Origin of the sequence: Moorena sp. SIO3B2 (assembly GCF_010692525.1) — a bacterium.
Lineage (GTDB): Bacteria > Cyanobacteriota > Cyanobacteriia > Cyanobacteriales > Coleofasciculaceae > Moorena > Moorena producens.
Window position 1 is genome coordinate 1 of the sequence record NZ_JAAHHE010000016.1, and the last position, 40,783, is coordinate 40,783.

General features: G+C 44.3%; 30 protein-coding genes, 1 other RNA gene and 1 pseudogene. 19 read left to right on the top strand and 13 right to left on the bottom strand.

Annotated elements, in window-relative coordinates; translation table 11 throughout:
- Positions 1-261: 261 nt before the first annotated feature.
- Together F6K38_RS05485 and F6K38_RS05490 are read left to right on the top strand one after the other, a co-directional pair.
- A complete protein-coding gene (locus F6K38_RS05485) occupies positions 262-1,239 on the top strand; it encodes a class II glutamine amidotransferase (protein ID WP_287356238.1) in 978 nt (325 codons plus the stop codon).
- Between the two features lie 257 nt (positions 1,240-1,496).
- Positions 1,497-1,940 carry a DoxX family protein gene (locus tag F6K38_RS05490; protein ID WP_287356240.1) on the top strand — a complete coding sequence of 148 codons (444 nt, stop codon included), beginning with the start codon at positions 1,497-1,499 and terminating at the stop codon, positions 1,938-1,940.
- A gap of 250 nt (positions 1,941-2,190) precedes the next feature.
- On the opposite strand, the gene F6K38_RS05495 is transcribed toward F6K38_RS05490, so the two are convergent.
- Both F6K38_RS05495 and topA read right to left on the bottom strand, forming a co-directional pair.
- The gene (locus F6K38_RS05495; RefSeq protein WP_287356242.1) at positions 2,191-3,699 is read right to left on the bottom strand and encodes a tetratricopeptide repeat protein; all 1,509 of its coding nucleotides are present in this window, start codon (positions 3,697-3,699) and stop codon (positions 2,191-2,193) included.
- A gap of 92 nt (positions 3,700-3,791) precedes the next feature.
- Complete coding sequence (gene topA, locus F6K38_RS05500; protein ID WP_008189836.1) at positions 3,792-6,470, bottom strand: type I DNA topoisomerase; 2,679 nt, start codon at positions 6,468-6,470, stop codon at positions 3,792-3,794.
- A 701-nt stretch (positions 6,471-7,171) separates the two neighbouring features.
- On the opposite strand from topA, the gene F6K38_RS05505 reads away from it, so the two are divergent.
- On the top strand, positions 7,172-8,737 hold the full coding sequence (locus tag F6K38_RS05505; RefSeq protein ID WP_287356243.1) for an NAD(P)H-quinone oxidoreductase subunit N: 1,566 nt from the start codon (positions 7,172-7,174) through the stop codon (positions 8,735-8,737).
- Between the two features lie 289 nt (positions 8,738-9,026).
- Here the strand turns inward: F6K38_RS05505 and F6K38_RS05510 are convergent, their stop codons facing one another.
- Together F6K38_RS05510 and F6K38_RS05515 are read right to left on the bottom strand one after the other, a co-directional pair.
- Complete coding sequence (locus F6K38_RS05510) at positions 9,027-10,124, bottom strand: sulfotransferase family protein (RefSeq protein WP_287356245.1); 1,098 nt, start codon at positions 10,122-10,124, stop codon at positions 9,027-9,029.
- 1,343 nt (positions 10,125-11,467) lie between these two features.
- Positions 11,468-12,340: a DUF4351 domain-containing protein gene (locus tag F6K38_RS05515; RefSeq protein WP_009149431.1), complete on the bottom strand. Its 873-nt coding sequence runs from the start codon at positions 12,338-12,340 to the stop codon at positions 11,468-11,470.
- Positions 12,341-12,523: 183 nt separating this feature from the next.
- On the opposite strand from F6K38_RS05515, the gene F6K38_RS05520 reads away from it, so the two are divergent.
- From F6K38_RS05520 to F6K38_RS05535, 4 genes are all read left to right on the top strand, one after another.
- A complete protein-coding gene (locus F6K38_RS05520; protein ID WP_009149434.1) occupies positions 12,524-12,712 on the top strand; it encodes a DUF4089 domain-containing protein in 189 nt (62 codons plus the stop codon).
- An 84-nt stretch (positions 12,713-12,796) separates the two neighbouring features.
- Positions 12,797-14,191, top strand: coding sequence for an AtzE family amidohydrolase (locus F6K38_RS05525; protein WP_009149438.1), 1,395 nt, complete (start codon positions 12,797-12,799; stop codon positions 14,189-14,191).
- 132 nt (positions 14,192-14,323) lie between these two features.
- Positions 14,324-15,502 (top strand): M20 family metallopeptidase, encoded by a 1,179-nt coding sequence (locus tag F6K38_RS05530; RefSeq protein WP_009149442.1) that lies wholly within the window; start codon positions 14,324-14,326, stop codon positions 15,500-15,502.
- A 58-nt stretch (positions 15,503-15,560) separates the two neighbouring features.
- On the top strand, positions 15,561-15,746 hold the full coding sequence (locus F6K38_RS05535; RefSeq protein WP_287262847.1) for a hypothetical protein: 186 nt from the start codon (positions 15,561-15,563) through the stop codon (positions 15,744-15,746).
- Here F6K38_RS05535 and mgtE read toward each other — a convergent pair.
- Positions 15,724-17,115 carry a magnesium transporter gene (gene mgtE, locus F6K38_RS05540; protein ID WP_044492795.1) on the bottom strand — a complete coding sequence of 464 codons (1,392 nt, stop codon included), beginning with the start codon at positions 17,113-17,115 and terminating at the stop codon, positions 15,724-15,726. The two genes, F6K38_RS05535 and mgtE, sit on opposite strands and share 23 nt — an antisense overlap.
- A 753-nt stretch (positions 17,116-17,868) precedes the next feature.
- Between mgtE and F6K38_RS05545 the strand changes: the two are divergent.
- The 6 genes and pseudogenes from F6K38_RS05545 (at position 17,869) to F6K38_RS05570 (ending at position 22,794) form a co-directional block, all read left to right on the top strand.
- A pseudogene (locus tag F6K38_RS05545) lies at positions 17,869-19,149 on the top strand (RNA-guided endonuclease InsQ/TnpB family protein).
- Between the two features lie 68 nt (positions 19,150-19,217).
- Positions 19,218-19,805, top strand: coding sequence for a Panacea domain-containing protein (locus F6K38_RS05550; RefSeq protein ID WP_287247558.1), 588 nt, complete (start codon positions 19,218-19,220; stop codon positions 19,803-19,805).
- Positions 19,777-20,169: a hypothetical protein gene (locus F6K38_RS05555; RefSeq protein WP_044492303.1), complete on the top strand. Its 393-nt coding sequence runs from the start codon at positions 19,777-19,779 to the stop codon at positions 20,167-20,169. Before F6K38_RS05550 ends, F6K38_RS05555 begins: the two co-directional genes overlap by 29 nt.
- A 147-nt stretch (positions 20,170-20,316) precedes the next feature.
- Positions 20,317-20,759, top strand: an RNA gene (gene rnpB / locus F6K38_RS05560) — RNase P RNA component class A.
- 89 nt (positions 20,760-20,848) lie between these two features.
- A complete protein-coding gene (gene rnc, locus F6K38_RS05565; RefSeq protein ID WP_008179978.1) occupies positions 20,849-21,562 on the top strand; it encodes a ribonuclease III in 714 nt (237 codons plus the stop codon).
- Positions 21,559-22,794: a Gfo/Idh/MocA family protein gene (locus tag F6K38_RS05570; RefSeq protein WP_287262845.1), complete on the top strand. Its 1,236-nt coding sequence runs from the start codon at positions 21,559-21,561 to the stop codon at positions 22,792-22,794. The genes rnc and F6K38_RS05570 overlap by 4 nt, the downstream gene beginning before the upstream one ends.
- Before the next feature lie 39 nt (positions 22,795-22,833).
- Here F6K38_RS05570 and F6K38_RS05575 read toward each other — a convergent pair whose 3' ends face one another.
- From F6K38_RS05575 to F6K38_RS05585, 3 genes are all read right to left on the bottom strand, one after another.
- A complete protein-coding gene (locus F6K38_RS05575) occupies positions 22,834-23,859 on the bottom strand; it encodes a tyrosine-type recombinase/integrase (RefSeq protein ID WP_008179974.1) in 1,026 nt (341 codons plus the stop codon).
- Positions 23,860-24,739: 880 nt separating this feature from the next.
- A complete protein-coding gene (locus F6K38_RS05580) occupies positions 24,740-25,180 on the bottom strand; it encodes an NUDIX hydrolase (protein WP_287356247.1) in 441 nt (146 codons plus the stop codon).
- Positions 25,170-25,622 carry a hypothetical protein gene (locus tag F6K38_RS05585; protein ID WP_287356249.1) on the bottom strand — a complete coding sequence of 151 codons (453 nt, stop codon included), beginning with the start codon at positions 25,620-25,622 and terminating at the stop codon, positions 25,170-25,172. Before F6K38_RS05585 ends, F6K38_RS05580 begins: the two co-directional genes overlap by 11 nt.
- 190 nt (positions 25,623-25,812) lie before the next feature.
- Here F6K38_RS05585 and folD point away from each other — a divergent pair, with 190 nt between their 5' ends.
- The 3 genes from folD to F6K38_RS05600 all read left to right on the top strand — a co-directional run bounded on the left by folD (position 25,813) and on the right by F6K38_RS05600 (position 28,655).
- Complete coding sequence (gene folD / locus F6K38_RS05590) at positions 25,813-26,676, top strand: bifunctional methylenetetrahydrofolate dehydrogenase/methenyltetrahydrofolate cyclohydrolase FolD (protein ID WP_008179967.1); 864 nt, start codon at positions 25,813-25,815, stop codon at positions 26,674-26,676.
- 371 nt (positions 26,677-27,047) lie between these two features.
- On the top strand, positions 27,048-27,977 hold the full coding sequence (crtE, locus tag F6K38_RS05595) for a geranylgeranyl diphosphate synthase CrtE (protein ID WP_008179964.1): 930 nt from the start codon (positions 27,048-27,050) through the stop codon (positions 27,975-27,977).
- A gap of 222 nt (positions 27,978-28,199) precedes the next feature.
- Positions 28,200-28,655 (top strand): divergent PAP2 family protein, encoded by a 456-nt coding sequence (locus F6K38_RS05600; protein WP_008179962.1) that lies wholly within the window; start codon positions 28,200-28,202, stop codon positions 28,653-28,655.
- A gap of 59 nt (positions 28,656-28,714) precedes the next feature.
- Here the strand turns inward: F6K38_RS05600 and F6K38_RS05605 are convergent, their stop codons facing one another.
- The 5 genes from F6K38_RS05605 to F6K38_RS05625 all read right to left on the bottom strand — a co-directional run bounded on the left by F6K38_RS05605 (position 28,715) and on the right by F6K38_RS05625 (position 32,093).
- Complete coding sequence (locus tag F6K38_RS05605) at positions 28,715-29,362, bottom strand: hypothetical protein (RefSeq protein WP_008179960.1); 648 nt, start codon at positions 29,360-29,362, stop codon at positions 28,715-28,717.
- 54 nt (positions 29,363-29,416) lie between these two features.
- Positions 29,417-29,740: an MgPME-cyclase complex family protein gene (locus F6K38_RS05610; RefSeq protein WP_008179959.1), complete on the bottom strand. Its 324-nt coding sequence runs from the start codon at positions 29,738-29,740 to the stop codon at positions 29,417-29,419.
- Between the two features lie 22 nt (positions 29,741-29,762).
- Complete coding sequence (locus F6K38_RS05615; protein WP_008179955.1) at positions 29,763-30,485, bottom strand: pyridoxine 5'-phosphate synthase; 723 nt, start codon at positions 30,483-30,485, stop codon at positions 29,763-29,765.
- 241 nt (positions 30,486-30,726) lie between these two features.
- Positions 30,727-31,638, bottom strand: a complete 912-nt coding sequence (locus tag F6K38_RS05620; protein ID WP_131827221.1) for an acyl-CoA desaturase — start codon at positions 31,636-31,638, stop codon at positions 30,727-30,729.
- A 227-nt stretch (positions 31,639-31,865) separates the two neighbouring features.
- A complete protein-coding gene (locus F6K38_RS05625) occupies positions 31,866-32,093 on the bottom strand; it encodes a DUF167 domain-containing protein (RefSeq protein ID WP_008179952.1) in 228 nt (75 codons plus the stop codon).
- A 459-nt stretch (positions 32,094-32,552) separates the two neighbouring features.
- Between F6K38_RS05625 and F6K38_RS05630 the strand changes: the two genes are divergently transcribed.
- The 3 genes from F6K38_RS05630 to F6K38_RS05640 all read left to right on the top strand — a co-directional run.
- Entirely contained in the window at positions 32,553-32,729 is a 177-nt protein-coding gene (locus F6K38_RS05630; protein WP_154659807.1) for a hypothetical protein, read from the top strand.
- 49 nt (positions 32,730-32,778) lie between these two features.
- A complete protein-coding gene (locus tag F6K38_RS05635) occupies positions 32,779-38,445 on the top strand; it encodes a two-partner secretion domain-containing protein (protein ID WP_287356250.1) in 5,667 nt (1,888 codons plus the stop codon).
- Between the two features lie 143 nt (positions 38,446-38,588).
- Positions 38,589-40,783 (top strand): CHAT domain-containing protein (locus F6K38_RS05640; protein WP_287356252.1); only part of this gene is annotated, 2,195 nt, incomplete at its 3' end.

Sequence of the window (40,783 nt, forward strand, 5' to 3'; positions counted from 1 at the left end):
TGATAGCTGATAGCTGATAGCTGATAGCTGATAGCTGATAGCTGATAGCTGATAGCTGATAGCTGATAGCTGATAGCTGATAGCTGATAGCTGATAGCTGATAGCTGATAGCTGATAGCTGATAGCTTACCTACTCACTGTCCATCATAGGATTCATCACAATGGTGCGAGATATCACTACAACATTGCTCACCACCAAGTGTCACCTATAAGATATACTTTCCCTGAACTCTACAAATAATGACATCAAGGATAGTATCTATGTGCAGAGTACTGGGCTATATTGGAGAACCTTTAGCAATTTCCAAGTTAATCCTCGAACCTGATAATTCTTTGGTTAATCAAAGTTACGATTCAGATTACCATCATATGGTACAGTTAGCAGGGTTTGGACTTGCTACTTGGAAAAAAGACACTCTCAGCGCCAATTATCCTTTCATCTATAAAGGAACTAAACCACCTTTTTATGACAGAAATTTACAGTCTTTGTGTGAGAGTCATGAGACTAATTTACTTTTATCCCACATCCGAGCAGCATACTACACTTATGAAGCGGTTGTCCATGAGCATAATTGCCACCCGTTTATTTTTCCAGGATTCCGTTTAGCTTTAGCACACAATGGCTGGATATACGGGTTTCAAGAGATTCGCTTCCCTTTATTAAATAAGTGCAGACCAGAAATTATCCAGAATCTAGAGGGAAGTACCGATACTGAGGTAATCTATGCTCTAATTATGTCACAGGTCGATGATCCGACCAAGGATTTGTCTGTTGATGAAATTCTAGATGCTATCAACAAGACAGTTAAAATTATTCTTGATGTTCAAACTGAGTACAATTGTGAAGGAATCAGTGTTCTAAAATTGTTCCTGGCAGATAGTAATGATTTATTAGTTGCCAATCTCGGGATTGGCTATAACCGACAGCTAGATGTACCAGGTGACTGGCAAAAATTAACAAATGAAGAATTACAAGAGCTGAAAAGCGATAGAGAAAAAGATGCATTGTACCTCCTCAAGAGTCCTGTTTGGTCATTGAAGGGCAAAAATTTTGGAGATTATGATGGTTTTAAGATGCAATCTGCAGCAGATGAAGATGTACGCTCTGTTATTATTTCTTCCGAACCACTGACTGAAGATGTGACTGGTTGGTCAATGGTTCCTTTTCAACATATTTGTTTTTTCGATAACAATAATGGTAATCCAAAAGTTGAGACGAAACCATTTCCCTTCAACTAATTTTTATCCAGTCGCTGATTTCTAACTGGTAATCGAGTAGCTAGGTTGGGTTTAAGTGTTAGACCCAACCATCAATGCTATTGCAGTTATTAATTGGGTGAGGTACTTACTTCTGGGTTGCGCGGGAGTAGGGAGTAGGGAGGAGGGCAGTCATAAAATATGGTTATTTGTGGACTATACGGCGGTTGAACTATAACATCCTTGATTCCATTTCCTATAATAGAGCGTTATAGCGCTGATCAAAAAACCTGGAAATTATGAAAAAATACATTCCACTCCTAGGGCGGATATGCCTTTGTGCTATTTTTCTTAAAGCTGGTATCGATAAACTATTTAACCCAACCTATACTCAACAATTGATGGAATCCAAAGGGGTTCCCGGTATACTGATTATCCCCACCATCCTTATACTGTTGGGGGGTGGATTATCCGTATTACTAGGCTATAAAGCTCGTTGGGGAGCATTAGCGCTAATTGGATTTTTAATTCCCACCACCTTGATTTTTCACACAGATTTCTCTAATCAAATGCAAGAAATTCAATTTCTGAAAAATCTAGGACTAATCGGTGGATTATTGATGGTAGCAACCTTTGGACCAGGACCAGTTAGCTTTGATAACCGCAGTCTCTGGGATCGAATCCAGTTCGTCTTGCCATTAAAGTATGACTGGCGGAGAATCTTAGGTCGATTTCGGTTTTAGGGAGTCGGGAGTCGGGAGTCGGGAGTCGGGAGTCGGGAGTCGGGAGTCGGGAGTCGGGAATCGGGAAAGGGAGGGAAGTGTGGGAAGTTTGGGGAGATGGGTAGATGGGGAGTCAGATGAGGGAATTCATCAAGACCATGAGAAAAAAAGTATTTAAAGATACCAAATTAATCCAAAACTACCTATTCCCTGTTCCCTGTTCCCTGTTCCCTCTTAAAAACTGGCAATTAGCAATCACCAATTACCATTTTCACCATTCCCTCAACTGTGTTACTAGCTTCTTAACCTTAGAACTGTTGAGGAATTGCAGAAATTCCTGGGTCAGCTGCTGCTCCTTTTGCCTAAACTCAAGAATACGGTCTTGCTGAATAGGAGTTCTTTCTGCTATCGGAATAGTAATCAGTTGATTGAGTTGTTCCCTCAGGGAAAGCTGCTCCTGCAAAATCGCCTCATACCCTGCTTTGATTTGCTCCTCTTCAGGTAAGTATGGTATTTTTTCGTGAACCCTAGTTTGAGTCTTGTCTTGATTAGACAAATCGTCTTTTTGCTCTGGCACTGGGAAGAAATTTAGCACCAGTTGCGCCGACTGCACCCGTTTTTGTTGCTGCAGCAACTCAGATAAACTCAGGTAGGCATTATCCAAGTTGAGTTTATAGGACTGCTTTTGCTCCTGAGACAATTTCTCTTGAGACAGTTTAGTTACATCTTGCCCCAGGGACTGATATACATTGACTGCTTGCTTATGAAAAATAATGGCGAGTTCTGGCTGGTTTTGTGCCGCCAGGACAGCACCAATAGTCCTAAAGGTAAATGCTTCCCCAGCTAATGAACCCACTTCCCGATGAATCACTAGGGCTTGTTGGTGAGACTCTAATGCTTGTTGGTACTTTCCTAGGCGATGGTAAGCGATACCTAAATTATTCAGAAGCATTCCCTCTGAAATGCGATCGCTTACTTCTTTGGCAATAGTCAAGGCTTGCTGATAGGACAACTGTTCCTGTTCGTGCTTGCCTAGACGGTGGTAAACTAACCCTAGGCTATTGAGCAGTGTTCCTTCGTCTGCCTGTGACACTAGAGAATTGTTTTCCGATTTATCCAGTATTTCTCGATAGATATCGAGAGCTTGCTGGTAGGAATCCAGGGACTGGTGGTCTTGACCCAGCTTATAGTATATATTCCCCAAATTATGGAGAGTCCTGCCTTCGTAGCCACGATTGCTCACTTCTCGGTAGATGGCTAAGGCTTGTTGATAGAATTCTAGGGACTTTTGATCGTCCCCTAGGTTGGAATACGTTAACCCCAGATTATTAAGAGTACTCCCTTCCCCGGTGCGATCGCCTAATTCTCGATCAATTGCTAAGGATTGCTCAAAGAACGACCTGGCTAATTGATATTGACCAAGTTCATCATGAACCCACCCAATAAAATATAGCGCTACTCCTTCTTGATAGCGATCGCCAATGTTTCGTTTAAGTTCTAGGTACTTCTGGAAGCTCTCTAAAGCCTCTTGTAATTGACCTGTACTTAACTGTTGGCGACCTTTAACATAGAGCTGCTGGGGTGGAGTGACTTGGTCTTGGCTAGTTTGGTCAAGACTAGTTTGGTCAAGACTAGTTTGGTCAAGACTAGTTTGGTCTTGGCTAGTTTGGTCTTGAGCCAGAATAGGCGAAAGGGGGAATGTCAGAGAAATGAGTAAAGAGGCAGTGGTCAGCAGGAAGGATGAAGGAACATGAATAAAGGATAAGAGTTTTTGCTTCAATTCAAACTTCCTAGTTTCCACTTGACAATGGTGTTGTCACACCTTATTATATATATCCTGAGTTTAATCAGTTGGTCAGCAAGTACAATTACTTATTCACTCTCTAACTGAGCCTCTTGGTTATCATCTTTTGTTTTCTTAGTAGTCTTCTTGGTGGATTTCCCAGAGGTTTTATTTTTGGTGGAAGTCTTTGATTTACTGGACTTGCTACCAGATTTACCCGATGACGCCTTAGCTGCTATGAGTTCCAAGGCGGTTTCTAAGGTTAACTCCTCCATTGATGTTCCCTCTGGCAGAGAGGCATTAACTTTGCCATGGTTCACATATATGCCATAGGGACCCTGATAGATATTGACTGGCTCGCTATCTTTAGGATGAACCCCTAGTTCCCGTAAGGGTTTTTTAGTCTTGCTGCGAGAACCGCCCCTTGTCCTCTTAGGTTGTGCCAGCAGCTCTAATGCACGGTCTAGGGTAATTGTCAAGACGTTATCCTCAGCTTTTAGGGAGCGGTAATCTTTGCCCTCCTTCCCTTGGTCATGGACAACATAAGGACCAAAGCGTCCGATTGCGGTTTTGACCGGTTTGCCTGTTTCCGGATGAGGACCGAGAAGGCGGGGGAGTGCTAGGAGACCCACTGCCATTTCTAGGTGTACATCTTCCTTATTTACCCCCTTAGGCAAAGAGACACGTTTGGGTTTTTTCTTCTTATCCTCTGTTGCGTCACCTAGCTGTAGATAGGGACCATAATTTCCATTGAGGATATAAATTGCTTCACCCGTTTCTGGGTGTATTCCCAATTTCTCTGGCCCCTCCATTTTCTGCTGAATCAGTACCTGAACCTGCTCAATGTTTAGTTCAGCTGGGGTGAGGTCTTGGGGAATCGAAGCAGTAAGTACACCATTGCCATTGTTCACCTCGACATAGGGACCAAATTTGCCGATCCGGACTCTAGCATCGAGGTCTTCGAGTTCAACAGTACGGGCAACAATGGGGTCAATCTCATTAATCCGTTCCTTGACTTGGTTATCGAGACCCTTTTCTCCCAAATAAAAGTTCTGCAGGTAAGGAAGCCATGGCGCTGCTCCATTGGCAATGTCATCTAAGGTGCGCTCCATTTTGGCCGTGAAGCTCGTGTCCACCAAGTCGGGAAAGTTTTGTTCGAGCAAATTAGTAACTGCAAACGCCGTAAACGTTGGAGCAAGGGCATTTTTCAGTTTCTGAGCATAGCCTCGGTCAATGATAGTACCAATAATACTAGCGTAGGTACTGGGACGACCAATCCCCTCTTGTTCCAAGGTTTTGACCAAGGTCGCTTCCGTGTAACGGGCTGGGGGTTGGGTTTCGTGACCGATAGCTTCTAGTTCTCTACAGTTAGGATGATCTCCCACTTTCAAAGCTGGCAGAATCACTTCCTGGTTTTCTAGAGCAGCGTTGGGGTCATCAGACCCTTCCACATAAGCCCTTAGATAACCTGGGAAGTCAATGCGCTTACCGGTAGCCCGAAATCCGGCATTTTCCACTTGCAAATCAACCACAATTTGAGTTTGTCGAGCATCCGCCATTTGACAAGCAACGGTACGCTTCCAAATCAGGTCATAGACTTTAAATTCGCGATCGCTTAATCCCGTTTCTTGAGAAGTTTTGAATGTACTCCCTGCTGGACGAATGGCTTCGTGAGCTTCTTGAGCTCCTTTGCTCTTAGTGGTATACTTTCTCGGTTTGGGGCTAAGGTACTCTACCCCGTATTTTTGTTCAACGCAGCTACGGGCTGCTGTGATCGCTTGTTCAGACAAATGTACTGAGTCTGTACGCATATAGGTAATGAAACCCTTTTCATACAGACTCTGGGCAGTCCGCATCGTATCACGAGCCGATAGTCCCAGTTTCCGGTTGGCCTCCTGTTGCAGGGTCGAGGTAGTAAAGGGGGGTGAGGGTTTCCGAGTAACAGGTCGTTCTTGTAAATTAGTAACCGTCCAGACTTTATCATACAGGTTGTCTTTGAGTGCTTTAGCCTCCACTTCACTCAACAATTTGACCTGCCTACCTTCGATAATGTCACCTGTATTGGCATCGAAATCACTACCGGTAGCAATTTTCACCATGTCCAGGGTTACTAGCTTAGCATCAAAGGAACTTCCTGCTTCTAGAATCCCTTTCAAATCCCAATAGGTGCCCTTGCGGAAGGCACGGCGTCGGCGTTCTCGATTCACCAACAGCCGCACTGCTACAGACTGTACCCGACCAGCTGATAAGCCCCAAGCCACTTTTTTCCACAGCAGCGGTGAGAGGGTGTAGCCCACGAGTCGGTCAAGAATCCGCCTTGTTTCCTGAGCTCTTACCACCTGATCATCGATCTCACGGCAGTTTTGTAGGGCATTTTGAATAGCATCCTTAGTGATTTCGTGAAATACCATCCGCTTAGTTGGCACTTTCGGATTTAAGATTTGTAACAAATGCCAACTAATACTCTCCCCTTCTCGGTCTTCATCCGTAGCCAAAATCAGTTCATCAGAATCCTTCAGAGCTGCTTTGAGCTGTTGGACAACCTGTTTCTTGTCTTTAGGCACCAGGTAAAGCGGTTCAAAGTCAGCTTCCACATTTACCCCAAACTTAGCCCACTTTTCCCCCTTGTATTTTTCGGGGATTTCACTAGCTGATTGAGGTAAATCACGGACATGACCCATGGAGGCTTCGACCTGGTAACCAGGAGGTAAGTAGTTCCGAATGGTGCGAGCTTTAGTAGGAGATTCGACAATTACAAGGGTTGTCATCGGAGTTTCAACAATAGCGGCGGTGTTGAATAGTCTAATTTAAATACTATTTCTCAAAGGTCGAGGGAGTAAGCCAGTATACTTGCTCCCTACTGAGTGTGGGTATGGTTTTCCAGCATAGTTTTCCAGCATAGTTTTCCAACATTAAGTAGAACCCCCTGATGGCAGTATAAGCTTGCCTCTTAATTTCTACAGTACGCTACTTGTGTTGCAGGCTAACACGAACAAGGAGCAACTGTGTGGGAAAGGAAGTCAGGCAACTCGACCATAGGTACGGGGATTTGAGGGCTACTTATACTTATATATATATATGCGCTTCAGCAGTACTCCCTACTTTTTCGGATTGTGCCAGAAATAATCTTTACCTAGAGGTAAACCACGAATAGCTCATGTAGTATTCGCCATCCAATAGAGCACCGTTAACACCGTAAGTACACCCCTATCCCAATTCCTCTCACTGCTGCTCAAAGATTTGTAAACAATTCGTTCGTTGCCTTCAAAGGTAACATTGATCCGGTGTACGACATAGCTAGTCTCACCTTACCGTGGCACAGAGGGCAGTGAAAGGGCATAAATACGGAATTGTACTTTGTCCAATCTCCAAGGCATACAAGCCATTTTCCCAACTAGCTACAATCACCGATATGATAAGAAAGTTAATCTGGATACTCAAATAACCATAGATCATATCATTAAAGCCTATGGATTTTGCCAATCTTGCCGCCCAGTTGAATGCTGGGGTAATTTTGCCAGAGGGAATTGTAGTTATTACCCTCTTGCTAGTGTTAATCATTGACCTGATTGCTGGGAAAAAGTCGGCTCAAACTATTTCCTATGTAGCCATTGGGGGTCTACTTGCTGCCATAGTTGCCCTGTATTTCCAATGGGATGCTGCAAATCCCATTGCCTTCTTTGGGGAATTTAATGGTGACACCCTGAGTGTGGCATTTCGTGGCATCATTGCCCTATCGACTGTGTCAACGATTTTGATGTCAATTCGTTATGTGCAGCAGTCGGGTACATCCTTGGCAGAATTTATTGGCATTTTGCTCACGGCTACTTTAGGAGGGATGTTCCTGTCCGGGGCGACGGAGCTGGTTACGATTTTTATATCCCTCGAAACCCTCAGTATTTCCTCCTACCTGATGACGGGTTACATGAAGCGTGACCCCCGTTCCAATGAGGCCGCTTTGAAATATTTGCTGATTGGAGCAGCCAGTTCAGCCGTATTTTTGTATGGTGTCTCCCTATTATATGGGTTGTCTGGGGGACAAACGCAGTTGAGTGCGATCGCACAAGGAGTTGCTGAGCTACAATCCGGTCAATCCCTAGGTCTTCTGATTGCCTTGGTGTTTGCGATCGCTGGTATTGCTTTTAAAATCTCAGCAGTTCCTTTCCACCAATGGACTCCTGATGTTTACGAAGGTTCTCCCACGCCAGTGGTAGCGTTTCTCTCAGTTGGTTCTAAAGCCGCTGGCTTTGCTCTAGCGATTCGTCTACTGATCACTGCTTTCCCATTGTTAAGCGATCAGTGGCATTTTGTGTTCACTGCTTTGACTATTCTAAGTATGATTTTGGGTAACGTAGTTGCCCTAACTCAATCCAGCATGAAACGGATGCTAGCCTATTCCTCTATTGGTCAGGCTGGGTTTGTGATGATTGGTCTAATTGCTGGAACCCAAGCCGGTTACGCTAGCATGATTTTCTACATGCTGGTTTACTTGTTTATGAACTTAGGGGCTTTCGCTTGTGTCATTCTGTTTACCCTACGCACTGGTACTGACCAAATTAGTGAGTATGCTGGTCTTTATCACAAGGACCCACTGCTGACTTTGGTTTTAAGTGTTTGTTTGCTGTCTTTAGGTGGGATTCCACCCTTTGCTGGATTCTTTGGTAAAATCTATTTATTCTGGGCTGGTTGGCAAGCAGGATTGTATACTTTAGTCTTACTAGGTTTGCTAACTAGTGTGGTTTCGATTTACTACTACATCCGTGTGGTCAAGATGATGGTAGTGAAGGAACCTCAAGAGATGTCGGATGTGGTCAAGAATTATCCCGAAATTCGCTGGAGTTTACCCGGTATGCGTCCGTTACAGGTCGGTTTAGTGATGTCGTTAATTGCGACCTCTCTGGCAGGCATTTTGTCCAATCCGCTGTTTTCTTTGGCCAATGATTCTGTTGTTAATACCCCCATACTGCAACAGGCCGTGATTAGTGCTGAGCTGCCTCAAGGGCATCAGGTTTCATTCATGAGTGTTGATAATTGAGGCCCTCAGAGCAATAGACCAGAAGCGCCCCTTCCTGTAGGATAGGGCGCACCTAAGATTTTAGCTTAAGTAGAAAAGCCTGAACCCTAGTGGTAATTCAAAATTCAAAATTAAAACTTCAAAATAAAGAAAATCAGAAATTTTGAATTAATTAATTCTGGGTACAAGCCCCCACTGATTGTCATTTTGAATTAATAATTTTTAATTTTGAATTGGAGCGCGTTAAGCAGCGTGACCTGCATGTCAAGCGACTTGACTTCACGGTCAGGCTTTTCTACTCATTGGAACCTCATTGGATCGAGTTTTGGGATAAATTTCTGGTCATGGATAATTGCAATGTCTTGAGAGTTACTAAAGCTTCACGGATTTTCCCTATCACTGGTTGAAGATTAGCTTTAGACAGTCTCCAATAGATGTACTGAGAATAATCTGCGTAGAACTTGAGTAACCTGTCAAATTGCCACGTTTTAGGAATACAGTCATAGCCTAGATGGAGCATGGTTTTATAATTCAGAATCTCTAAGACTGCTAGTTCTGAATCGCTAAGTTCGTGTTTCCAAGCCTCAATGCGATCGCTACTAACGGGTTTAAAGGTCTTGGCGTGCCATCCTAGCTCACGGGTCGGTACCAAGTTTTTTTGAGCATTTTTTTGGTTAAACTCCAGCATTGATTGGCTAAAGGATACCCCGAGCCAATTACAAATTCCCTGGAGTTCTTCTTCTGGATTTGTCACTAAGTCTTCGTAGAAGAGGATATGGAACCGCTCGTCATTTTGATAGTGTTTAATGACCTGGAATAAGTTTTGCCATTGTTGGGTTGTCGCTACTACATTGGCGATACAGGCTCCCTTCCAAGTCTTGGCAAATTTTTTCTCATTTCGTTTTAGGGAAGCATAGATGGCTCTGAGGTCTCGGATAATTAGAATTAATCTGGCATTAGGGAAATACTTGAGAATGGTCTTAATATTATAGATGTTCCAAGGATTTTTATCTCCCCAACAACCTGCTTGACCATCAAACTGCTGTATATAGGTTTGATAAACTGTGGCGACTGCTGTTGAATAATTCAGTGGTTTCTGAGCTGTCAAATTTTCTCGCAACTGCTGTCGGTCAATGTTCCACTCCCGAAACCTTGGATCACCGTAGATATCTGTCAAGAAGTTATCGATTTGATTGCTTAAGTCTTTCGATGAACCGTATTTTGGCTCCAGATTAACAAAAAACCGACTTTCAGGAGGAATACAAAAATGAGGATGAGCGGTCAGCATTAACCGCAAAAGCGTTGTTCCAGAACGTCCCATCCCAAAAATAAAAAGTGGCTGATTTTGTTGAGACAAAGATTCCATAATGTGTCGATGACGGTAGAGTTTATTTTTGAACTTGAGCAATATAGCACCTTGACTTGTCTCAGCTTGCTTAGCTGATCTGTCCTATCACGTTAATTTGAACACTTATACTAGGCTTGATTAGCTTGAGTTAATTGAAAATTGTTAATTGGCAATTTTCAATTTTTATTTTCAATTAATGAACACCCAATACTGATAAGTAGTCAACCGAACTCACTATCAGCTTTTGACTATCTAATTCCCACTCTAATAGATAGCCCTAGTATAGTAACTGTGGGTCAAAAAGGGATTACAGCAGCTGATTTAGTATAGAGTATGCACCAGGACTGCAGGATTTTTAGTTTATTTGCCAAACCTTTAGGATTTCTCTGTGTCGTTGAATCTTTTTAAAATGCTACCCTGTCTTGATGCAATAGCGAGTGGTTTTGGCGCTGCGTGGGTCACCTGCGTCCGCACCTTGAAAGCCCCATGGGAACCCCCAAGAGCGCGCTCCATCACGCTTTTATTGAAATTATTCAGAATTGCTGAAAGCACGGAATTCAAAACCATGATTTATCCAGGGATAGCCAACTCGTCTTCCTGTGCGATTTCAGAACTATCAAGAAACTATAACTTATGACTTAGGAATTCATCAGTCGGAACTGATCAGGTAATTAACCAGCCTGGAATCACAATTCTGAAGTCGTTTGACAGCCTAATTGCTCCCTGATGATGACGAGATACACCAAATCTTTTTTCCTCTTAACAGTATATTTACTAATTTTTTACATTGTCAAGCCAAAGTCTGATAGATCAGCCTTAAGACGTAAATTTTGGGAAAATCACCTCAAAATTCCTGAAAAGTTTATAAAAATAATATATAATTAATTGGTTTAATTAATATTATTTAAATATAGAAAAATTCATCTACATAACTTAAATATTATAACCCTCAAATAACTTAATTCAATAGCAAGGCAAAAGGCTGAGTGGTGAGTGCGTCAGTAGGTCTGTAGGTCAGTGGGAAAATGACTAAATTCATTCATATTTATGATGACTAATGACGATAGCATGACTCAAATAGGTGAGGNTATCAGCTATCAGCTATCAGCTATCAGCTATCAGCTATCAGCTATCAGCTATCAGCTATCAGCTATCAGCTATCAGCTATCAGCTATCAGCTATCAGCTATCAGCTATCAGCTATCAGCTATCAGCTTTTGAATAAAAGAGGTAAGCAAAAGTTTAATCTCAGTTCCTTGGCCTTTCGGCCAAGGAATTCATTGTATTTGGCTTTGAGTCCGTTGAACTCCTAAGCCGGATAGCTTGTTTTAAGCTGACCGCACCTCAAGTAGCGTGAGCTTTTAGCTCACGGCTGACCGCTGACGGCTGAATGCTTACATCTGATTAGCCTTTCAGTCCCTCTAACCAACTGGATAAATCCGACCCATCGGAAAAATCGAACAATGCCTCACTCAGTTGATCTAAATCAGCAGCAGATAAGTTGTTGATGACTGATTCTAGAGTAGGCTCGATTGTTCCAACCTGGCGTTTCAACTGACGCATAATTAGCTCCAGTTTTCCTTGCTGTAAGCCTTGCTGTAAGCCTTGCTGTAAGCCTTGCTGTAGACTTTGTTGGACTTTCTCTTCTCCCCAAGGTAATAAATGTCCAGAGCTATCCCACCACCGTAACCAATAGTTGGTGATTTCTGATTTTTTACCGTACCATACTCCCAGAAACAAACCCATAGATTCAATCCAGTAGCGTCCATTAGCATCGGGTTGTTGAAGGGTATAGCTTCCTGAATTAAGCGATCGCATTTCCAAACTTCCGGACCCTGGGTCAAAAATCACATAAATTGGTACTTGTAGGATTTGCTCGTAAAAGTACCATTTGCCATAGGGGTAACGGGGGTTCATGGAATATTCTCCTTGTTCCTTTTCGGATAAGAATTCCATAACCACTGCTGGTACCTCTCCTTCGGTGTGAGGGGTATAGCTACGGCGAATCACCCCTGGTAACACAGGAAACACAGAAGGTACATAAAACCAGTCCGGTGCTTTGACTACTGTTTTACCGTCCACATTGGCACAGAGTCCAAAGTTGGACGCAATCAGCATTGAGTTAGTGATAAATCCGGCTAATTCCAGAATCTCTCGCAGGATAGCCGCTAATAAGGGATGATAGAGATTTTCCACTGGGTCATCGGGTAATTGAAATTCGTCGGGGAGTTTTTCCCATCGGATAATGGGTTCGGCTTTCGTTTGAGTCATAGCCATATCGGGTGTCTTTATATCTTTAAGGTAACGAAAAACTTAACTTTGTTTGTTTGAATAGAGTTTTGAAGAGACTGCCGAGTTTTGAGGGTTTAGTTTTGAGTAATAACGACAGATTTTAAAATTTTATTATATTTATAGATTACAATTAATGTTAACTACTAAATTATTAAACACTAACTACTAATGACAAAGAAAACACTTGAAACCGCTACCTATGTCGAAGCAATGGCGCAACTCCTTGATTTAGACCTTAAGCCCCAACACCGTCCTGGTGTTATCAAAAACTTCGCTAAAATTTATGCGATCGCATCTTTAGTGACAGAATTTACCTTACCTGATGATATCGAAGCTGCTCCGGTATTTGAACCTTAGGATGCTGATTTTTTTTCTAGTAAATTAGAAAGCTTATTGGTTTATAACCGTTACTAAATCATCATAATAATAGTTTAAATTGGGATGCTAACCGTGAAACAAATTGATGATGCTATTGGAATTGCCACTGGGATTCGAGAAGGTCAAGTCACCGCAAAAACAGTTATTACTAACTGTCTCGAAAAAATCACTGTCCGTAACCAATCCCTTAACTGTTTCACAACGGTTACCACTGACCAAGCCTTATCCGATGCTGAAGAGATTGATCATGCTATTGCTAAAGGGAACAATCCCGGTCCATTGGCAGGAGTTCCTTTTGCAGTTAAAAACTTATATGATATTGCTGGCTTAATAACATTAGCTGGGTCAAAAATTAATGCTGAAAATCCTCCTGTTTCCCGTGATGCTACTGCTGTAACTAAACTAAAACAAGCGGGTGCTATCCTAGTCGGAGCATTAAATATGGATGAGTATGCCTATGGCTTTGTAACGGAAAATAGCCATTACGGTGCAACTCATAACCCCCATGATCTCACTCGCATTGCTGGTGGTTCCTCTGGCGGCTCGGCAGCAGCAGTGGCAGCGGGATTAGTACCAATTACTCTTGGTTCTGATACCAATGGTTCAATCCGGGTACCAGCTGCGTTGTGTGGTACTTTTGGCTTAAAACCTACCTACGGACGATTGTCTCGCGCAGGGGTTTTCTTGTTTTCTGCTAGTTTGGATCATATCGGTCCGTTTGCTCGTTCTGTACGGGATATTGCTACTACTTTTGATATCCTTCAGGGAGCAGATCCCGCTGATCCAGTTTGTAGCAATCGTCTCCCAGAACTCTGTGTCCCCCACCTTAACGAAGGGATTGAAGGGTTACGGATTGGGGTTGCTGATGGGTATTTTGCTCAAGGGGCAGAACCAGAAGTCTTGGATGCTGTGGCTAAAGTGGCTAGTAGCTTGGATGTAACTGCCTCGGTTACTATCCCAGAAGCCAAGCGAGCCAGAGCAGCAGCTTATATTATTACAGCTAATGAAGGGTCAAACCTCCATTTGGACAATTTGCGTAAACGTCCCGATGATTTTGATCCAGCTACACGCGTACGCTTTTTAGCAGGTGCCCTAATTCCAGGCACTTGGTATATTCAAGCGCAACGGTTTCGACAATGGTTTCGCGATCGCATTCGGGAAGTCTTCCAAAATGTCGATATTATCCTCGCTCCCACTACCCCTTGTGTTGCTCCCCTACTGGGTCAAGAAAAAATGGTCATTGCTGGGGAAGAAGTGTTGGTTCGTCCAAACTTAGGATTATTTACTCAACCCTTATCCTTCATTGGCTTACCGGTCTTATCGGTACCAATTCACCGTCCTGGTCAAATGCCCTTAGGGGTACAAATTATTGCTGCACCCTACCATGAAGCCATGATTCTTAGAGTTGCTGCAGTGCTTGAGGAGCAAGGCATCGTTTCAGCAGCGGTTGTGTCTTAACAAATCGATGATTGAGACAATATTCTTTTACCGCAAATAGTTGTATAATAAAATATTAATTATTGCCACAATTCAAAAAGAAGTATAAAGAGTTAAGTATGAAACAATTTTATCTAGCATTTATCTAGCAGCATGCTCTCCCAGATTAAAGAGTTAGCCCAAGAACTTGCCCCGCGTCTGATCGAAATCCGCCGTCATCTCCACTCTCACCCAGAATTGAGTGGTCAAGAACACCAAACAGCCGCTTACGTAGCTGGGGTCCTATCCTCCTGTGGTCTTCATGTACAAGAAAGGATTGGCAAAACTGGTCTTATCGGTGAACTGATTGGTGGTACCGATGACCGATTAGTCGCACTGCGCACTGATATGGATGCTCTACCCATCACCGAACAAACTTGCCTCGATTTTGCCTCACATCAACCGGGAGTCATGCATGCCTGTGGTCATGATGTCCACACCACCGTAGGCTTAGGCACAGCTATGATTCTATCCCAACTCGGAGAAACTTTTCCTGGTAATACTCGCTTTCTGTTCCAACCAGCTGAGGAAATTGCTCAAGGTGCAAACTGGATTGTTAAAGATGGGGGCATGAAGGATGTCAGTGCTATCTTTGGTCTTCACGTTTTCCCATCAATTCCAGCAGGGTCTATTGGTATCCGCTATGGGGCATTAACAGCAGCAGCGGATGATTTAGAAATCGTAATTATGGGAGAATCCGGTCATGGAGCTCGCCCTCACCAAGCTATTGACGCGATTTGGATTGCTGCCCAGGTGATTACCACCCTCCAACAAGCTATTAGTCGCACCCAGAACCCATTACACCCGATGGTCTTGACAATTGGACAAATTAGTGGTGGGCGAGCTCCGAATATTATTGCTGACCAAGTCCGCCTAGTAGGAACAGTGCGATCGCTTCATCCCCAAACCTATGCTGGCCTACCCGATTGGATTGAAAAGATTGTGGCCAATGTCTGTAATGCTTATGGCGCTCGCTATCACATCAACTATCAGCGGGGAGTACCATCAGTACAAAATGACCTAGCCTTAACTCAGTTGTTGGAAGCAGCAGCTAAGGAAGCTTGGGGAAGCGATCGCGTTTCAATCATACCGGAAGCCTCTATGGGTGCAGAAGATTTCTCGGTTTATCTACAACACGCTCCTGGCAGCATGTTCCGCCTCGGGGTTGGATTCCAAAATAAACTAAACTACCCACTACACCATCCTCTATTTGCCGTGGATGAATCGGCCATTGTTACCGGTGTAGTTACTCTGGCTTATGCGATTTATAAGTACTGGCACCAGGACTGTTAATTATAAAGTTAATTTTACAGTTAATTTTAGCGATTTGCAACAATTTTAAGTACAGATTATGATTTTTTGTTCCCTGTTGCTTCTTTTATGTTCCTTTTTCCTTAATTCATACTCCCTACTCCCTACTCCCTACTCCCTACTCCCTATTCCCTATTCCCTATTCCCTACAATCCAAAATTTACCTCACCCAATTGATAACTGCTATGATATAGTATTTTATGCTAAAGCCCTAAGACTGATTTAGCAATATTGAAATAAATCAGCACACCCAAGACATCAACAACTGTTGTAATAAATGGTGCGGACATCAGAGCTGGGTCTAAGCCTAGGTGACGGAACAGAAACGGTAGGGCTGAACCGGCAACTGATGCTAAAAGTGCGATCGCAATCAGACTCACTCCCACCGAGAGGGCTACTGACAAATCTCCTTGTAACCAGTAAGCCCATCCCGTAGCCATCGTACCCAGAATTACTCCTAGTAATAACCCCGCCAGTGCCTCTCGCCCAATCACTTGACCGGGGCCTAAGTCACGAATTTCATCAGTATTCAAGCCGCGAATCACCACCGTAGAAGACTGAGCTCCCACATTCCCACCAGTGCCAGTGAGTAAAGGGATAAAAGCTGCTAGGGCAACAACCTGCTGCAAAATAGACTCTTGAGACTTTATGATCGTACCCGTAACCGTATTAGTGAGTAACAAGACAAATAACCAAACTACCCGTCGGCGGGCAACTGTGAATAAATTGGTTTGAAAATAATTATCCCCCTCCGATTGGACACCACCACCGACCGCGTACATATCTTCTGTTGCTTCCTGCTCCAAGATATCAATCACATCATCCACAGTGACAATACCCACTAGACGCTGCTCCCGGTCAACCACTGGTACAGCCAGGAAATCATAGCGTTGGATCATCCGTGCTACCTCTTCCTGGTCTGCATAGGTATAGACATATACCACATCACGAGTCATAATTTCACCCATGGTGGTCTCGGTGGCAGAAATCACCAAATCCCGCAGGGAAACAATCCCAGTCAAATGTCGAGAGTTATCAGTTATATAGAGGTAATATACGACTTCCGAGGCTTTGGCTAAGCTACGAATCTGCTCTAAGGTCTCGGTAACTGTCAAGTTTTCCTTAAGGGAAATATATTCAGGGGTCATGATTCGCCCTGCTGTTCCCTCCTCATACCCCAAGAGCAGGGCTGTGGCTCGGCGTTCTTTGGGACTTAACTGTGACTGCAAGCGTCGGACGACCTTAGCTGGTAACTCATCAAACAACCTGGCTCGATCATCTGGCGACATCTTGTCTACGATATCCAGTACCTCCTGATGTTTAAACTTCTCAATTAGAGACTGTTGGACACTGGAGTCAAGATTTTCATACACCTCAATGGCCTCAGATTTAGACAATAAGCGGAAGGCAATCACTTGCATTGCTTCCGGTAATCCTTCAATCGCTTCCGCAATGTCTACTGGTTGTACTGGTACCAGCACTTGCTTAGCACCCTGAAGATTACCTTGCTCCAGCAGTATCTGCAGCTGAGAACGCACCAGCTGTCGCAGTTCACTACGCGAGATTGTCTGGAGGGAAATTTGGTTTTCAGTCAATGCAAACCCTCCTGTTGAGTAGGTTCTACTTGTTTGTCACTGCTGACTCAAGTCTAGATGGTTTTGGACTTGCTCCAAGACTAATTGGTAATTGGTAATTGGTAATTGGTAATTAGTACTTGGTAATTAGTAATTGGTAATTGGTAATTGGTAATTGGTAATTGGTAATTAGTACTTGGTAATTAGTCGAAAATCAATAAATAAATGAAATTATATTAAGAAATGTAAAATACGAACCATCTTTACTGCTGATCAGGTTTGAGTTAACTTAACCAAAGTTAACACAGTTACTCAAAGGTTTGTTTCTTAATTGGTAGCTCACCCAACTATCCTTGATTGAATTCCGATATTCAGCCATGACACTACTTGAGCGATCTTTGTTAAAGAGTATTTTTAACGCAATAGTTATTTGAGAGTGATCCCATCACCCTAGATTTCCCTGTAGGTGATCCAGCCCGGGGGTAATTAATTTGTGAACAAAAATCGTGAAATTCTTTCCCTTCTTACCCCTCTCTCCCTCTTCTGGTGTTTCACCACTCAAATCGGATTGCTATCGATCAGCAGCTTAGTAGTATAATTGTACTATTGAATTAGTTTAGGTTATCAGGAATCAACGATGCTGAAAACCCCGCGTCCTTAGACCGGGGATGAAAGCGAGATAGCTCGCTTTTAGCCGTGAAAAAAATATTTGGAAAGTTCCTAAATTTTATGCTATGTATTGTATACTAAATTAGTAGCAATAGGTCGATACTAATGATAGTTTTAGAGTTCAAAGCATACGGCAAGCAGAGACAATATTCAGCCATAGATGAGGCGATTAGAACGGCTAAGTTTATTCGCAATAGCTGCATTCGCTATTGGATGGACAATAAAGGGGTCAATAAATACGATCTCAACAAATATTGCACTGTCCTAGCAAAACAGTTGACCTTTGCCAATGAGCTGAACTCTATGGCTCGTCAGGCAAGTGCTGAACGAGCCTGGTCATCAATCGTCCGCTTCTACGATAACTGTAAGAAAAAAGTACCCGGCAAGAAAGGGTTTCCACGATTCAAGAAACATTGTCGCTCAGTAGAGTATAAGACTTCAGGATGGAAGCTATGTCCTGATAAAAAGTCAATCATCTTTAGTGACTTGAAGGGAATCGGGAAACTCAAACTCAAGGGTACATGGGACTTGTGGCGCTTCGACAAGAAGCAGATCAAGAGAGTCAGGATAGTCCGTCGAGCTGATGGATACTATGTCCAATTCTGCGTTCAGGTTGACATTAATGAACCTGTTCCAGCTACAGGTAACACCATTGGCTTAGACGTTGGACTAAAGGATTTCTACACAGATTCTAACGGAGATGCTGAACCTAATCCCAGGTTCTACAGAAAAGGTGAAAAGCGCCTAAAATTATATCAACGTCAAGTTTCCCGGAAAAAGAAAGGCTCATCCAATCGCAAGAAAGCGATTAATAGGCTAGGTAAGACACACCTCAAAATAAGTAGGCAACGTCAAGAACATGCCAAGAGACTGGCACGTTGCGTAGTCCGGTCAAACGACCTGGTAGCCTATGAAGACTTGAGGGTTAAGAATATGGTAAAAAATCATTGTCTTGCTAAGTCTATTAATGATGCAGGTTGGTATCAATTCAGGAAATGGATAGAACACTTTGGCGCTAAGTTTGGCAAGATAACTGTTGCAGTCAACCCTGCCTACACAAGCCAAAACTGCTCCAATTGTGGTGAAACAGTCAAGAAATCTCTATCAACTAGAACCCACGTCTGTCAGTGTGGTTGCTCCCTAGACAGAGACCATAACGCTGCAATCAACATCCTTGAACAAGCCTTAGGTACGGTGGGGCACACCGGAACCTGGATCATAGATCCGTTCGCGCAGCGGAGGCCGTAGGCCACGCTACGCGAACGGGTCTCCCGAAACGCTTTGGGAGAATCGGCCTCTACTCTTTCTGGTTCCGGCCTGACTGAGCAAGCTGACTCGTTGAGCAAAGAATCCCCGCGTATGCGCGACCGGGGAGTGTCAAAATGATAAGCACAAGCAATTATTATAAATTGCTATCATTGAAGGTTATTTAAATTAGATTTGCGAGTCTAACTATGGTTGATTGTCTCAATGCGGCTCGCTATTTCATCGTAAAAGCTTACGATGATGGCATGGAAGCTGAAATGACCAACATGAAGCTTCAAAAGCTTCTGTACTATGCACAAAGTTTACATCTAGCCCTTTACGATCAGCCATTGTTTGATGAAGAAATTCAAGCATGGCGATACGGTCCTGTGTGCCCTAGTGCTTACAGGTTTTACAGTGAGTTTGAAGCTAAGCAATTACCTATCCCTAAAAAAGACTTCCTCTCAAATATCCCTGATGAGAAGATAGAGCTTCTAGAAGAAACTTGGGAATATTTTGGTGGCTATCATGCTTTTCGACTTAGTAATATGACCCACTGCGAGTTTCCTTGGCAAAAAGCTCGCAAAGGTTTACGATCTGACGCTAGCTCAACTGAGCCCATTATTCTTGAGGATATGAAAGCATTAGGTAAGCAGAAACTTGATGAAATAGAACGTGAGCACCCCGCATATGAATCGGTGATGTCAAAAGTTTTGGAGGACGCTTTTGCTTCATCATCTTCAAATCTTATTGGTAAAGGAGAAGTGAGTGACTGGATCAAATCCCTTCTCGATTGACACTGAAAACTCACAGAATTTTTATCGTTCTTTGAAAAAACTTGCCAAAGATCACAAAGTTCACAAAAATAGCTTTTTTTTGCTTGTCACGCAAGTCCTAGACAATTTAATAGAGAACCCATATCCTAGAAATTCCCGTCAAGAACCTTTCCCAAAAACGAGTAAGTTACCTGAAGGATGGACATTTCATAAGCTTGAGTTGAAGTTTGGCCAAGGCGCTTCTGGACAAATCAGATTGATGTATTTAGTTAATACAAGTAAATCAGTTATCAAACTTGTTTGGATTTACAGTCATAAACAGTTCACAAAACGCCCTGATGACAAAGATCTTAGGAGTGTAATCCAACAAATTCTAGAGGATTAGCTTTTGCGTTCGCGCAGCGGCTCCAACGTCCCATCGCATTTCCCTAGTTGCTGCTCCTGGGACAGATAATGCTCTGTGCCTCTAAATTGACTCTAACTCCAGCAGCTAACAACCAACTGCTAATCAAGTCTAAACTAGAGTAGAGAGAAAGTAGGCGCAGGTGGTTGCGGATTCGCATTTTTCTGCGAGTCTGAGGAAAGTCCGGGCTCCCGAAAGACCAAACTTGCTGGGTAACGCCCAGTGCGGGTGACCGTGAGGATAGTGCCACAGAAACATACCGCCGATGGGAAGGATAAAGGTAGAAGGCTCCAGGAAGAATAAATTCTTCCGGCCTTTTTCCTGATTCTTTCACAGGTAAGGGTGCAAAGGTGTGGTAAGAGCGCACCAGCAGCATCGAGAGGTGCTGGCTCGGTAAACCCCGGTTGGGAGCAAGGTCGAGAGGAACTACGGTTGGTCTTTTACCAGTTCCGGATATGGAGAACCGCATGAGGCGTCTGGTAACAGCCGTCCTAGATAGATAACCACCCTCTTTAGTAGCTTTTTCATTGTTGCTAGGGAGAACAGAACCCGGCTTATGTCCGACTTTCTCTCAATTTAGCTATTAGTCGTTAGTAATGAGTACTCCCAGCAGACTCTGGTTAGTCACAAAGGACTTTCCGACTCACGACAACAGACACCCATGACCATCAAAGATCCCCGTCGTCAGAAACAATTAGAGAAGTTAGTTCAAAAGTTAGGACTATCTAAAACTACAGCTGTGAATTGGTCGTTGCTAGATTTAGCACTGACTCATTGTAGTATCTCAGCAGAAGACAACTATGAGCAGTTGGAGTTTGTTGGTGATGCTGTAATACGTTTAGCTAGCTCAGAATGGCTATGGGAAAATTATCCCAACTCTTCCGTTGGTGAGTTTGCTGCCATTCGTTCCGTACTGGTAAGCGATCGCATTCTGTCTCAACTCGCTCGCAGCTATGGTCTAGAGCGTTATTTACTCGTTTCCAATAGTGCCGCTGGGGACAAAGTTGGCGAAACATCCCGCTTAGCTGATGCCTTTGAAGCAATATTGGGAGCATTATATTTAAGTACCCATACCCTAGAATTAGTCCGTCCTTGGCTAGACCCTCACTTACAAAAACTCACTACTGAAATTCGTCAAGACCCTGCCCGCCAAAACTACAAAGATGCTCTTCAGGAATGGACTCAAGCTCACTACAAACTGCTCCCAAAGTATCATCTGACCGAAAACCTACAAGTGCATGGGGCAAACAACCGCTTCACTGCCCAAGTCTGGCTACAAAATCGACAATTAGGTGAAGGTACAGGAAGATCGAAAAAAGCTGCGGAACAAGCAGCAGCCAAACAGGCATTTCTGGAATTGAGAGGCGAAAAATGAAACAAACCGGAGTAGCGATATTGGGAGCAGGTCGCTGGGGCAAACACTTGGTCAGGAATTTCTTGGCACACCCTGATGCTTGCTTAGTGGCAGTGGTTGATCCATACCCAGAAACCTTGGCAGCTATTAAAGATAAATATAACCTAGCTCCTGAGGTACGTTTGGCAACAGATTGGGAATCGATACGGGATCTCCCGACAATTGAGGCAGTAGTAATTGCTACTCCAGCAGTTACCCATTACACCATAATTAAGGATGCTCTAAACCAGGGGAAACACGTCCTAGCAGAAAAACCCTTAACCCTTGATGTGGCTGAGTGTCTAGAATTGTGCCACCTGGCTCAAGAAAACCAGCGACAGCTCATGGTTGACCATACCTATCTATTTCACCCAGCGGTCAAGCGTGCTCAAGAAGTTGTTCACTCGGGATGCTTAGGAGACTTACGCTATGGATACGCCGCCCGTACTAACTTAGGACCAGTACGTCAAGATGTAGATTCTCTCTGGGATTTAGCCATTCACGACATTGCTATTTTCAACCATTGCTTAGGACAGCTACCTGTTCAAGTCCAAGCTAATGGTAGGGTGTGGCTACAGTTTCAAAAAGAGTTTCAAGTTAGCCAGTTGCCGGTTGAAAAAGAGTTTCAAGTTAGCCAGTTGCCCGTTGAAAGTTCTGAAGATAACCAAGGCTGTAGTCAATCACTTACCCCTCAACAACCTGCTAACCTACCCTACGGGAACGCCAAAGGCGAACAACCTGCTAACCTTCAACCTGCTAACCTTCAACCTTCAACCCCTCAACCTTCAACTCCTCAAGGACTAGCTGACTTAGTTCAGCTCACACTTAGCTATCCCACTGGCTTTCAAGCATTTATTCATCTGTGCTGGCTCAATCCAGATAAACAACGGCGGCTTGGGATTGTAGGAACACAGGGAACCTTGATTTTTGATGAAATGGTTGCCCAAGCACCCCTAACTATCCAACATGGTTATTTTGAACAGAACGGGGAGTACTTTATCCCTGCTGGTCAACATCGTGAAGTTCTTGATCTCGAATCACTTGAACCACTTTATTCAGTATGCGATCGCTTTCTTAACAGTGTCCGCTTGTCCCAACCTTCATCAATATCTTCTGGCTGGGTTGGTGCTCAATTGGTACAGATTCTGAGTTGTTTAAGCCAATCCCTTCACCAAGGAGGAGTTCCAGTCACTGTTCCCCAGTTGCCAAAATAATTAGTTAGCTATTCATTTCCCCTCTAGATGATCACATGATCACGATAGGTTAATTCCCAGCTTCAATGCTGGATTATTTTCCCAGCGATCTGCGACATGGGCATAAATACAAGTTGTTCTGGGATCGGCATGTCCCAACAAATCTTGCACTTGCCGTAACTCAGCACCAGAACGCAGAGCTAAGGTACCTGCCGTATGTCTCAAGCTATGGGCTGATATAGTTCTTCCTGGTGTTTGCTTAAGGTTAGTTTGCTCTAAATAGCTATCTACAACTAGCCGAATCCCCCGCCGGGAAATCCGCTTGCCACCCGCCCTGTTTCCAACAGCTATAAATAAAGGACTGGATGGTTTGACCACTTCCCCATTTTCTGCCCTTGCTTCGAGATAAGCCATTAGCAAGTCAGCAAGATCTGGTGTTAATGGCACTATTCTAATATTACGCTTCCCTTCGACCCGAATTCCCAGATTACCCCCCTGCTTAACTACATCAGAGACATTTGCTCGATGTAACTCAATGCTACGGGGACCTTCCAATATCATGATTGCCAGCAGAAGTTTATCCCGCTTTGCCTTAAGGCTACCATCATTCACTATCGCTCCTAACAACTTCTCAACTTCAGGCTTTTCCAAATAGGTAATCCTTGCCGCCGGGTCCAGCTTTTCCCGTGGCGGTTTCACCCCAAGAGCTGGATTGATCGTAATCAGTCCTTTTTCCACAGCAGCTTGATAAAAACGCTTGACAACTGATAACTTTAGTGATACCGTTGCTGGCTTAAATTTTTTAGTTTCTACCATCCAGCGGCGGTAACGCTTAATGTCGTCTTTAGTAACTGCGGCTGGATGAAGATTTATGCGATCGCACCAGTTCACAAATTGCTGAACCTGGCGGCGGTAGGTATTAACAGTATCAGCCGCAGCATCTCCTGCTGCCACATCGATATCCAGGAAATCAGCAAAAGCCTCCAGTAGGTTTGCTGTAGTAATGGTCAGGTGGTCAGCTTGAGGGGTGATGTGGTTTGGGGTATGAGTATCCACGGTGCCATTAATGTGAAGTTGCTCGCGCATTTAGTACTATTATAGCCTATTTAATACTGATAAGCACTGTTACCGGAATTATTTAACCAATTAAATGGCAATTCATCAATCGCTTGTTAGTCGCGGTTGTGCAAAGAAATGCCCAAGATCACAAAAAGGACAACAAGCATGCTCGATCGCGCAGCGTGACCTACGGTAAATCATGCTTGTTGTCCGTGAAGGGTTGAAGGTTGAACGCGAAGGCGTGACCTTGTGGCCAAGGTTATCCAGTTGTTCGCCTTTGGCGCTCGGTTTAGGGTAGATTATCTGGTTGTTATTGCCCAGGTGTCCAGTGTGAAGTACCCCAACCTGCTTGACCTTTGGTCACGCGGGGCGCGTTCGCTGAGGTTGGGGCTTCCCACTCTCAGGTCAATTCAGGGACGGTCTTATTCGTCTTTTGGGTTTCCCGCGCGCGTCCCCGATGCCTCAACCAGAGGCGCGACCCTAGGCCGGGGAACCCGGCCTAGGAGGCACGCGCCTGCTAGAATTGGTCTTACTCAGCGTCAACAGGCAGACATCCGCCTTCCGCAGACGTATATTTTGGCGACAGACTTACCTTGGAATTACAGCACTATGGCCAACCAGCCGGGGCAAGTCTCTTCCCTGAGCTGGAGCTAGTACTTTTACACCTTGAAGGTAGCCTTTTAGTCTCTCAGGCGGGTCATCGACCAACTTTATTCTAACACGATTCGCAACAAGTCCTCGTCTCGCTATCCATGCTAGAGACGAAACCTTAGGATAGTGGAGCCTTAATCAAAAAGTTTTAACCCTTTTATGCATAGCCGACTAACCATAAAGGCGACCCTATCCTTACGGTAACTTCAACACCCTGGAAGAGGGTGGGGAATTCCGCGAGTTTTGTTAAAGTAGCTTATACCAAGCTCGATCCCTTCTCCAGAAAATCCAGTATAATACGCTGATGAGCAGGACCAAGGGGTCGCACCTGACCAGCCTTGGCAGAATAAGACTCCCCCTGGCGAATCTGCTCAGGAGTCAACAACCCCATATCCCAGCCTTCCCCTAAGACCAATTGTGAGACTTCCACGGTCAGGGGTACTGCAAAAACATGACGTAACACATGGGGTTCAGGATAATGGCCAAACAAAGATGCTGAGGGTAGTGCATAGCTAATTTCTTCCAGCAATTCCCGCCTGAGAGCTTCGATCGGGGTTTCTCCGGGTTCTATGTGCCCCCCAAATAAACCCCACAAACCGGGGTAAAGAATACCAGGAATATTGTCCCGTAGCTGCATCAGAAACTGACCTTGCCGATAGAGAATAGCGATCGCTACTTGAACTTGCTTACTGCTCATCTGTGGGTCTTGGAAGTAAGGGGGACTTGGGTTGATAGACTTGCCGTTGTAGCTGCTCAAGCTCTTGAACAAAGAATTCACCCAAATCTTGTCCAGCAATGGGAATGCTTTGAAATTGAGCCTTACCGTGGATCAAGACTTGATCACCGATATTGGGCAAAGTTCCCTGAGAGACTACCCAAATGGTACTAGTTGCATCTTTGAGTTCATAAGCATTCGCATCTAAAAGTGGTGCTTGATTAGTAACTTTACCCCGAAGGTAGACTGTATCGATAGTATTCTGATTTTGTGGTATTTCACCGATTTTTGTGACCTTTACACCAGGGTAGCTAATATTAAGCTGATGAATGCCATTATGGGCTAAGGGACTACAGCCAACAGTCCCGGCTCCTACAAGTAAAACCCAAAACGGTAAAAGAGTTGACCAATACTTAGTTGGCATATTGAAATCCTATGATGTTTTCAGTTGTCAGTTGCCAATGAACTCTGTTTGGAGGAGTGAAAAAGGAAGTAGGTTGAAACTTGAATGTTCGTTCCCCAGCCTAAGGTAAGTCGCTCCATGCATCTACAATGTTCTAACCCAAGTAGGCAGCATCTGTACACCCGTCTACACTGTTTAACCCAATTGACCAATGACGAACATACTCGATGGTAAGACCATAGCTAAAAAAATTCAGACCCAGCTGCAAGAACAGACACAGAAGCTGATGTTGAAACATGGACGACCTCCTGGATTAGCAGTGTTGATGGTAGGTGACAACCCTGCTAGCGCTGCCTATGTTCGTAATAAGGAACGTGCCTGTGCTAAGGTGGGCATTGCTTCATTTGGTCGTCATTTTCCCAGTAACACCTCCCAAACAGAACTCGAGGAAACCATTAACTCGCTCAATCAAGATCAGCGTGTAGATGGAATTCTGCTCCAGCTGCCCTTACCCGACCACCTAGATGCTGTTTCATTACTGCACCAAATCCATCCGGATAAAGATGCTGATGGATTACACCCTGTTAATCTAGGTCGTCTGCTGCGGGGAGACCCTGGTTTACGTAGCTGTACACCAGCAGGGATAATGCGCCTGTTGCAAGAGTACCAGATTAATTTGTCTGGTCAAAAGACAGTAGTGGTAGGACGTAGTATTTTAGTAGGTAAACCCCTAGCACTGATGCTACTAGAAGCCAACGCTACAGTAACAATTGCTCATTCGCGCACCCAAGATCTGGGGGAGCTGACACGTCGCGCTGATATTTTGGTAGCAGCTGTGGGACGACCTCAACTGATTACCAGTGACATGGTAAAACCAGGTGCTGTCGTAATTGATGTTGGTATCAATCGCGTTAGTGATCAACAAGAAAAATCTCGTCTTCTGGGAGATGTCCACTTTGACTCTGTTCAGGAAATAGCCCGATATATTACCCCTGTCCCTGGTGGCGTCGGACCGATGACAGTGGCTATGCTACTAAATAATACGATCCTTAGTTATACAAAGAGGTATTCTTGAACAGTTTTGCTCTCGTGAAGATTGACAACAATCAATCAAACCGTTGTTTATGATTAAAATAATTTCATGTCACAGCAGGCATGGTCAACAAAAGAACTAATTAAGAAGACTGAAAGCTATAAAATATAAAACTATTATAAATCTGTGTTGTAAGTTTTACGAACATATTAAATGTTGGGTTTGAGAGGGTTAGACTCTAGTTTAGCGCTACTGATAAATTTCATAAATTTCAAAACTCGACAATCCTAATTAGCATCAGTAAAGAGTTTTGTTCATCAAACGAGAAGTAGGAGAATTAGACAAGGTAGTTTCAAGAAGACCCCCAGCCCCGTAAAATTGTTAGAGGAATCAGATAATCAAGGAATCAAGGCATGGTAGCGACGGAGGGGCGACCTACCCCCAAGAGGGAATCCCCAAGTTTAGACTTACTAACTTACTTAAAAGAGCGAAAGGCTCTAATTGAGTCAGCTTTAGACCAGGCTCTGCCCCGAATGGAGCCGGACAAAATTTACGAGGCAATGCGCTATTCTCTGTTGGCTGGAGGTAAACGCTTGCGCCCGATTCTGTGCCTAGCTACCTGTGAGCTGATGGGTGGCACGGTGGAGATGGCAATGCCAACCTCCTGCGCTCTGGAAATGATCCATACCATGTCATTGATTCATGATGACCTACCAGCAATGGACAATGACGATTACCGTCGGGGTAAACTAACTAACCACAAAGTATTTGGTGAGGACATTGCCATCCTCGCAGGTGATGGTTTATTAGCTTATGCATTTGAATATGCGGCGGCTCAAACTAAAAATGTACCAGCTCCCCAAGTTTTGCAGGTAGTTGCTTGGTTGGCTAAAGCAGTCGGAGCATCGGGATTGGTTGGGGGTCAAGTGCTTGATCTCGAATCAGAAGGTAAGTCGGATATTAAAGAAGAAACCCTCTCCTTTATCCATACTCATAAAACTGGTGCTTTGCTAGAAGCCTGTGTAGTTTGTGGTGGAATATTGGCAGGGGCAACGGCAGCTAACTTACAAAGGCTATCCAAATATGCCCAAAATATTGGTTTAGCATTTCAAATTGTCGATGACATCCTAGATATAACTGCTACCCAGGAGGAACTAGGTAAAACAGCAGGTAAGGATATTAAAGCACAAAAGGCTACTTATCCTAGCCTATGGGGGCTAGAGGCATCAAAAGCCAAAGCCCAGGAGCTGGTGAATGAGGCAAAAGCTCAAATTGAATCCTTTGGGGAAAAGGCTCAACCCCTGATTGCGATCGCTGACTTTATTGTGAATCGCACTCATTAAGGTACTTGGTATTGGGGTAAGGCCAACGAAAGTTAAAGGATGAAGTCTTTAATCCTAGCCTACAGGAACACCAAAAACAAATATACTTCATCCTTAATTATACCCTAGAAGGGACGCTATCGGGGGAACATACTTCATAACTTCATACTTGATCCTTCATCCTTAATCGTTTCCCCAATGCTGAGTTACCGATGACCAATGACCAATTTAAAGTAAATAATTATGCAGGACTTTAGCGACATCCTAAACAACCAGGTGTTGCTGGTTGCGCTCATCGCTTGTCTGGTGGCTCAACTATTTAAATTTTTGGTTGATCTAACCAAAAATCGCAAACTTAATCTTCGGATACTGGTGACTGCTGGTGGAATGCCTAGTTCTCACTCAGCATTCGTCACTGCCTTAGCATTTGGTGTAGGACAAACGGTGGGATGGGCTTCTCCAGAATTTGCGATCGCTTTAGTGTTTGCCATCATAGTCATGTATGATGCTGCTGGTGTCAGGCAAGCTGCCGGTAAGCAAGCTCGAATTCTCAACCAAATTATCGATCAGTTTTTTAGCGAAGACAAAGAGTTGAAAGAAGACCGCCTTAAGGAATTATTAGGTCATACACCCTTTCAGGTGCTTGTTGGTTTGGTGTTAGGTATCGCTATTTCTTGTATAGCAGCAACGGCTTATTAATCATGTTAATTAGTAATTTTAATTAGTAATTTGCCATTAACTAGTTCAAGCGGAACTAGTTAAAAGCGAACCACCTTACGTTTTAGTAGGGTAACTCGGCGACTATCAACAACCATTGCCCAAAACCCCCCTGCGCTCAGTCGCCTTAAGATTGAGTTAGCTTGGGTTTCACTAGTTGTGTGTACTGTCAGTAAGTAAGGTCGCTGAGCATAAGAAACCAAGCCAACATTGACGCCCAGTAGTTGCTCTAGTCGGGATGCCACTTCTGGTTGATTGAAGTAGTCCACCAGAACTGCATAACCATCACCCAATCCCTGAGGAGTATAACCTTGTATAGTAGCAGTCTGTATAGTATTAGGCTGGCTTGACGGTGGAGATTGAACTACAAAAGCTGAGTATCCAACTACCTGATCCAGATAGCGTGCCCAATCTTTAGCATCGTTAATCCCTCTGAAACCCCCAACGCGAGTTACTATGTCTTCCAAATATTGACAAAAATTAGTTTTTGCAGTGTTGGGTAAAATTCGTTGAATTTGTTCGTGATTTTTCCTAGTTCGGCTAAGCACTAACAAAATGTACTCACCGTTTTGTGGTGGTTGGCATTGAGGAGTTATTGGTTGAGCATAAACCGAATCAAAGACACCAGCTAAAGCAGCCAGTGCTATCGATAAAATTTGTAAAATAAACTGTATTGTTTCCCTGGTCATAGATGATTAGAAAGTAGACCCATAGCCACTGTCTTGGAAGCAAAAAACTAACCATCAAACTGATGCCAGAGACGCTAGAGGGTCAGGTATACTATCTGATGGTGCCTGAAATTCACCAGTTTTGACAAATTCTAGGCGCAGCTTTAACCAGGTGATGAACTTAGGATTAGTAGAAATTATCGCCGTTGCTGGTTGCGGACATTCCTGCTTGACCTGGGACATTTGGGAACTTTCCAAGAATGCTGGCTGGTTGACTAACCAAAAGTCTATTTCTTTTTCCTGTTCATGGTAGTGCCTGGTACGTTCCCGAAGTACTTCCTCCAATGGTTCTTCTTCAAGGAATTGTTGACTGGCTAAAACGTAGTAGTAAGTTTGCATAGTTTCAGTTACTGAGGAAAGCTCAAAATTTACCTTGCATCGCTTGTTTCATTTCTCTGACCGCCCGTTCTATACCCACCAGAGATGCCCGAGCAATGATGCTATGACCAATATTGAGTTCTTCCATACCTTCGATACAAGCAACCGGGTAAACATTCCAGTAGGTAAGACCATGACCAGCATTGACTCGTAAGCCAGCAGCAATCGCTTGTTGGCATCCGGAGGCCAAAACTTTTAATTCTTTAGCCTGACTGACTTCATCAGTAGCTTCTGCATAACTCCCCGTGTGGAGCTCAATAAATTTAGCTTTTGTTTTAGCAGAAGCATCGATTTGGGCGGGATCAGCGTCTATAAATAAGCTAACGGGAATGCCAGTGTTCTGTAACTGGGCTACAACCTCAGTAAGGCGAGGCATTTGCCCTGCTACATCTAGCCCTCCCTCGGTAGTCACTTCTTCTCGTTTTTCTGGTACGAGGGTAACGTAATCGGGTTTGACATCTAGAGCGATCGCTACCATTTCATCGGTAGGTGCCATTTCCAAATTCAGATGAGTTCGCACCGTTTGTCTTAACAGAGCAATGTCCCTATTTTGAATGTGACGTCGATCCTCTCTTAGATGTGCGGTGATGCCATCCGCACCAGCAAGCTCTGCCAACACCGCTGCTGCCACTGGGTCAGGTTCTACAGTGCGCCGTGCCTGACGAATTGTGGCAATATGGTCGATATTTACGCCCAGTGTTAGCACGAATGTTTTTCTCCTGGATTTGACATCCTAGCCACGACCATAGCGCAGCTTGGTCTTGAATTCCAAGGCTTTAAAACCTTAGCTTTGAGCAACATAGCCTTTTCTAGTTTAACAGGGGGAGGGAACATCTAGAGAGATTATCTATCAAGTGTCTACAAGACAGTACCCCGTGAATTAGAAAGCCCCTCGCGAGGGGCGTGCGCAGCGAAAGGTAGTTCACCTGAAATTCTTAATCCTGGGATTAGATGTTTCTAGGTTGCAGTTGGTCTGAGGATGGTAATTTGACATTCCAGGCCAGTCCTAAGCGCTGAAGCAGCAGGATGAAGAACCAACCCAGGTCAAGTTGCCACCAATAATGTCCAAATCTTGCTGAGTTGGGAAAAGCATGGTGATTATTGTGCCACCCTTCACCAAGGGTCAAGATGGCGACGATAGGATTGTTCTTGCTCATATCAGAGGTAGTAAACAGCTCGTTTCCCCACAGGTGGCAAACTGAGTTGACACAAAAGGTGATTTGACGAACCAGAAAAATCCGAAATGCTCCGCCCCAGATTAAACCACCTAAGACTCCTGAGACAGAACCAGTCAAGACTCCACCCAGGAAACCAGGAATTAACAGGGACAGCAATACCCAAAAGACGTAGAGGTTGTCTATTCTTCGGATCAGCTTGTCCTTGATTAGGTCAGGAGCATACTTATAGGGAGGCTGCCAATCCACATTCACAATCCAAGCAATATGGGAATGCCAAAACCCTTGGATAAATCCCCAAAATCCTCCCTGGTGAAGATGGGGTGAGTGAGTGTCTCCGTCTTGGTCAGAGTAAATATGATGGCAGCGATGATGGTGAACCCAGCTAGTGACTGGTCCTTGAGCTGCCATACATCCAGCAATGGCTAAGAATGCCCTTATAAAGGGTCCAGTATGAAAGGCACGATGGCTAAAAAGCCTGTGATACCCGACGGTAATCCCGATGAAATTCAGGATGTACATCCCGAGAAAAAGACCAATATCGAGAGGCTGGACGTTCAGTTTCTCAAGGAACATAACTACTATCGCAGCGATTACTCCCACAGGGGACATGGCGATAACGATAGTAACTACAGTTTTCTGAAGTGTGCTGACTTGTGGGGCAGTAGATGAAGAGATTGACACTTGTGTTGTTTCGATAAGATACTAATACACCAAAACTAAGCATATCCGATTGCTTGTCAGTCTGGCTCTGTTTGGACTCTAGCTCCGTGCTTAGCACGAAGGCTATCAACTGGGATTTTTGGATTTTGGATGGTTGTATTTTCGGCTAAATCCTCCAATTCCAGGGATTTAAGTTACATTTGGGCTAATCCTGACGGTATTGGTCATGGGTGACCTATTGCAGCTAGCTAGGCATTGGTGTTGATTTCAATCAATTTATTCCTTGAGGATAAACCTGACTTAATTTGGATACGAGACTTTGGTACTTTAAACCTTTGAGCCAGCAACTCAATTAACTCCTGATTGGCCTTGCCATCTACAGGTGGTGACTTCAAATGCACCTTGAGTGTCCCATCGTCTGAGTCTTCTATCTTTTGATGTTTAGAATTGGGTTTAACTTGAACTCGCCTCTTCATCAATGAAAGTTTCGTCAAAATCTTCTGGCTTCTGGGTATCGGAAGTTTTAATGTAGTCACCGTTTACCAGATTAGCATACTGATCCGGATCGGCTCTGGTAAGTGTAAAGACTTCTGTTGCGATCGCAACATAACCCTAATTCGAGCCAAACCATTGGAGTCAAACGACTGCGCCAATCGCGGTAAATTTCTTGACTCATCTTGCCCCTAAAAACTTGAGGTTCTTCAGTACCTACTATGCTAAATTTATAGTTTACCCCCCCCGAAAAGCTTACTGTGTAAGGGTTATGAGGCTATTTAACCATAAATTTTTCCAATATAGCTGCCTCTTCCTCCTGCTCCGAAGTCCCTGCTCCGAACGCGCCCCGCGTGGCCTACGGCCTCAGTCCCTTTGGCAAAGTGTTAATTTAGCATAACAAGTACGGAAGAGCCAAACTTGACGCNATCAAATCCCGATAATTGCCCAAACTTACGATATCCAGACAAAATCTTTCTCCCCCGACTCCCGACTCCCTCGGTGCGCTTACAGTCGTCGAATTAAATTCGCCACGGGTCGCACCGCTCCCGACTCCCGACTCCCGATTCCCGACTCCCGACTCCCGATTCCCGACTCCCGAAATTAAAAAGTACCAATAACTGGTATAATGATCCCGAAGCTATTTCAAGCAATAACTTGAAACTGAATATGGGTGCAGCAAAACCAGTGATCACCCTCACCGCAGGTTGGGCCAGGGCAATGGCGATTGCCCTGGGTGGGGTGACCTTAACCATGTCGGGAAACTATGCCTTAGCCGATATTGTTCCAGATGGAACCTTGGGTTCAGAAGGGTCTGTGGTTATACCTAATACCACTGTCCGAGGGGAAATCGGGGATGTGATCGAAGGTGGCGCTAAACGTGGTTCTAACCTATTCCACAGTTTTAAAGAATTTAATGTCGGGGAACTACAACGGGTTTATTTTGCTAATCCTTCTGGAATCGAGAATATTCTAAGCCGGGTAACTGGAAGTAATATCTCCAATATTCTAGGCACCTTGGGAGTAGATGGGTCAGCGAATCTGTTTTTGCTCAATCCCAATGGCATTGTGTTTGGACACAATGCCAGATTAGATGTAGCTGGTTCCTTTTTCGCTTCTACTGCCAATAGCCTGGTCTTTGCTGATGGCCAGGAGTTTAGTGCCACATCCCCAGAAGCCCCGCCACTGTTAACAATTAATATAACCCCAGGATTGCAGTATGGCAAATATGACCCCAGGACAAGAATTCAAAATGCTGGGAATTTAGCAGTAGGACAAGATTTAACTCTAGCTGCTGGCAATCTGGATTTACAGGGTCAACTGGAGGCTGGTAGGGATTTGACTCTGTTTGGAGAAGATACGGTTAGCATCAGGGATAGTATAGCGCAACCCTTTATCGCCAATGCCGGAGGTTTACTGCTAATTCAGGGGAATCAGTCAATTAATATTGCTGCCCATAACCATACCGATAGTGGTTTATTCGCTGGTGCTGATTTACGGTTGCGTTCCCATAATCCTGTAGCCGGGGATGCTCACTATACCGCTGGCGGAAGTTTCAGTATTGAGCAGTTGGATGGGTTACCCGGAAATTTACTCAGTCCCCATGATCCCATTATTCTGGCCAATGGAGATGTCAGTTTAGGAAACTATACCGGAGCCTCACTACATATTTTGGCTGGAGGGAGTGTTACCGTTGGAGACCTGGAGATTAACTCTACCGATACCGCTGATAATGCCATTAGCCCTAATAATTCCAATCCGTTCTTGGCTAGTCTGGCTAATGTTACTTTGTCTGACCAAGCCGGAACCTCTATCGTAATTGATGGCAGTAGTCAACCTACCTTAGATATTCGTGCTGGCATAGATTGGTCATTACTCGGCGGTTTTCCAGGAAATAGCGATACTGGAAACTTAGGGTCTAACTTTGGGACTGCTGCTACTAGTGCAGATATTACGATTGGTGACATCTCGATTCAAGCACCAAATGGACTAGTATTCTTAACCAATCAGTATCAACCGAACGGATCTAATCCTAGTAACAAGCTGGAGATTGGCACACTCCGCACTGATGACGATTTCGGTGGGTTTGTCGGAAATAGTGGTGATGTGATTATCGATTATCGAGGCGGGATTGAAATAAGCGATCGCATTAATACCTCTAGCGCTACCGGTAATGCTGGTCAGATTAAATTAATTACGTTTGATGACATCACCCTTGACAATAGTGACATAATCACCAGTACCTCCAATGCTGGCCAAGCTGGAGATATTACCATTGAAACCGGTTCTTTCACCGCCCGCCGAGGAGCTAGGATCCGAACTAACAGCAACAGTCAAGCCGATGCCGGAGATATCACGATTACCGCCAGTGGGGCAGTTTCCATCGATGGCAGAAACGGCACTGAAGCCAATAACAACGGCACTGAACTAGTATCTCGTCTGGACAACGGAGGCATAGGCAAAAGTGGGGATATTACCATCAAAGGGGATTCTGTCTCAGTAACAGAAAGCGCTGTCCTTGATGCTAGCCTCCGGGGTGAAGGGAGCGCAGGTAATATCAACATCGAGGCTCGTCAAGTGATATTTGAAGGGGCACCGAGGGCAAAGAATAGCCGAGGCAATGAAAATGAAGCCTCCAGTGAAGCCAGAGTTAATGTTGAGCGTGGGGCAACCGGCCAGGGGGGTACGATAACTATTAAAACCGAATCCTTATCAATCCTTGATGGTGCTAGACTCAGTGCTGATCTCAACGGTAAAGGCACTGGGGGCAATATTGAAATCGAAGCTAGTGATAGCGTAACGGTGTCTGGAAGAACAGGAAATCGATTTAGTAGGATTAGGAGTAACGTCGGAGAATTCGTTAGGCAAGACGCGGTCGGGAACGGTGGTAACATCACCATTCGCACTGGCTCTCTCTCCCTGACCCAGAGCGGTCAAATCCAAGCCAACACCAATGGCACAGGTGATGCTGGCCAGATAACTATTGTTGCTGATGACACAGTTATCTTAGAAGGGCAAGCAACAAGGGGTAGGAATGCTGGCATTTTCAACAACATAGAAAGAAACGCTACCGGTAATAGTGGTGGTATTTCCATTACCACAGGCTCTTTGTTCATTAATCAGAATGGTTCCTTGGAGTCGAGGATCAGAGCACGGGATGAAGGAGAGAGAAATGGTGGTGATATAACAATTACTGCTAAAGATCAAGTTATCCTGGACAAGAACATTAACTCGATTCGGACCGAAGTGGAGGCTGACGCAATCGGCAACGCAGGAGATATATCGATTGATGCCAAATCAGTGACTATCAAAAATGGTGCTAGAGTCGTAGCTGACACCCTGGGAAAAGGAGATGCAGGCGAGATAACTATCAAAGCTCGCAATACAGTTACCATTGACGGGATAGCAAGTAATGGGAATATATCGAGCGGTTTGCGCTCTCGGGTCGGTCCGGATCGAGAGTCTAGCAACCAATCAAAAGCTGAAGGTGAGGGTGGTGCAATTACCATAGAGGGAAAGTCAGTTTTTGTGACCAATGGCGGTCAAGTAAGTACTGAAATCAATGACATAGGAAATGCTGGCAACATATCAATTATTGCTGAGGATCAAGTTATCTTTGATGGCGCTGCTAGGAATGAAGACGGGGATACATTTTCAAGTATTATCTTCAGTCGAGTTAGACCTGAAGCAGAGGGTGACGGTGGCAACGTATTTATTGAAGCTGGGTCAGTTTCCTTTACCAACGGTGCTGTGGTAATTTCCAACACCCGTGGCCAAGGAAAAGGGGGTGATGTGGAAATAATAGCTCGCGATCGCGTTTTAGTTGACGGATTCAGCGAGTTGATTGGAGCAAATACAAATAGTGGCATAGTTAGTGATGTTCTCTCGGATGGCAAGAAGGATGGTGGCCAGATCAAGATCACAGTTGAAGAAGGTTCCTTGGCGATTACTGGAGGTGCCAGGTTAGCATCTGGTACTGCAGGCGAGGGGAATGGTGGTGATGTGATCATTAAGGTTCGTGACCAGGTTTTAATAGACGGCGTGGGCATGAATGACAAACCTAGTCGGATATTGACTGGTGTAGGACCTAGGACAATAGAGGGCAACGGTGGTTCAATTATAATTGAATCTAACTCCATTGAAGTGACTGATGGTGCGAGGCTAGGTGCTGGCACCAGCGGCAATGGGAAAGGTGGAAATATAAACTTAACCGGTAGCAATACAGTAACTGTTGATAATGCAGTCATTCAGACCCGTGTAGAAGAGGGAGCTACTGGTAATGGAGGAGATATTAATATCACTACTTCCTCCCTATCTCTTATTAATGGTGGGCGGGTGGAAGCAGGAACCTTCGGTGTAAGTCAAGCAGCTCTAACTTCTGAGTCCTATCAGAATATTGTGCAACGAGATCAGCCAGTAGCCTACTGGCGTTTAGACGAAACTACTTCGATAACGGCTGTTGACAGTTCTGGCAATGGCTTCAATGGTACTTACAGGAATGGTGTAACTCAGGGAGTTCCAGGAATATCAGGCACAGCAGGAGAATTTGATGGCAACAATGATGCTGTGGATGTTGGTATTATTGCACCAGGGTCGGAATTAGATATCAGCAATAAAGCCTTCACCGTAGAAGCCTGGGTCAAGCCAGACGAACTAAAAGAGCAATCCTATGTTGGGATACATCCAAGCAATAACCGAAACGATGGTGACGGTGACAGTCTATATTTCCGAGTGACCAGTAACGGGTCTGTCCGTTTTGGTGACTTTCCCGATGACTTGGAAACACCAGGGAACATCATTGAACCAAATACTTGGTATCACATTGTAGCTACTTATGACCAAGACTCCAACACCAACACCATTTTTGTGGATGGTCGGGAAGTGATCAGTAACAACCAAGGTGCTTTTGAAAGTCAAAACCCCCGTGTCTTGATCGGGAATTGGACGAGGGGTAACGGAGGATTCAACCAACCCTTCAATGGTGTGATTGATGAAGTCGCAGTCTATGACGAAGCCTTATCCCGTGAAAGCATTACTAGTCACTTCTTACTGGGCCAACTAAATCTTGGTGTATCTCCGGAATCCTTACCTGATCGTGCAGCAGATGCTGGCACCATTACAGTCAATGCTACTGATCAGATTACTATATCTGGAGTTAGTCCCACTAATAGTGACCTTGCTAGTGGTTTAGTGTCTAGCAGCTCAGGCAATTTCAGTGGTGTAGCTGGTGAAATCAGCATCGAGACTGATTCCTTGAAAGTGGCGGATAGAGGAGAAATAAACGTAAGCAGTCAGACAGCTCAAGCTGGTACGATCACCATCAATACTAATTCCCTCAAGGTTGAGGATGGAGGGATAATCACCGTAAGCAGTCAGACAGGTCAAGCCGGTGATATCACCATCAATAGTGATTCCCTCAAGGTTGAAGATGAAGGGATAATAACCCTAACCAGTGAGACAGGTCAAGCCGGTGATATCACCATCAATAGTGATTCCCTCAAGGTTGAAGATGAAGGGATAATCACCGTAACCAGTAACAAAGGGGTAGCAGGCGATCTAAGAATTAATGCTAATTCCCTGTTGCTTAACAACGGAAAACTTTTCGCTGAAACTGCCAATAATAATAATCAAGTATCAGGAGGGAACATCACACTAAACGTATCAGACTTAATACAGCTCAAAAACGAAAGTCTGATCTCCGCACAGGCTTTAGAAGCTAACGGAGGTAACATCACGATTGATAATAATCCATTTCTGATTGCTTTTCCCCCAACTGGTGATAATGGTAGCGATATCATTGCTAATGCTCCAATGGGTCAAGGGGGTAATATCAGGATCAATGCCTTCAGCATTTTTGGTGATATTGAAGAGCGCAAAGCTATCCCAGGCAATGGCACCAATGATATAGATGCCTCTGGTCAGACAGACGGTGTGGTGACCATCAACACCATCGATGACTTCCTGGAGCGGGAGCCCAACAGCTTACCCACGGACCCAGCCCAGCCTCAATTTGACCAGCGTTGTCAACCGAGTAATAGCACTGGCAGTAGTCTGATCAATACTGGACGTGGCGGCATACCCCCTCGCCCAGGTCAAATCAGCAGCAATAGCAATTGGGAAGATATACGCCGTCCCACTCCCCGTGGACGGTATCGCTCCCGGACTGCATTGGTGAAGCCCCCCGTTCAGCCCCCCACTACCCCTAAGCCAAAACGAATTATAGAAGCTCAAGGCATCATGATTGATGCTAATGGCAATATCTTTCTGACCGCTTATCCCACTACCGTAACACCGGATGGATTTCGCCAGGTGCCTGGGTCTTGTTATTTGCGCTAGGGAGCAGGGAATAGGGATGCAGCGTGGAACAGGCATCTTGCCTGTTTCAAATGACAAAAATTTAGATATACCTCAGCCTTACTATGAAACGTCATACTCTATTCAAGAGATAATTTAATAGAAACCCTAGATTTAGCGTCCCTATGCTTCGCGCGACCCGAGTTGGCACCCAAGCCCTACTTTTTTTTCTCCTAAATTTAGTTCTCCCCATTGGCATCCTCCCGGTCTTATCCTATCCCAGCACTGTTAAGCCAATTCCTCAAGATTGGTCAGCGTCAGATTTAGTGGAACAAGGCAGAGCATTCTACACCAAAGGTCAGTTTAATCAAGCAGCAACCACTTGGGAACAAGCGGCACAAGCCTATGAATCCCAAGGGGATATACTACATCAGGCGATGGCATTGAGTTATCTGTCCTTGGCTTACCAGAAACTGCAACAGTGGTTTGATGCGGAAGATGTGATCGCATTTAGCCTCAGCCTGTTAGAGACAGGAGCAGATCTCAGCAATACCCCAGACTACCAGCAAATCCAAGCCCAAGCTCTCAACACCTTAGGTAGTTTAGAATTAGCCTTAGGACAACCAGACACTGCTCTAGAAGCCTGGCAATTGGCTACTGAGATTTATCAACAATTAAAGGATGACATTGGCATTACAGGTACCCTAATTAATCAAGCCCAAGCGATGGAAGCCTTAGGACTTTACCGTCGCACCTGTAAAACCTTATTACAAGCCTTAAAGCTGGACAATAATTGCGATTTGTCCAATCAAGAACGGTTTGAAACGGTGCTGCAAACCTTTCAACAAACCCCTGATCCCCAGATTAAAATCCTTGGCTTACGTAGCCTTGGGAATACTCTCCGTCTCCTCGGGGATTTGAACCACTCTCAGCAAGTGCTTAAGGCAAGTTTGAAAGTAGCTCAACCTCCTCTAGAAAAACGAGAGACATTACTGAGTTTGGGGGATACAGAACGTTCTTGGTACAACCACTATAAACAATTATACACCAGAACCAACTTGATAACTGAGCAAAAAAAAGTTAAACAACAGGTTATTGCTCAGGTTAATCATGCTATAAAATACTATCAAGAATCTCTTCAAGAGTCAAGCAAATTATCAGCTTCAACCAGCTTAGACATTGAACCAAAACTACAGCGATTAAGTCTACTCATTGATTACCACAATTGGTTAGAAAATTTAAATCATGAAGATAATAAGGATAATCAAAGCCCAAATATCAAAGACGTGAAATCTCAAATTAATGACCAAGTCAAGGAATTACTCAACAGCGAGATTACTAAATTACCAGCTAGTCGAACCGCAATCTATGCTCAAATCAATTTTGTGGAAAGCCTGATCAGCTATGATCTAAAATCGAACAACCATCAAGACAATCTTCAGCGGTCATCCTTTATCCTTCAGCCTTACGAAATTGCCCATACTTTAGTCAAAGCTCTCCAAGAGGCTCAACTTTTAGACGATAAACGAGCGGAATCCTATGCCCTCGGTACCCTGGGTCAGCTCTATGAACAAACTCAGCAATGGTATCAAGCTCAAGAATTTACCGAAAAAGCCCTCACCTTAGCTCAAGGTATTCAAGCCGATGACATTGCCTATCAATGGCAATGGCAGTTAGGACGAATTTATCAAGCTCTGGGAAAAACTGAAGAAGCAATCACTGCTTACGAAGCCACTGTCAAAACCCTAGATTCTATCCGCCAAGATTTACTGGCTCTCAGTTCAGATGTGCAGTTTTCCTTTCGGGAAAATGTTGAGCAAGTCTATCGAGAATTAGTCGATTTACTTTTGCAGGACGAGCAAACCGCTGAACCGATCGCAAATAAACGGATCCCAGATAACCGGATCCCAGATAACAAGCTCAAGCAAGCTACCGAAGCAATTGACTCTCTCCAGCTAGCCCAAATTGAGAATTTTCTGGGGTGTAACCTTTCTGACATTGTGGAATTGGCCGAGCAGGAAATCGATCCGAGTGCAGCATTAGTCTATCCGATTATTCTCGATGACCGGTTAGCGGTGATCGTGAAATTACCAAAATCAGGAGAATTTATTCACTATACCACTGCTTTACCTAAAGCTAAACTTGAGCAAACCTTAGAAAGTTTGCGTATACAGCTAGAAAAACGTTTTATTTCTAAAGACAGTCTAGCTTTATCCAAACAGGTTTATGACTGGTTAATTCGACCGGCGGAAGGGTTGCTCGAAGCCAATCAAGTTAAAACCTTAGTATTTGTTCTTGATGGTGGATTTCGCAATGTTCCCATGGCTACCCTTCATGATGGTGAACAGTATATAGTAGAAAAAGGCTATGCGATCGCACT

What these genes read in the sequence shown, in the direction of transcription:
- F6K38_RS05485 (WP_287356238.1), top strand. Translation starts at nt 262, where the DNA reads ATGTGCAGAGTACTGGGCTATATTGGAGAACCTTTAGCAATTTCCAAG.
- F6K38_RS05490 (WP_287356240.1), top strand. Translation starts at nt 1,497, where the DNA reads ATGAAAAAATACATTCCACTCCTAGGGCGGATATGCCTTTGTGCTATT.
- topA (WP_008189836.1), bottom strand. Translation starts at nt 6,470, where the DNA reads ATGACAACCCTTGTAATTGTCGAATCTCCTACTAAAGCTCGCACCATT.
- F6K38_RS05505 (WP_287356243.1), top strand. Translation starts at nt 7,172, where the DNA reads ATGGATTTTGCCAATCTTGCCGCCCAGTTGAATGCTGGGGTAATTTTG.
- F6K38_RS05515 (WP_009149431.1), bottom strand. Translation starts at nt 12,340, where the DNA reads ATGGCTATGACTCAAACGAAAGCCGAACCCATTATCCGATGGGAAAAA.
- F6K38_RS05520 (WP_009149434.1), top strand. Translation starts at nt 12,524, where the DNA reads ATGACAAAGAAAACACTTGAAACCGCTACCTATGTCGAAGCAATGGCG.
- F6K38_RS05525 (WP_009149438.1), top strand. Translation starts at nt 12,797, where the DNA reads ATGCTAACCGTGAAACAAATTGATGATGCTATTGGAATTGCCACTGGG.
- F6K38_RS05530 (WP_009149442.1), top strand. Translation starts at nt 14,324, where the DNA reads ATGCTCTCCCAGATTAAAGAGTTAGCCCAAGAACTTGCCCCGCGTCTG.
- F6K38_RS05535 (WP_287262847.1), top strand. Translation starts at nt 15,561, where the DNA reads ATGATTTTTTGTTCCCTGTTGCTTCTTTTATGTTCCTTTTTCCTTAAT.
- F6K38_RS05550 (WP_287247558.1), top strand. Translation starts at nt 19,218, where the DNA reads ATGGTTGATTGTCTCAATGCGGCTCGCTATTTCATCGTAAAAGCTTAC.
- rnc (WP_008179978.1), top strand. Translation starts at nt 20,849, where the DNA reads ATGACCATCAAAGATCCCCGTCGTCAGAAACAATTAGAGAAGTTAGTT.
- F6K38_RS05570 (WP_287262845.1), top strand. Translation starts at nt 21,559, where the DNA reads ATGAAACAAACCGGAGTAGCGATATTGGGAGCAGGTCGCTGGGGCAAA.
- F6K38_RS05575 (WP_008179974.1), bottom strand. Translation starts at nt 23,859, where the DNA reads ATGCGCGAGCAACTTCACATTAATGGCACCGTGGATACTCATACCCCA.
- F6K38_RS05580 (WP_287356247.1), bottom strand. Translation starts at nt 25,180, where the DNA reads ATGAGCAGTAAGCAAGTTCAAGTAGCGATCGCTATTCTCTATCGGCAA.
- F6K38_RS05585 (WP_287356249.1), bottom strand. Translation starts at nt 25,622, where the DNA reads ATGCCAACTAAGTATTGGTCAACTCTTTTACCGTTTTGGGTTTTACTT.
- folD (WP_008179967.1), top strand. Translation starts at nt 25,813, where the DNA reads ATGACGAACATACTCGATGGTAAGACCATAGCTAAAAAAATTCAGACC.
- crtE (WP_008179964.1), top strand. Translation starts at nt 27,048, where the DNA reads ATGGTAGCGACGGAGGGGCGACCTACCCCCAAGAGGGAATCCCCAAGT.
- F6K38_RS05600 (WP_008179962.1), top strand. Translation starts at nt 28,200, where the DNA reads ATGCAGGACTTTAGCGACATCCTAAACAACCAGGTGTTGCTGGTTGCG.
- F6K38_RS05605 (WP_008179960.1), bottom strand. Translation starts at nt 29,362, where the DNA reads ATGACCAGGGAAACAATACAGTTTATTTTACAAATTTTATCGATAGCA.
- F6K38_RS05610 (WP_008179959.1), bottom strand. Translation starts at nt 29,740, where the DNA reads ATGCAAACTTACTACTACGTTTTAGCCAGTCAACAATTCCTTGAAGAA.
- F6K38_RS05625 (WP_008179952.1), bottom strand. Translation starts at nt 32,093, where the DNA reads ATGAAGAGGCGAGTTCAAGTTAAACCCAATTCTAAACATCAAAAGATA.
- F6K38_RS05635 (WP_287356250.1), top strand. Translation starts at nt 32,779, where the DNA reads ATGGGTGCAGCAAAACCAGTGATCACCCTCACCGCAGGTTGGGCCAGG.